The organism is Streptomyces sp. P9(2023) (genome assembly GCF_032436795.1).
In the GTDB taxonomy this organism is placed as follows: domain Bacteria; phylum Actinomycetota; class Actinomycetes; order Streptomycetales; family Streptomycetaceae; genus Streptomyces.
Genome location: NZ_JAUPWM010000002.1, coordinates 402,321 through 458,802 on the forward strand (window position 1 = coordinate 402,321; position 56,482 = coordinate 458,802).

Sequence of the window (56,482 nt, forward strand, 5' to 3'; positions counted from 1 at the left end):
GGCGTCGTCCGCGCGGCTCGCCGGACGTCTCCGACGGCCTCGGGCCGGGCTGTGGCACCCGGGTGGGTGCCTGGACCGTGGTGGTCATGACCGTTCCTCGCTTCGCATGCTCATGGGCTTCGCCTGAGAATCAGCAGCAGATTCCAGGTGGCGATCTCGCGGAGTCCCGGCACCCGGGTGATCGTGCTCGCGAGGAACGGCCAGTAACGGGAGCGCGCCGTGACGACCTGCACGTCGTCGCGGCCGCGGACGTGCCGAAGGGTGGGACCGATGTGGACGGGGAAGAGGTTCTCGCCGAGCGTGTGCTTGGCCTCGCGGCCGGTGCGCCGTGCGTAGCGTTCGCGAGCCCGGTCGGCCCCGAGGTAGTGCCACGGCGCGGTCTCGTGACCTCCCCAGGGGGAGAGCCAGTTGGTGAACGACAGGTAGATCAGTCCGCCGGGGCGGGTGACCCGCGCCATCTCGCTGATGAACGTCTGCGGGTCCGACACGTGCTCCAGCACATTGGACGAGAAACACACGTCCGCCGCCCCGTCGGCGAGCGGCAGCAGATATCCGTCGGCGAGCACCGCGTCCTCGGTGACCGGACCGCGGGCGCTCAGCTCCCGCAGGTCGGGCTCGAAGAGGTAGCTCTGCGCGCCACGGCGGCGGAACTCCTCGGTGAAGTGGCCGCTGCCGCCACCGATGTCGACGACGATCTTGCCGGGCAGGTCGATATGACGTGCCACTTGTGCGACCGAGTCGCGGGCCAGCAGGGTGTAGCACCGCTCGGGATCGCTCTGTTCGCGCATGAACGCCCGGAAGAGGGCGGTCGATCGCTTCAGCGACGGATCCTTGAATCCGCGTTCGGTGATCTCAGACATGGCCGCCCCTGCCGCCTCTCGAGGCGGCGGCGAGCGCCGCGGCCTCGGCGGCGACCGCCTGGAACTGACGGACCGTCGCGCTCCAGCGGAAGCGCGTGGCGCGATGCGCGGCGGCACGTCCCATGGCCGCGCGCCGTTCGGCACTGAGGGACAGGGCACACCACGCGGCGGCGAACGAACTCTCGCCCCGGGCGAGCACCCCGGTCTCCCCGTCCTCGATGGAGTCGCACAGGCCGGGTATGTCGAATCCGATCGCGGGGGTGGCCCGGGCGGCCGCCTCGGTGACGACCAGCCCCCAGCCCTCGACGAGCGACGGGTGCAGCAGGAGCCACGCCTCGCACATCAGCCGGTGCTTCTCGGCGTCGGACACCCGGCCGGTGAACGTCACGGCGGGGCCGGCCATGGCTTCGAGGCGTGACCGTTCGGGGCCGTCACCCACGATGACGAGTCGGCCGCCGGTGACGGGGCGGACCCGCTCCCACAGCCTGAGGAGCAGGTCGATGCGCTTGTACTCCACCAGTCTGCCGACGGCCAGGAACAGCGGTTCCTTCGCCTCGGGAAGCAGCGGGCCGGGGTCTTCGACACCGTTGTTGACGATCCGGATGCGGTCCGCGGCCACGCCGATGCCGCGCAGCTCGGAGGCGGTCGACTCGGAAACGGCCACCATCAGGTTGTCGCGGTGGGTGCCGGCCAGAGCCCAGTGCTCCAGCCTGCGTCCGAGCCGTGCCGCCGGACCCGGGTAACGCATCTGCCAAAGATCCGTGTGCACGTGGTTGACCAGGCACAACGTTGGTCCGCGATGCCACAGCGGCGCCAGGTACGGCATGCCGTTGCACACTTCGACCAGCAGGTCGCAGTCGCCGACCTCGCGGGCGAAGATCGCCCTGGCGCGCAGGAAGTGACCTGCGTCACTTCCTGCGGAGACCACCCGGTAGTCGCGTTCGGCGGCCGGGCCGCCGCATACGAGCGTGACCTCATGGCCGCCGGAGGTCAAGCCGTCGGCTATCCGGTCGATGAGCAGTTCCGAGCCGCCGGCGGCCTGGTTGGCCAGGTCACGGCGGGCGAGGAAGGTGATCCGACGCGGTTGTGGCATCCCGGGGGATGCGACGTGCGGGTCGGCGGCGAGCGAGTCGGCGACATGGCTGCCGGTGCGGGCTTGAGCGGGGACGGAAAGGGAGTCCTTCTGGCCGAGGGCCAGAGCGGACGCGCGCTGGGGCATAGAGGTGCTCCAACTCGGCGGCTGCGGGAGGCAGACGGGTGGGGGGATTGCCGGGCTTCCGGGGATGAAGCGCTGGGCTGGCTCGGTGTACGGGTACTGCGGGCACTGCGTTGATGCGGGTGCTGCGTGTACTTCGGTGCCGGAGTGGCCGTGCGGTCGTCCTGCCTGCACCGGGCCGGTGGCAGACTCCTGGGACAGGAGCCGACTCAACCCGGAAACACTGGTCTTACCGAGGGGTAACGTCAGTGTTCGCTTCAGCAATTAGTTCCGGCTACTCACAGGGGTGACAAATTCGCGCTGTTCGAAGGAGGCGCTTTCATCACCCTTCTGAGTGTTCGGGCCGTCGGCGGCCGCGGATCAGCAACGCAATGCCCGCAGCGACCAGCAGACCGCCCGCGATCCCGCCCCCCAGGGGTACGGTCTCGCCGAGCAGCTTCAGCCGGCTGCCGTCTTCCGAAGCGAGCTTCACCTGCTCGCGGCGGGTCGCCTCGGTGAACTCCAGCCGCTTGCTGGACAGCAGGGTGACCGCGTCCTTACTCGAACCCGGGGCCCGCAGCGTCTTCGTCGGCGCGATCAGCGCGTTCATGATCCGACCCGTTCGCCGGTCCACGGTCAGCTCGATCCTCGCGTTGGAGTACCACTCCTCGGCCAGCACCTGACCCGGCTTCGAACTGCCCACGAGCACGCCGGGCACCATACGGGTGCCGGTCGCGGTGGCCTCGACGGTGCCGACGAAGCGGTAGCCCTCGTGCCCGTCGACCCTGGTGACCTCCTCGAACTCCAGCGGCACGGCGGCACCCAGGGTGCTGTCCCACCAGGTGTAGGTGCGCTTCTCGACGTCGAACGGGAACTTCAGGTAGGCCTCGCCCTCGAACCCGGGCTTCTCCTCGCAGCAGTGCACCGGGAGGTTCGTCCGGCGGTCGGTCACCCAGCGTTCGGTGGTCCACTGCAGGGATTTCCGCGGGTCGGCCAGCGGCAGCGTCTTCGGCGTATCGATCTGGGTCGACACGTCCCAGATCGCGTTTCCGCTGCGCTCACTGCCCGCGACGTCCCCCAGCACCCGGCGGGTGATCGTTATCGTCTGGTCTTCCACCGTGGAAACGGACCCGGTGTCGAAGTAGCTGCCCTGCCCCTCGAAGACCGTCGTGGAGTTCACATCGGTCGGTGTGCGCTTGGCGCGCGGCTCCACGTACCAGGCGAGCAGCTGGGTGAGCACCAGCAGAAAGACACCGGCACCCAGCAGAATCAGGGACAAAGGCGATATTGAACGACGCATGCGGGTACTCCGATACGGACGCGAGATGCGGGAGTTCAGGGCGGTGCGGGACGGGCCGCGCGCACGGATCACAGCCTGTCCGGTGCGATGAGCGACTTACCCGGTAGTAACGCTGCTGTGAACGGCGAAGCTAAGTGGCGCTTGACCACCTGTCAATGCGCCTCCCATACTGACCGCGCCGGACCGGGCCGGCGCGCTGGGTGACAGACCTCATCGACTGAGAGGCCGATCATCCTCATGTCCAGACTGCTCGCCGCCTTCCTGACCTGCGTCGCCGCTGCCGCTTTGGCCACAGGCGCCGCCTTCGGAATCGTCGCCGCTCTCGATGCCGCACCCAAGCAGCAGAACGTGCCGCTCGTCACATTCCCCGACCCGCCCATCGGCGGGCCTTCCAGCACGCCGGGGTCCGGCGCGGGCTAGTTTGGGCCTGTGCGGGCCGGCTGACCGAGCTCATGTAGACCGGACATCCTGGAGCGGTGGTTTGGAAGCCTCGTCAGCGTGGCGCAACGTGCCACGAGAACGGATTCAGCAGTTCGCCGACCGAGCCCTGGAGCAGATCCCCGAGCTGGCGCAGGACATCCTCGCCGAGATCCGACGGGAATATCCGGGTCTGGTATTCAGCGTCGACGAGTCCGGAGAGCCGAAGGCCCTGGTGGCGATCCGGCACGCGCTGGAACTCTTCGTGGAGCAGATGACCACAGGCTCGGACCGGCCCAGCGCGATTCCCGAGATGTTCCGGGACTTCGGGCGCGGCGAGGTCGCACACGGGCGCAGCCTGGACTCCCTGCAGGGGATCTACCGGCTGGGCGTGCGCCTCTCCTGGCGGCGCATGGCGGAGATCGGCCAGCAGGCCGAGATTCCGTCCTCGGCCATGTACGAGCTCGCCGAGTCCGCGTTCGAGTACCTCGACGTCATAGTGGCCCAGTCGGTACGCGGCTACGCCGAGGCCATCGCCCGCCAGGCCGGGGAACGGCTTCGCCTGCAACGTCTTCTCGTCGATCTCCTGCTCGCCGAGCACCGCTCGGACCCGTCCGCCTTCCTTGCCGACCGCGCGGCCGACGTGGGCTGGGAACTGCCCGAGAAGGTGGCGGTGGCCGTGCTGCTTCGCCCTGCTGTGGAGGCTGTCGCCCCTGCCGTGGGCGACGAGGTGCTGTTCGACATGGAGGGCGAGCGGCCGCGTCTGGTCGTGCCGGACCCGGATGCCCCCGGACGCACGGAGTTGCTGCACCGGGCGGTCGCCGGCTGGTCCGGCGCGATCGGCCCGTCGGTTCCCGTGACGGAGGCCGCCACGTCGCTGCGCTGGGCCGAGGCCGCCGTCGGGATGATCGAGCAGGGCCTGCTGCCGCGAGGGCGGCTCTTGCAATGCAGTGAGCACGTCGAAGCCCTGGTACTGCTGCCCGCAAGTGAGTTGATCGACGATCTGGCGCGGCGGAGGCTGGCACAGCTGGACGACTCCGGCGGCCCGGCGCACGCCCACCGTCTCGCCGAGACACTGCTGGCTTGGCTGGAAACGCGGGGAGGCGCCCCGGAGGTGGCCGCCCGGCTCGGAGTCCACCCGCAGACCGTGCGCTACCGGCTGAGACAGCTCCGCGAGTTGTGGGGCGCCGACCTGGACGACCCGGACCGCCGCTTCGAACTCGAGCTGGTGCTCCGTACCCGGCGGCTGCGCGGAGATCTCGTCCCGCCGCCTGACTGACGCCGGGGCGACGGAGACGTACTGCCGGGATCCCCGCGTGATGGCCCACCCGACGGCGTGGCTCTGTGCGGGGTCAGGTGTCGAGATGCTGCGCTCTCCGAAGGGCTGTGCGCGGAGGATCAGGACGACGTCGTCGCGCCCGTGGTGTGCGTCGCTCGGGGCACACCGGTGCAGGATGCCGGCCTTGTGGCACCGGGCACGAGCGGCCGTCGCGTCCCCGGCGGGCGGACCGCGAGGCGGAGCGCCGCGTCGCTGTCGCGCGTGCGTGGTCCTGCCGCGCGGGATCCGCGCGGCAGGACCACACGCGGGTCAGGACAGCGGCGTCGGCTCCTCCGGTGCCAGCGAGTTGCCTTCGCGTATGCGGCCGCAGTCGGACGGGGCCGTCCGGCCCGCGAAGCGGTCATCGAGCCAGTCCAACGCGAGGGGGGCCCAGATGACGGGCACGCCCACGTGGCTGAGCAGTTCGTACTGCTGGTACTTGATGCCGGCGTTGCCGGTGGCGCAGTACTGCCGCGCGAGCGCGCGCACGTCCCCGGCGACCATGACACCATCGCCCGTGCCGATCCCCGGGCGGTTGCCGAAGGTTCCCTCCAGGACGCCCGCGTCGCCCTGGGCGATGAACCCGGGGATGGTCGGCGTGGCGGCGGAGCCGAGGTTGATCCGGTTCACCGCCGTGACGAGCTCGGGAACCGAGTTGATGTTCTCGTAATCGGGTTTCGCCATCTTCTTCCAGGTCAGACCCGGGTAGCGACCGAGGGCGTTGACGATGGACCCCTTCTCCAACTCCGCGTACACCTTCAGGCCGTAGCTGTTCAGGTAGGGCTTGACGTCGATGTCGAAGGAGCGGGAGACACCGATGATCGCCATGGGGATGACGCCCGACCACGACAGGGAGCCGTCCACGTACTTCAGGTTGTGCGCCGGGGCCACGAGCAGGCCGCCCTCGGCGAATCCGACGAGCTTCCGGTTCACGTCCGGTGCGTAGGACGGCGCCATCGCGGCTGCCCAGTTCGTGGCGATGGCGCCGCCCGAGTAGCCCATGAGACCGAACCTGGTGTTGTCGCTCAGCCCTGTCTGCCCGGACCTGGTCGCGGCACGGATCGAGTCCAGGGTGTTGGTTCCGTACTCGGGTCCCGCGGCGAAGGAGGCGCGCTGTCCCTGGGTGTCCGGTATGACGAGGGTGTAGCCCTTCGCCAGCAGCGGCGCCATGAAGACCGCCTCGACGTTGGGGATCACGCCGCCTAGGGTGAGGTTGCCGGCGATGGCGCGGGACGGCCCGTCCTCCGGGTTCAGCGAGTCGTAGAACGACTGGTACGACACGGCCTTGCTTCCGTCACCCGTGAGGCTGCGCACCACCGTGGTCACGTTGGCGGCCGGGCGTCCCTGAGCGTCGGTGCTGCGATGGAGCAGCTGGATCGCCTTCAGCGGCGTGGGAATGCCGACGAGGTGGTACTGCAGCGTCCGCGTCTTCAGCACGGCGCCCGGGGCGAACGACGACAGGGGCTCGCTGCCGTCGTACGTGTAGAACGGGTCGCTCGCGGTCGGCGTGGCCTTGGTCGTGGTCGCAGCCGGCGCGGGCTCGCCGGCGGATACGGCCGGCGCGGCGGTCATGGCCGCCGCGGTGGCGACAGCGATGGAGAGCAGACGAACGGCTGTCCTGGACATGGCTTCCTCGATTCGTGAGTGGGGGGGCCGACGCGCGGGCCTGAGGGCGCGCAGAACGGCACGACCGACCGGAGTTGTCGGCACTCTGCCTGGGGATTCCGGATGCCGGCTCCGGGCAAAGGCGAGCAGGAGTCCATGACGCTCTCCTGTACGGCGAGCGGACGTTCGGGCATAGCGCCTCTCCGGTGGCGTCAGGTCGTACGGGGAGAGCCGATGACGGCGCGGCCGTGGTCCGCCACCTCTGGCAATCCACCGGCATGGCGTGTTACCAACCGGTAGGAGATGTCCCGGAAACATTGTGGCGGCGGTGGCCTGCCGCGCCTCCAGGGCTGACAACAGACATTTGCGAGGTGGGTTGTGACCGAATCCAACGCCCCGGCACGCGACGCGGTGCCGCACTTCGGCGGCGTTCCGGTCTACGAGCGACTCCATGCCGCCGCCGGAGCACTGGAGCGTGCGGTCATGGTCCGGCTCGTCGAACGGCTGCCCGTCTATGGAAGGCTGCCGCCGGAACAGCTCGGCAGCGACATCGCCAAGCAGGTGGCCCGCGGCATCCGGTGCTTCGCCGAGATGCTGCGCAGCGGCGAGCTGCCGGATCAGGCGGAGCAGACAGCGATCCGCGAGTCGTCGGCCCGGCGTGCCGACGAGGGAGTGCCGCTGGAGGCCGTGGTGGGCGCCTATCACCTCGGTGCGGAGGAGTGCGCCGCCCATGTCTTTCCGGCGGCCGAACCGGGCGACATGAGCGACCTGCTGCTGGTCCAGCGTCACCTGCTCACGTATCTCAGGCTGGTGAGCTGTGAGGTCGCCACCGGGTACGTGCAGGAGCGGCAGACAGCTCTGAGCGACGACCAGGTCGCCCTGCAGTCGCTGCTGTCCAGGCTGCTGGAAGGCGGCAGCCCCCAGGCCGCGGCCGACCGCGCCGGCATCCGACTACCGCCCTGCTACCTGGTGCTGAGCATCTCCGTGGGACGGCATCCGGACGAGCTGGTGCCCGGCCTGGACCACGCGGTCGCCGCTCGCCGTAAACTCCGGCGGCTGCGCAACGAACTACAGCGCCAGACAGTGGGAGTTCCGCTGTCCTTACTGTCAGGCGGCGGAGGGCTGGTCCTCATCCCGTACGACGCGCCGGCCGCCGAGTTCGGCCCTGCGGACCGGAACCGGCTCTCCCGACTGGTCGCGGAGCTGGGCCGGATGTGCGGCGCCGAGGTGTTGGCCGCAGCGGCCGCCGCGCCGCCGGAGGGCGTTGCGGATGCCGCCCGGCTGGCCGGTGAGGTACGTGAAGTGGCCGAGGCTTCCGGCCATGGGCCGGGACTGTACCTGCTCGACGATGTGCTGCTCGAATACCAGCTGAGCCGTCCGAGCTCTGCCAGGGAAGGGCTGGCCGCGCTGCTCGACCCGCTGGACACTCGCCCGGAACTTCTCGCCACCCTGCGCACCTTCCTCGCCTGCGGTCTCGACCGTCGCCGGGCCGCAGCCCGGCTCCAGGTGCACCCGAACACGGTGGACTACCGCCTGCGCAAGGCGACGGATCTCACCGGACTGGACGCGTCCCGGGGCGCCGATCTGGTCACGCTGCACGCCGCGCTCGCCGCCCATGACGCGGTACGGCGCGCCGAGCCCGGCGTCGGCCCCACGCGCCAGGGCTGAACCAGCTGGATGCTGCCGCGCCCGTGCCGTCGCGGGAGCCGTCCGCCTCGTCACCCCCCCGCCAGATGGACCACCGCTCGCGTCGAGGACGACGGGAACAACCGCCCATGTCCCCCAGGAACGGCGGCGCGGGGTGGGGGGCTCATTGCTCGTGCTCGTCCACGCGGATGAGCGTCTGCTCTCCGTGGGCGACGAGTTTCCAGTCTCCGTTGTTCTGTCCGCCGTACACCTCCTGTGCGGCGGAGCCGTCGGTGCTCTCGGCGCCGACGCTGTGGGCACCTGCCCTGCGGGCCGGCTCAGTGCTGTCCGCGCGGGACGGCGAGGTCGGTCAGGGGTGCGGTCTTGCACACCCGGGTTGGGTCCGATCAACAGCAACGTCCCTACATCGGTCGGCACTTCGCCTACGACATCGAGAAGGCTGTGGCTGTCCGCCGCCCGTCCACCAGCCGGCGGCCGGCCGCCGGGGCGTCGCGAAGGCCTCGCGGTCCGAGGGGGCGGTCATAGTCGGGCACGCCCTCGGGCCATGCGCTCTTGGCGTGCCGCAGGACGACCAGCCGCCGCAGCGGGAGGGCGATTTCGAGGGCGTGTTCCACTCTCTCAACGGTACGCGGCACACCGTCGAGCAGCGGCGATCCGTGTCGTATCGAGCCGGGTGTGCGCTGCTTCGCGGTCGGGGAGGGGAAAGCAGTCCCCGCCGACCCTGACGGACGCTCCCCTCCGATCTGCGACGGCAGGCACACTCCCACCCGTCTCGCCGATCCCACTCCTGTGTCCCCCGGGGCGCGTCGCCCTGGGGGACACAGGAGTGGTCACTCGGATCGGTCCATCAGCGGTGGTGCTCAGGGCGCGTTCTGGGCCACGGCGAGCCGGTCGATCCAGCCGCCGAGGGACTCCCAGCCCGACCAGCCGTTGTTCGGCGCGGTCTGCCACATGTGCCACACGGCGCCATCGGCTCCACGGGCGAAGATCTCCAGCCGGCCGTCGGCGTTCTTGCTGATGTCCAGATCGTCGATCCAGCCGCCGAGCGACTCCCAACCCGACCAGCCGTTGTTCGGCGCGGTCTGCCACATGTGCCACACAGCCTGGTCGGCGCCACGGGCGAAGACCTCCAACCGGCCGTCGGCATTGCCGTCGAGAGCCAGCATGTCGATCCAGCCGCCGAGCGACTCCCAGCCCGACCAGCCGTTGTTCGGCGCGGTCTGCCACATGTGCCACAGAGCCTGGTCGGCGCCACGGGCGAAGACCTCCAGCCGACCGTCGGCATTTCGGGCCGTCGCGAGACGGTCGATCCAGCCGCCCAGGGACTCCCAGCCGGACCAGCCTCCGCCCGGTGTGGTCTGCCACTTGTGCCAGAGTGCCTGGTCCCCGCCACGGGCGAAGACCTCCATCCGGCCGTCGGCGTTACGGCCGATGTCCAGATCGTCGACCCAGCCGCCGAGCGACTCCCAACTCGACCAGGTGCCGTTGGGGGCGATCTGCCACATGTGCCACACCGCGCCATCCGCTCCGCGAGCGAAGATCTCCATTCGGCCGTCGTTGTTCTGAGCGATCTTGAGGTTGTCGATCCAGCCGCCGAGCGACTCCCAGCCGGACCAGCCGTTGTTCGGCGCGGTCTGCCACATGTGCCACACGGCCTGGTCGGCGCCACGAGCGAAGACTTCCAACCTGCCGTCGGCGTTGCGGCCGTAGCTCAGCATGTCGATCCAGCCGCCCAGGGACTCCCAGCCGGACCAGCCGTTGTTCGGCGCGGTCTGCCACATGTGCCACAGCGCCTGATCGCCACCACGCGCGAAGATCTCCATGCGTCCGGCCGCCTGCTCGGAGGCCTCCCGTACGGCTGCACCGGCGTTGAGGAACGTGCCGATGTCCTTGCCGGGGTCCGGAGTGACCGCGGTCCCTGTGGCGTTGAGCATCTGGCGCACTTCGGCGTGGCTGAGACCGGGGTTCGCGGCCAGCATCAGCGCGACGGTACCGGCGACCTTCGGCGTCGCACCGGAGGTGCCGCCGAAGGGGTTGCGGTACGCGGTGTCGGAGCTGCTGTCGCAGGTCACGTCGTGCGAGTCGTCGCCGGGTGCGCACACGACGATCCGGGGGCCGTAGTTGCTGAACCACGCCCGCTTGTTGACCGTGGCGTCGTAGGCCGTGGCTCCGACCAGGATGGAACCCGTCTCCGGAATCGGCCTGCCGTCGTCTCCGATGCCGGCGTCCCGGTCTCCGTTGCCCGCCGCCACACAGACGACCACTCCCGCGGCGATCGCCGTCCTGATGGCCGCGTTGACCGACGGGACGTACTCGTAGTTCCCGTACGCCCCGGTCTGGACTTCGAGGATCACGACCTTGCGCCTGCCGCCGCTGTCGGTGGTACGCACCCAGTCGATGCCCCGGGCCCAGGCGTCTCCGCCGAGTGGCTCACCTGTCCCCGAATCCGACCGCACCGCCCAGAGCGTGGAGTCGTACGCGACGCCCGCCATGCCGAGATGGTTGACCGTGGCACCGGCCAACCCCATGACGGCGGTGCCGTGGGAGACGTCACCGCTCGTGACGTCGGTGGTGCCGTCGAAGGCGTTGTACGTCTTGCTGATGCGCCCGGCGAGGTCGTTGTGCGAGGTCCGGTAGCCCCAGTCGACATCGGCGACCACCACGTCGCGGCCGGTGGACATGCCCCACGCCTGGTTCACGCCACAGCGGAAGATGTACCACTGGTTCTCCAGGCCGGTGACGGTGTCCACCACCACGGTCCCGCCCATGCCGACCAGCGGTTCCGCCAGTGGAGCCGACGGCGCGAGCACCGTCGCGCCTCCGGGGCGTTCCGCCATGACCGTCGGCGGCAGAGCCACGGGGACGGCGATCGCCCGCTCCACCTCGGGAAGCGCGTCGAGGCGCGACGCGATCGCGACCGTGTCCGCCTCGTCGGCGAAGTGCAACGTGACGAACCGCGCCAGGTTGGGAGTATCGAAGCCCTTCGAGGCCGCGCGCGCCTGCACGGAGGTGGCTTCCTGCGGTGTGATCAGGAACGTCGATTCCGCCGTGACGAGGTTGTTGTCCATCAGGATGCGGTTGAACTCGTCGAGTGGTCCTTCGGCGATGCTGCGGACCTCGGGGGGCGCGCCGTCCGGGGGCTGGGTGATGTCCGGGGTGACGCCCTCACGGAACTCCACCTCGACGACGCCCGGCTCGTACGACGGACCGCTCGGCAGGGTGCCCCCGGGCCCGCCGAAGCGGGACACAGCGGGCGTACCGCCGTTCGGGAACGGCGGGGGCTCGCCGCCCTCCGGAGGCTTGCTGCCCTTGGGCGCTTGTCCCGTCGGTTCCGACCTGCCGGTCATGCCGACCGCGGGCATGGGCATCGCTCCGCCGGCGGACGTGGCGTGCATCCCCGGCATCGGCATCTCGGACCCGCCGGTTGCCGCCGCCGACTGCATGCCGGGCTTCGGCATCTGCCCTGCCGCGGGGCTCCCGGCTGCTGTCTGCATACCCGGGACCGGCATCTCGCCCGCCCTTCTGGCTGTCGGCCCGGCGGACGTGCCGGAAGTCCCCGGCACCGGCATGCCCGATGCCTTGTCCGGCTGCTTCGCCCGCCGGTTTCCGTCGTGGCGATTGCCGTGATGCGACATGGCTTTCCTCCAGGAGAGCTACCCCTTTGGCCGGGGTGATGGGCTGGGACTGACGTGAGAAATGCAGGACTGCGCAGAGGGGCACAGGCGAGAAGCCGAGTCTTGTCCCGCGGTCGTGATCGCTGCGGTCGCATTCGGACGGCCGGTACGGAGGACGGCAGGTCGCCGGTCCTCTCACACACGTGACACCGCCGTGCTCAGGGAACGGCTGGCGGCACACAAAGTACGCATCCACGCACGAAACGACACTACCCGTGCCGAGACCTTCCCGCCCGCGCGAGCAGCCGACCACCGCGACCTACCCATGGGCGAGCACAGCGGGCAGCACACCAACTCGCGTCGTCCGCCCCGTACGCCTCGGCCCCCCGGCTGCGCACCCGAAATCACCAGCGACCCCAACTCCCCGAAGCAGCGCCGGTGCGACCCCATGTCGAGAGCGAAGCCATCGTTCGGTGCGGCCGGACATCCCGCCTACAGTCCGGGGGCACCCGCCCCTACCCGAGAAACGACAGCCGCACCTGGCGCTCCGGGTTGTCCCTGTTGGTGTCGACGAGGCAGATCGACTGCCAGGTGCCCAGCTCGAGGCGCCCGCCGAGGACCGGCAGCGTCGCGTGCGGTGGGACCAGGGCCGGGAGGACGTGGTCGCGGCCGTGGCCCGGGGAGCCGTGGCGGTGCTGCCAGCGGTCGTCGGCCGGGAGGAGGTGGTGGAGGGCCGTGAGGAGGTCAGTGTCGCTGCCGGCGCCCGTTTCGAGGATGGCCAGGCCGGCCGTGGCGTGCGGGACGAAGAGGTTGAGGAGGCCGTCGGTGGCCGGGGCCGTCTCGGTGAGGAACTCCGCGCAGGCCTGGGTCAGGTCGGTGACCGTCTCCGAGCTACCGGTGGTGAGCGTCAGGACGCGGGTGGTGAAGGTCGACATGGGGCCATCCTGCCGCTCACTACGCGGGATCGCTCGTCCACGCTCCGAGACACCGTTGACCTACACCGGAACGGGTCGCTACGTTCGCGCCATGTTGCGTACAGCCCTGCTCACCACGCGCGGTCACATCGACCTGCTGCGGGTGGCCTCCGCCGCCTGTCGTCGCGGCTGCTGACGCCCCCTCACCTCGCTCTGATCTTCACACGCTGACACCCGTGGTCGCGTGCTTCCGGCGTGCGCACGGACGCTGACGCGTACTCACTCTCCCTCCCCACGGAGCCCTTTCATGACCGTTGGCCATGCCCCGCCCGAATTCGCGCCGGACATATCCCCTATTTCAGAACTTGAGGAGGTGGTGTCCGCCGCCCGGACGGGATCAGGGCGGCGCGCCCGCGTGCCCCGCTGGCTGCGCCGGACCATCGGCCCCCTACTCCTCCTCGTCACCTGGCAGCTGCTCAGCTCGACAGGCGTACTCCCCGCCGATGTGCTCGCCTCTCCCGGGACCATCGCCCGCGCCGGCGGTGAGCTGATCGCCGACGGAACCCTCCCGCATGCCATGGGCGTCTCGCTCCAACGCGTCGCCGCCGGGCTCCTGTTGGGCGGCGCGATCGGGATCTCGCTCGCGCTGGTGTCCGGACTCTCGCGGCTCGGCGAGGACCTCGTCGACGCGACCGTGCAGATGTTGCGGACCGTCCCCTGGGTGGGCCTCATCCCGCTCTTCATCATCTGGCTGGGCATCGGCGAGGCGCCCAAGGTGGCCCTGATCGCGCTCGGTGTCGCCTTCCATCTGTACCTCAACGTGTACGCCGGTATCCGTGGCGTGGACGCCCAACTGGTCGAGGCGGGCGAGTCGTTGGGGCTCGGCCGCTGGGGGCTGATCCGTCACGTCGTCCTGCCCGGGGCGCTGCCGGGGGCCATGACCGGGCTGCGGTACTCGCTGGCGACCGCCTGGCTCGCACTCGTCTTCGGGGAGTCGATCAACGCCGACGCCGGCATCGGCTTCCTGATGAACCAGGCGCGGGAGTTCTTCCGCACCGACGTCATCGTCGTCTGCCTCGTCGTCTACGCCTTCCTCGGCCTGCTCGCCGACGCCGTCGTCCGTACTCTCGAGAGGCTGCTGCTGCAATGGCGACCGACCTTCACCGGGCAGTGACCATCGAGGGACTGACCCGCTCCTTCGACGGCCGTCCCGTCATCGACCGGCTCGATCTGACCCTGCGGGCCGGGGAGTTCACCGCGCTCCTCGGGCACAGCGGCTGCGGCAAGTCCACTCTGCTGCGGGTGCTCGCGGGGCTCGACCGGGACATCTCCGGAACCGTCCTCGTCCCCCGGCGCCGGGCCGTCGCGTTCCAGGCGCCCCGCCTCATGCCCTGGAAGCGGGTGTGGCGCAACGTGCTGCTCGGCCTGCCCAGCAATCCCGAACGGGCCGTCGCCGAGCGGGCGTTGGAGGAGGTCGGGCTCGGTCACCGTTCCGGCGCCTGGCCCAAGACCCTGTCCGGTGGCGAGGCCCAGCGCGCCTCGCTCGCCCGCGCTCTCGTACGGGAGCCCGATCTGCTGCTCCTCGACGAGCCGTTCGGGGCACTCGACGCGCTCACCCGGATCAAGGCGCAGCGCCTCGTCGCCGAGTTGTGGCAGCGGCGCGGGTGCGCGGTGCTCCTGGTGACGCACGACGTCGATGAGGCGCTGCTGCTCGCCGACCGGGCGCTGGTGATGCGGGACGGAGTCATCGCGTACGACACCCCCGTCGCCCTCGACCGTCCCCGGACCGCCGGTGACCCGGCCTTCGCCGCGCTGCGCTCCGGGCTCCTCGCCGAGCTCGGTGTCGAGGCGGAGCTCCCGGCCGTCCACCAAGCCGCCTGACCTCCCCGTACCCGCGACCCGAAGCGACCCGAAGCGACCCGAAGCGACCCGAAGGACCCACCCCAATGAAACGTTTCCTCCTGCCCGCCGCCCTCCTTCTTCCCCTCGCGTTGCTCGCCTCCGCCTGCTCCTCCCCCTCGTCCGCCGACTCCGGCACCGACGGCAAGGGTTCCGTCGTCCTCAGGGTCGGCGACCAGAAGGGCGGCGCCGAAGCCGTCCTCCGCGCCGCCGGGGAGCTCGACGATCTGCCGTACCGCATCACCTGGTCGACCTTCACCTCAGGCCCGCCGCTCCTGGAGGCCGTCAACGCCAAGGCCGTCGACATCGGCGCCGTCGGCAACACCCCGCCCGTCTTCGCCGCCGGCGCCGACTCGAAGATCGCGGTGGTCGCGGCCACCCACGGCGACCCGGCCGGCGAGGCGATCGTCGTGGCACGGGACTCACCGCTGCGCACGACCCAGCACCTGAAGGGCCGTAAGGTCGCTGTGGCTCAAGGCAGTTCCGCCCACTTCCAGCTGATCGCCTCGCTCAGGAAGGCCGGGCTCTCCCTCGACGACATCGACGTGAGCCTGCTCCAGCCCGCCGACGCGCTCGCCGCGTTCACCAGTGGCAAGGTCGACGCCTGGGCGGTCTGGGACCCGTACACCTCGCAGGTCCTCGCGAACGGCAAGGCCCGCGTGCTCACCGACGGCCGGGGCGTGGTCAACGGCCTCGGTTTCCAGGTCGCCGCACCCGCCGCGCTCGCCGACAAGGAGAAGGCCAAGGCCATCGGCGACTACATCGAGCGGCTGCGCCGCGCCCAGGACTGGGTCTACGCGCACCCGGACGCCTGGGCCAAGGCCTGGGCGAAGGAGACCGGGCTGCCGTACGAGGTCGCACTCGCGTGCGTGAAGCGCAGCAACGGCACCCGGATCGCGGTCGCCCTCGACAAGGAGGCCATCGCCTCCGAGCAGGAGATCGCGGACACCTTCGCCGAACTGAAGCTGATCCCCCGGACGTTCCGCTTCGCCGACTACGTCGACACCCGCTTCAACGAGAACCTGCCGCCGTCCACCACGCCGGCCCGCGGCTACGGAAAGGGCTCCACCTCATGACCGTTCATCTGCACTGGTTCCTGCCGACCGGCGGCGACGGCCGTACGCTCGTCGACCGGCACGCCTACACCGACGGCGGCATCAGCCGGTCCGGGACCGTGACCGGCGTACGCGCCCCCGACATCGAGTATCTGGCGCAGATCGCCAAAGCCGCCGAGCAGTTGGGCTTCGAAGCCGTGCTGACCCCCACCGGCACCTGGTGCGAGGACGCCTGGCTGACCACGGCGGCGCTCACCCAGCACACCGAGCGGCTGAAGTTCCTGGTGGCGTTCCGGCCAGGGGTGATCTCGCCCGTCCTCGCGGCGCAGATGGCGGCCACGTACCAGCGGATCAGCCGGGGACGACTGCTGCTCAACGTCGTCACGGGCGGCGACTCGGTGGAGCAGCGGCGCTTCGGCGACCATCTGGACCACGACCGGCGCTATGCCCGTACGGCGGAGTTCCTGCAAGTCGTACGCGGGGTGTGGACCGGGCAGCCGTACGACTTCCAGGGCGAGCACTACCAGGTGGAGGGCGGGCTCACCGCCCTGCCGCCCGACCCGCTGCCGGAGATCTTCTTCGGCGGCTCGTCGGCGGCGGCCGGGCCGGTCGCAGCGGAGCACGCGGACGTGTATCTGACCTGGGGCGAGCCGCCGTGGCAGGTCAAGGAGAAGATCGACTGGATCCGGCGGCTCGCGGAGGAACGCGGGCGCGAGGTGCGGTTCGGCATCCGGCTGCACACCGTCTCGCGGGACTCCGCGCGCGAGGCGTGGGCGGTCGCGGACCGGCTGCTGTCCGACCTCGACGCGGAGACGATCGCGGCTGCGCAGCGGGCACTCGGGCGGAGCGAGTCGGTCGGGCAGCAGCGGATGCTGGCGCTGCACGGCGGCGGTTCGCTGGACCGCGACAAGCTGGAGATCGCGCCGAACCTGTGGGCGGGGGTGGGTCTCGTACGAGGTGGGGCAGGTACGGCACTGGTGGGCAGCCACGCGGACGTCGCCGACCGGATCGAGGAGTACCACGCCCTCGGAGTGGAGCACTTCGTGCTCTCGGGCTATCCGCATCTGGAGGAGGCGTACTGGTTCGGGGAGGGCGTGACCCCCGAGCTGGCGGCGCGCGGCCTGCTGCCGCGGATCCCCGCGTCGCCGCTGCTCGGTGTCCCGGCCGCGAACGGGCGTCCGGCGTCGGCGCCCGGCGGCGCTCCGCTCCTCGTGGCGGGCGGCGGTCGGTAAGGGCTGTAGCGGGACCGCAGGACCGGGCGGGCGCGGCGGGAAGATCCCCGCGCCCGCCACGGTTAGTGGAATCGTGAACGATTTCGCGGTCGAGAACGAGCAGGGCGTACGGGATGTCGACGTGGTCGTCATCGGTGCCGGGCAGGCCGGGCTCTCCGCCGCCTACCACCTGCGGCGCACCGGCCTCCTCCCGGACCGCGACTTCGTCGTCCTCGACCACGCCCCGCGGCCCGGCGGCGCCTGGCAGTTCCGCTGGCCCTCGCTCACGTACGGCAAGGTCCACGGAATGCACGCGCTGCCCGGGATGGAGCTGACCGGTGCCGACGACGGGCGGCCCTCGTCCGAGGTGATCGGCGCCTATTTCACGGCGTACGAGACCCGCTTCGACCTGCGGGTCCACCGGCCGGTGGAGGTGAGCGCGGTCCGCGAGGGCGAGGGCGGGCGGCTGCGCGTGGAGACCTCGGAGGGGACGTACGCCACCCGCGCCCTGATCAACGCGACGGGCACCTGGGACCGCCCCTTCTGGCCCCGCTACCCGGGCCAGGAGACCTTCCGCGGCCGCCAGCTGCACACCGCGAACTACCCGGGTCCCGAGGAGTTCGCAGGTCAGCGGGTGATCGTCGTGGGCGGTGGGGCCTCCGGGACCCAGCATCTGATGGAGATCGCCGAGGTGGCGGCGGAGACGACCTGGGTGACCCGGCGCGAGCCGGTCTACCGCGAGGGCCCGTTCGGCGAGACGGCCGGCCGTGAGGCGGTCGCGCTGGTCGAGGAGCGGGTACGGAAGGGGCTGCCGCCGCAGAGCGTCGTCTCCGTCACCGGCCTGCCGCTCACCCCCGCCATCCGCGACGCCCGCGAGCGGGGTGTCCTTGACCGGAACCCCATGTTCGACCGCATCACCCCGACCGGCGTGGCCTGGGCCGACGGCCGGACGGTGGACGCCGACGTGATCCTCTGGGCGACCGGTTTCCGCGCCGCGATCGACCACCTGGCCCCGCTCCGGCTGCGCGAGCCGGGCGGCGGCATCCAGGTGGAGGGGACGCGGGCCGTACGGGACGAGCGCGTCCATCTGGTCGGGTACGGACCTTCGGCCTCGACGATCGGCGCCAACCGGGCCGGGCGGGCGGCCGTCACGGCGATCCGCCGCCTCCTGGCGCGGGAGCCGGTGGCCGTCCCGGAGCTCAGCGTTCCGTAGCCCAGCGTTCCGGAGTTCAGCGTTCCGTATCTCAGCCCTGCCCCAGCGCCGCGCGGCGTTCCGCATTGAACTCCTGGACGTTCGCCTGGTGTTCGGCGTAGTCGGCGGTGAACCGGGTGTCCCCGGGCTTCACGGTCACGAAGTACAGCCAGTCGCCCTCCGCCGGCGCGATCGACGCCGCCATCGCCTGCTCCCCCGGGTTCCCGATCGGGGCGGGCGGCAGCCCGGCGCGCTCGTAGGTGTTGAACGGGCTGTCGAGCTTGGTGTCGGCGTGGGTGGTGTCCACAGTGGAACGCCCCAGGGCGTAGTTCAGGGTCGAGTCCATCTGCAGCGCCATGCCCTTGGCGAGCCGGTTGTAGACGACGCGGGCGACCTTGCCCATGTCGTCGGTGGTGTCGGCCTCGGCCTGCACGATGCTCGCGATGATCACCGTCTGGTGCACGCTCACCCCGTTGCGCTGGGCGCCCGCGGTGATGTGGTCGGCGCCGAACCGCTTGCCGGCCGTCTGGACCATGTACCGGAGCAGGCTCTGCGGGGTCGTCGCGTTCACGACCGGATAGGTCGCCGGGAAGAGGTAGCCCTCGGGGTTTCCCTGGGCGGCGGCCGGCAGACCGAGCGCGGCGGCCGGGGAGTCCGCGGCCTTACGGGTGGTTCCTTCGGCGAGGCGGAGGGAGCGGTCGACGGCCGCGTAGACCTGGCCCGACCGCCAGCCCTCCGGGATGAGCAGGGTCCGCTGCTTCTCGGGGGCGGGCTTCCCCTCGCCGAGAAGCAACAGGGGGACGATGATCGCCGCGGCCACGGCGAGGGCGGCGCCGATGAGCAGGGCGATCCGACCGCGCCGGGTGAGCCGGGGGCGGCGGCGGGGTGCTGGCTGCCAGGACCGGTACGTCATGGGCGCACGCTAACCCGGCGCGCCCGCGAAACCGGGGAGCCCCGCACATGCGGCGGCGCCGCCGGCCCCCTGGGACGGGAGACCGACGGCGCCGCTGTTCCTGCCGGGCGTACCAGGCGTGAGGGTCAGACGAGCCAGCCCAGGAAGTGGAAGACGCCGGCGAGCAGGTTGGTGATCACGTTCATGGTGGTGCTTCTCCTTGTGCGAAATGCATCTGCGGGACGGTGCGCGGTCGCGGTCTGCAGCCCGTTGCTTGCGCACCGTAATCATCAGCTGTCACAAGGGAGTTGAGCAACGAATCCGGGAACGATCACACGTTCTGGGGAACAACCGCTCCCACGTTCGTGTGTTCGTCGCGGCGCACCAGGGCCGCGTACCGGCCGTCCCGGGCGAGGAGCTCCTCGTGGTTGCCGCGCTCGGCGATCCGGCCCGCGTCGAGGACCACGATCTGGTCGGCGTCCCGGACGGTGGAGAGCCGGTGGGCGATGGTGATGGTGGTGCGCCCGGCGGAGAGGGCGTCGATGGCCTCCTGGACGGCGTGTTCGGTACGGGTGTCCAGGGCGCTGGTCGCCTCGTCGAGGATGAGCACGGGCGGGTCGCGCAGGATGGTGCGGGCGATGGCGAGGCGCTGCTTCTCGCCGCCCGAGAAGCGGTGGCCGCGCTCGCCGACGAGAGTGTCGTACCCGTCGGGCAGGGCCGCGATGTGGTCGTGGATCTGCGCGGCGCGGGCGGCGGCGCGGATCTCCTCGTCGGTGGCGTCCGGCTTGGCGAAGCGCAGGTTGTCGGCGACGGAGGCGTGGAAGAGGTACGTCTCCTGGGAGACCACGCCCACCGCGCGGGCGAGGGTGTCGAAGTCGAGGTCGCGCACGTCGACGCCGTCGATCAGGACCCGGCCGCCGGTCACGTCGTAGAGCCGGGGCACGAGATAGCTGAGGGTGGACTTGCCGGATCCGGTGGGTCCGACCACGGCGAGGCTGCCGCCGGCCGGGACGGTCAGTTCGATGGTGTCGAGCGTGGGGCGGCCGGGCGCCTCGGGGTCGTAGCGGAAGTCCACGTTCTCGAACGTGACCTCGCCGAGGACCTTCGGGAGGCGGACCGGTTCGGCGGGCTCGGTGATGGAGACCGGCAGGTCCAGGTACTCGAAGATCCGCTGGAAGAGGGCGAGCGAGGTCTGCATCTGGACGCCGGTCGAGAGCAGGCTCACCGTCGGGCGGAACAGGCCCTGCTGGAGCGAGACGAAGGCGACCAGGGTGCCCAGCGATATGGCCGGTCCGCCGCCCTGGAGGGCGAGGCCCGCGGCCCAGTAGATCAGCGCGGGCATGGCGGCCATGACGATGCCGATGGTGGACATCCGCCAGCGCCCGGCCATGGAGGAGCGCACTTCGAGGTCGACGAGGCGCTCGGACTCCTCGGCGAAGGACCGGGTCAGCGAGTCGGAGCGGCCCATGGTGCGGCCGAGCAGGATGCCGCTGACGGAGAGCGACTCGGTGACGGTCGCGGCCATGACGGCCATCTGCTTCTGTCGCTGGGTGGTGATCCTCTTGCGCTCGCGGCCGACGCGGCGGCTGATCCAGACGAAGACGGGCAGCAGGAGCAGCGAGACGACGGTGAGCCGCCAGTCGAGCGCGAGCATCGCGACGACGGTGGCGACGACGGCCGTGAGGTTCGAGACGAGGGAGGTGGCGGTCGAGGTGACCGTCGCCTGCATGCCGCCGATGTCGTTGGCGATGCGGGACTGGACCTCGCCGGTACGTGTGCGGGTGAAGAAGGCGAGCGGCATCCGCTGCAGCCGGCCGTAGACCGCGGTGCGCAGGTCGTGCATCACGCGCTGGCCGACGGTGGTGGAGAGCAGGGTCTGGAGCACGCCGAAGACGCTGGTGATCACGGCGGTGGCGATCATGCCGAGGGCGAGCAGGCTGAGCAGCCCGGTCCGGCCCTGCGGGATCGCGGTGTCGAGGATTTCCTTGAGCAGGAAGGGCGAGGCCACCGACACCAGGGACGAGGCGCCGACGAGCAGGCCGACGATCGCGAGCCGGCCTCGGTAGGGACGGAAGAGCCGCAGGATGCGCCGCATCTGGGCGGGCTCCTTCGGCTGTGCGGGATCGCGCGGTGGAGGTGTCCATTCGGACTCTTCGTGGTGACGCATGGGCTCCTACGAGGGGGGAGAGGTCAAGACGATCAGAGCATAGCTCACTGTTACCTATACTCACAATGAACCAGGTCCTGATATTGTTCCCCCATGAACAGCCCCGACGCCGACGGCCTCCTCGCCGAGCAGCTCCTGCGCCTCACCCGACGGCTGCAGCGCAGCCAGAAGCGCCTCCTCGAGCCGGTCGGCATCACGCCCGCCCAGTCCCGGCTGCTGCGCACGGTCGCGCACTACGAGCACCCGCCCCGGATGGCCGACCTCGCCGAGCGGCTGGAGGTGGTCCCCCGGGCCGTCACCAGCCTCGTGGACGGTCTGGAGGCCGCGGGGCGGGTGCGCCGCGTCGCCGACCCGACGAACCGACGGGTGGTCAGGATCGAGCTCACCGACGCGGGACGCGAGACCCTGCGCGCGTTGCGCAGCGCGCGTCGGGCGGCCGCAGAGGACATCCTTGCTCCATTGACCGTCGATCAGCGCGAGGTGCTCGGAGGTCTGCTGTCCGCTCTGGTCGACCACGTGCCGGAGCGCCGCTGCTGACCGCGCGGGCCCGGGGCGCCGAGGGGAGCCGTGACATGCCACTGCTGGAGCCGAACCCGCAGGCCCTGCGCCCCGGGACGGGGCGCAGGCCCGCCCCCGACCGGGTCCCCGACCTCCGGTCCCGGGGCACCCCGCGCCGGCTGCGGGAGGAGCTGGTCGCGCTCCTCGGCCCCGAGAAGGTCCTCTCGCACATCTCCGACCTCGTGCGGTACGCCTCCGACGCCAGCCCGTACCGGTTCGTGCCGCAGGTCGTGGTGGTCGCGGAGGACATCGACGACATCTCCGCCGTCCTCTCGTACGCGCACGGCAAGGGCCGTGAGGTGGTCTTCCGGGCGGCCGGGACCAGCCTGAACGGGCAGGCGCAGGGCGAGGACATCCTCGTCGACGTGCGCCGGCACTGGGTGGGGGTCGAGGTGCTCGACGACGGCGCCCGCGCCCGGATCCGCCCCGGCACCACCGTCGTCCGGGCCAACGCGGCCCTCGCCCGCCACGGCCGCGTCCTCGGCCCCGACCCGGCGAGCGCCATCGCCTGCACGATCGGCGGGGTCGTCGCCAACAACGCCTCGGGCATGACGGCGGGGACGACCAGGAACTCGTACCGGACGGTCGCCTCGCTCACCTTCGTGCTGCCGAGCGGCACCGTCGTCGACACCGGCGATCCGGCCGCGGACGAGGAGCTCGCGCGCGCCGAGCCCCGGCTGTGCGCGGGGCTCCTCGCACTCAAGGCCGAGATCGAGGCGGACGCGGAGCTCACGGCCCGCATCCGCGCCAAGTACTCCCTCAAGAACACCAACGGCTACCGCCTGGACGCCTTCCTGGACGGCGCGACGCCCGTGGAGATCCTGCGCGGGCTGATGGTCGGCTCCGAGGGCACGTTCGGTTTCATCTCCGAGGTCGTCTTCGACACCCTCCCGCTGGACCGTCAGGTCTCCACCGCGCTGCTCTTCTTCCCCTCCCTGACCGCCGCGGCCGCCGCCGTGCCGCGCTTCAACGACGCCGGGGCGCTCGCGGTCGAGCTGATGGACGGCAACACGCTGCGGGCCTCGGTCAGCGTCGCCGGGGTCCCCGCCGACTGGGCGGAGCTGCCCAAGGAGACGGCGGCGCTGCTCGTGGAGTTCCGCGCCCCGGACACCGCCGCCCAGGAAGCGTACGAACGGGCGGCGGCCGAGGTCCTCGCAGAGCTGGCTCTCGTCACGCCCGTCGCCTCGGTGGAGAACGCCTTCACCCGCGATCCGGGCACCATCGCCGGGTACTGGAAGGCCCGCAAGGCGTTCGTGACGGCGGTGGGCGGTTCCCGGCCCTCCGGTACGACGCTGATCACCGAGGACTTCGCCGTACCGCCGGCCCGGCTCGCCGAGGCCTGCGCGGACCTCCTCGACCTGCAGTCCCGGCACGGTTTCGACGCGGCCGTGGCCGGTCACGCGGCCCACGGCAACCTGCACTTCCTGCTGGCCTTCGACGCCGGCGACCCGGCGGACGTGGAGCGGTACGCCGCGTTCATGGACGAGTTCTGCAAGCTGACGGTGGAGCGGTTCGACGGCTCGCTCAAGGCCGAGCATGCCACCGGCCGCAACATCGCCCCGTTCCTGGAGCTGGAGTGGGGACCGAAGGCGACGGAGCTGATGTGGCGGATCAAGGAGGTCATCGATCCCGACGGGGTGCTCGCGCCCCGGATCGTCCTCGACCGCGACCCGCAGGCCCACCTCCGCGGTCTGAAGACGATCCCGAAGGTGGAGGCGATCGCCGACCCGTGCATCGAGTGCGGATTCTGCGAACCGACGTGTCCCAGCCATGATCTGACGACGACTCCCCGGCAACGCATCGTGCTGCGCCGGGAGGTGATGCGCCAGAGCGACGGCTCCCCCGTGGAGGCGCACCTCCTGGAGGCGTACGGCTACGACGCCGTGGACACCTGCGCCGGCGACTCGACCTGCAAGCTCGCCTGCCCGGTCGGGATCGACACCGGGGCGCTGATGAAGGAGTTCCGCCACCAGCGGCACTCCCCGCGCGAGGAGCGGGTGGCGGCGCTCGCGGCCAGGAACTTCCGCGCCGTGGAGGCCTCGGCCCGGCTCGCGGTCGCGGCGGCCGACCGGATCGGCGACCGGATCCTGGGGACGGCGACGGGCCTCGCGCGGAGGGCGGTGCGGCCCGATCTCGTACCGGAGTGGTTGCCCGAGATCCCGGGCGCGGCGGCCCGCCGGCTCCCCCGCACGCACCGCCCGGCGGCCGTCGCCGTGTACTACCCGGCCTGCGTGAACCGGATCTTCGGCGGGCCCGAGGGGCCGCGGGGGCCGTCGCTGCCCGAGGCGGTGGTGGCGCTCGCCGGCCGGGCGGGCCGCCCTGTGTGGATTCCGGACGACGTGGCCGGTACGTGCTGCGCGACGATCTGGCACTCCAAGGGCTACGAGCGGGGCAACGAGGTGATGGCCAACCGGATCGTGGCGGCGGCCTGGGGTTGGACGGCCGGAGGCAGGCTGCCGTTGGTGGTCGACGCGTCGTCCTGCACGCTCGGCATCGCCCATGAGGTGGTGCCGTATCTCACCGACGACAACCGGGAGTTGCACGCGGAGCTGACGGTGGTCGACTCGCTGGTGTGGGCGGCGGACGAGCTCCTGCCCCGGCTCGACGTACGCCGCAGGGTGGACTCGGCGGTGGTGCATCCGACCTGCTCCATGCGGCACCTGGGGGACGAGGAGCAGCTGACGACGCTGGCGCGGGCGTGCGCGGAGGAGGTCGTCGTACCGGCCGAGGCGGGCTGCTGCGCCTTCGCGGGCGACCGGGGCATGCTGCATCCGGAGCTGACGGCCTCGGCCACGGCGCGCGAGGCGGCCGAGGTGACGGCGCGTCCGTTCGACCTGCATCTGTCGGCGAACCGGATGTGCGAGATCGGCATGGACCGGGCGACGGGGCGGAGCTACCGGTCCGCACTCCTCGCGCTGGAGCGCGCGACGCGCCCCTGACACCACGGCCGTCGGAACATTCTGACGGATCGTCATCCCGCTGACGTAACACGACGAGGGTCGCTTCCCCCATGTGGGTGAGTGGCCCTCGTCGTCCGCATGGTCCGGCGATGCGGAATGGAAGAGTCCAACTACCCATCGCAAGAATCCAATCCGCGCCCTTGCGCACCACCAGTCTCAACGGCCAGGGTCCTGAGCGGGATTCATGAGCCAGCCGTGCACACAGCTACTGGAGGTTCCATGAACGACAACGCACCGCAGCCGCCGAGCCGTCGCTCCGTCCTGCGGACCACGGCCGGGGTCGCGGGAGCGGGCATCGGCCTCGGCGCCCTGGGCACCGGGAGCGCCGAGGCCGCCTCCGCCGAGGCCGCCGCGGTCGCCGAACACCCCGCCGATCAGGCCGTACGGACGCCCCGGCGCAGAGGCGCCACCATGGCGAACGTCCCCTTCGAGCGGCGCTCCACGGTCCGGGTCGGGATCGTCGGACTCGGCAACCGGGGCGGCGGCATGATCGACCTCTTCCTCGCCCTCCCCTGGGTGCGGGTGGTCGCGGTCTGCGATCCGGTCCGGGACAAGACGGAGCGCGCCGCCGCGAAGGTCGTCGCCGCCGGACAGCCCGCCCCCGCCGTGTACGCCAAGGGCGAGGACGATTACGAGAACCTCTGCAAGCGCTCGGACCTGGACTTCGTCTATCTGGCGACGCCCTGGGACGTGCACTTCGAGATGGCGAAGACGGCGATGCTGAACGGCAAGCACGTCGGCGTGGAGTGTCCGATCGCGATGACGCTCAAGGACCTGTGGGAGCTGGTCGACCTCTCCGAGCAGACCCGCCGCCACTGCATGCAGCTGGAGAACTGCTGCTACGGCCGCAACGAGATGCGCGTGCTGCGGATGGCGCACGCGGGCAAGTTCGGCGACCTGCTGCACGGCGCGGGGGCGTACAACCACGATCTGCGCGACCTGATGTTCTCGCCGACGTACTACGAGGGCCCCTGGCGCCGGCTCTGGCACACCAGGCTGCGCGGCGATCTCTACCCGAACCACGGCTTCGGGCCGGTCGCCAACTACATGGACGTCAACCGGGGCGACCGGGTGGTCAGCATCAGCAGCTTCGGGACGCCCGCGCTCGGGCTCGCCGAGTACCGGGCGGAGCACATGCCGCCGGGCGACCCGAGCTGGAAGGAGTCGTACATCGAGAGCGACCGGACGATCAGTCTGGTCCAGACGGCGAAGGGCCGCGTGATCCGGCTGGAGCACGATGTCTCGACCCCGCATCCGTACAGCCGGATCAACAGCCTCGGCGGTACGCGGGGGGTGTTCGAGGACTATCCGGCGCGGATCTATCTGGAGCCGGACCACCAGGGCCACGAGTGGGGCGACTTCGGGGCGTACGCGCCGGAGTTCGACCACTGGCTCTGGAAGGAACACGCCAATCCGCCGGGCGGGCACGGCGGCATGGACTACATCATGATCTACCGGCTGATGCAGTGCATGCAGTTGGGGCTCGTCCCCGACTTCGACGTGTACGACGCGGCGACCTGGACGGCGCCGGTGCCGCTCAGCCACGACTCGATCAAGGCGAAGGGCGCGCCGCAGGCGATCCCCGACTTCACCCGCGGCGAGTGGAAGAGGGCCAGGACCGGCGTGGACTCGGCGAAGCCGGCCGGCTAGCCCGTGCGCGGGGCCCGGCTCGCACGTGCCGGGCCCCGCGGTGGGTCACTTGGCGGGCTGTGGAGCCACCGCCCCGGCCTCCCGCTCGGCCTCCGTGTCCTCCTCCGGTACGAAGGCGATCTCGCCGTTCATGACCTTCTGGGCGGTCACCCGGTCGAGCGCCCCCTCCCAGCGGGAGACCACGAAGACGGCCACGCAGTTGCCGAGCAGGTTCGTGGCGACGCGCATGGCGTCCATGATCCGGTCGACGCCGAGCAGCAGGGCCACGGCCCCGGCGGGGATGACGCCGAGCGCGGCGGCGGTCGCCGAGAGCGCCAGGAACGCCGAGCCCGGGACGCCCGCCATGCCCTTGCTGGTGAGCATCAGGACCAGGACGACCGTGATCTGCTGGCCGAGGGTGAGGTCCACGCCGACGGCCTGGGCGATGAAGAGCGTGGCGACGGAGAGGTAGATCGAGGCTCCGTCGAGGTTGAACGAGTAGCCCGTCGGGAGGACCAGGCCGACCGCGTCGTCACGGCAGCCTGCGGCGCGCAGCTTCTGCATCATGCGCGGCATCACGGTCTCGCTGGACGCGGTGCCCAGCGCGAGGAGCATCTCCTCGCGGGTGTACCGGACGAACTTCCAGAGGCTGACGCCGGTGAGCGCCTTGAGGGCGATCCCCAGGACCAGCAGGAAGAGCAGTGCCACGCCGTAGCAGATGGCGATCAGCTTCCCGTACGTGGAGAGGGCGCCGAGGCCGTACTCGCCGACCAGGTGGGCCGTCGCGCCGAAGACCGCGAGCGGGGCGAGCTTCATGATGAAGCCGACCACGGCGAAGACGATCTCCTGGACCTGCTCGATGGCGGGCAGGATCGCCGGGACCCTGGTGTGGCCGAGGTGCAGCACGGCGGCGCCGACCAGACAGGCCAGGACGAGCACCTGGAGCAGCGAGTTCTCCGCGAAGGCGCCGACCGCGCTGTCGGGCAGCGAGTACAGCAGGAACTCGGAGGTCGAGGGGAGCTCGCCGCCGCCGGTCTTGGCGTCGACGGCGGAGGCGTCGAGGGTGGCGGGGTCGATGTTCATCCCGGTGCCCGGGCCGAACAGGTTGCCGGCGAGCAGACCGAGGACGAGGGCGACCGTCGTGGCGACCTCGAACCAGATGAGGGCCTTGAGCCCGATCCGGCCGAAGGCCTTGAGGTCACCGGCCTTGGTGATGCCGACGACGACCACGCAGAATACGAGCGGGGCGATCATCGCCTTGATCAGCCGGACGAATCCGTCGCCGAGCGGCTGGGCGGCGGAGGCCACGTCGGGCCATATCCGGCCGACGAGGACGCCGAGCAGGAGCGCGCAGGCGACCTGCGCGAAGAGGGATGTGCGCAGCAGACGGGCTGCGCGCCGCGCGAGGGACGGCGCGGGCGGTGCTGGTGGGGCGGCGTGCGGCACGGGCACTCCTCCGTAGCGGACTTCTGTCATGCGGAAAGAAACTTCCACAGTGCGCGCCACTATGGCGGAGCTGCGTATTCCACAGAAGACCCGATGCAACATCCACGTAAATCTTGGACCATGCTCCAAACCGGGCGGAAACGCGAAGGCCGCGCCCGCCGACGTACGCGGGCGCGGCCTCTGTCGCGCGGGGAAGGGCCGGGTCAGGCCGTGTGCAGGGTGAGCCCGTAGCGGCCGAGGATCTCGTTGACCGGCTGGAACCAGGTGTTGCCGCCGCTGGAGCAGTTGCCCCAGCCGCCGGAGGTCACGCCCTGGGCCTGGTCGCCGGTGATGAAGGCGCCGCCCGAGTCACCGCCCTCGGCGCAGACGTTGGTCCGGGTCATCTGGTGCACGGCACCCTGCTGGTAGTTGACGGTCTCGTTCTTGCCGAGCACCGTTCCGCAGTGGAACTTGGTCGTGGACCCGGAGCGGCAGACGGACGAACCGACCGGAGCCTCCCACGAGCCGCGCACCAGCCGGTCGGAGGTCTGACCCCAGCCGTACACCACGGGCACGGTCCACCAGCCGAAGCCGGTGCGGACCCACGCCATGTCGTCCCCGGGGAACGAGGAGGCCTGGAACGTGCCCATGTCGGAGCCGTCCCAGCCACGGACGAAGGTGCCGGGCCCGCCGCAGTGCCCGGCCGTGACGAAGCCGCCGTGCACCGAGAAGCCGATGGAGCAGCGGTACTGGTTGGTGTAGTACGGGTCGCCGCCGACGGTCCCGGCGGCGAAGGTGGTCGGCGCAGCGTCCACGGTCTCGACCCGGACCGGACCGGCGGCACGGGCGCGGTCGAGGAAGGTCGTCACCTCGGCGCTGCCGGCGCGGTCGGCGTCGACCTGCACGACCACCTCGTTGGCCCGCACGTCGACATGCCAACTGCCCACGGCCGCAGGCGCCTTCATGCGGTCGATGCGCTGCTTGACCGCGTCGAGGCGGGCCGCGGAGTGGGTGACGACCTGGGCGGTGGCGCCGGTCGCCCGTACCGCCTCGGCCTTCTGACGGTTCGTCACGGCGACGGTCAGCCGGCCGCTGTCCGCGTCGAACCAGGTCCCGGCGAAGTCGGCGCCGGCCGCGCGTTCGGCCTTCGGCTGGAGGGCGAACGCCTTCTTCTCCTGTGCGAGCCGCGTGCGCGCCTCGCGCTCGGTCAGACCGAGGTCCCGCTGCATCGCGGAGACCAGCCCGGGGGACGCCTCGGAGTCGGGGGTCGCGGCGGCGGCGGTCGAGGGGGTGAGCGCGGCGCCGCCCCAGGCGGCGACGAGGAGGAGGGCGGAGAGGACGGTGCGCAATCCGTTTCTGCTGGTGCGTCTCACGGTTGGGGACCCTTCTGCTGTTCCGGTGGTGTGGGGAGGAACATCAGGTGCTGTGGTGTCGAGGCACTCCGAGAACGCGCTGCGAGCTGAGAGCGCTCTGAGAGCGCTCTCAGGAGGGTAGGGGCTCTCTCGGCCGCTGCACAGGGGTGCGCACGAAATCGCGGCGCGGGTGACGGGAGGTGCCCGTAAGGCCGGGGGAACCTTGGCCTGTTCTGTGCCCCGATGCGAATAATCGATTGCCTCGGGCGGCCCTCCGGCGCGAACCTTGCACGGTTTCAGCCATCGTCCGACGAATCGGAAGACCCCGGGACGCCATGCAGATTCGCGATCTACCGTACGCAGACCCAGGGGTCCCCGATGTCCGCTCGGGCACCCGCTTCCTCCTCTGGCTGGGCCGCAACCAGCTGGGCGGGCAGGTGAAGTCGCTGCTGTGGGGACTGCTCCTGCAGCTGAGCATCGCCGGCCTCGCGCTCGCGGTCGGCCTGGCCGTGCAGGCCGTCGTGGAGCGCGACGGCGGACGGCTCGCGCTCGTCGGCGGGCTGCTCGCCCTGCTCGGCGCGGGCATCGCGGTCGGCGACGTGATGCTGCACCGCACCGCCGTCACGAACTGGATCACCGCCTCCGCCCGCGTCCAGCAGCTCCTGTCCCGCAAGACCGCCGAACTCGGCTCGGTGCTGACCCGTCGGGTCGCCGCCGGTGAGGTGGTGGCCGTGTCCACATCGGACGTCGAGAAGATCGGCTGGTTCGTCGAGGCGCTCTCCCGGTTCGCCGCGGCCGCCCTGACGATGGTCCTGGTCTGCGTGGGCCTCGTCGTCTACCAGCCGACCCTCGGCCTGGTGGTCGCCGTGGGCGTGCCGGTGCTCGCGCTCGCCGTCCTGCCGCTGCTCCCCCGCGCCACGCGCCGGGCCGACGTCCAGCGCGAGAAGGCGGGGCGTGCGACCGAATTGGCCTCGGACACGGTGGCCGGGCTGCGGGTGCTGCGCGGCATCGGCGGCGAGGAGCTGTTCCTCGGCCGCTACCGGTCCGCCTCCCAGGAGGTCCGGCGCGCGGCCGTCCACAGCGCCCGGATGTGGGCCCTGATCGCGGCCGTACAGGTCCTGCTCCCCGGGCTGCTGCTCGTCGGTGTGCTCGCGTACGGTGCGCGGCTCGCGCTCGACGGGCGGATCGCGGTCGGCGAACTGGTCACCGTCTACGGCGCGGTGGCGCTGATGCTGCATCCCCTGCGCCACTTCGAGGAGATCGCCATGGCGTACTCCTTCTCCCGGCCCTCCGCCAAACGCGCGGCCCGTGTGCTGGCCCTGGCGCGGACCACGACCACGACCACGCCGACGGGCGGGCACGACGCGGCGACGGGCGACCTGTACGACCCCGTCACCGGACTGCTCGCGCCCGCCGGCCGCTTCACGGCCGTCGTCTGCGGCGACCCGGACGCGGCAGGCCGGCTCGCGGACCGGCTCGGCGGCCACCCCACGGAGCCGGGCGAGGGCCACACCTCGGTCCTGCTCGGCGGGGTGCCGCTCGACGAGCTGGACCTCGACACCGCCCGTGCCGCCGTACTGGTCCAGGACAAGGACCCGGTCCTGCTCTCCGGGACGCTCCACGAACTGCTCGACGTGCCCTCCTCGGGCGCGGTCGGTGCGGAGGAGGCGCTGGCGGCGGCCCAGTGCGGGGACGTGCTCGACGCGCTCGCGCAGGCGTCCGTGGACGCCGACGGCGACCCGATGCGGACCCGGATCACCGAGCGCGGCCGGTCCCTCTCCGGTGGCCAGCGCCAGCGCCTGGCGCTGGCCCGCTCCCTGGTGACGGACCCGGAGGTGCTGGTGCTCGACGAGCCGACCTCGGCGGTCGACTCGCACACCGAGGCGCGCGTCGCCAACGGGGTGCGGGAGCTGCGCGAGGGCCGTACGACGGTGGTCCTGGCCTCCTCGCCGCTGCTGCTCGACCGGGCGGACCGGGTGGCCCTGGTCCACGACGACGAGGTCGTCGCCGTCGGTACGCACCGCGAGCTGCTGGGTACCGAACCGCGCTACCGGGCCGTCGTGACCCGCGAGGCCGAGGACGAACAGGCCCTGGAGGCCAGGGTGTTGGAAGAGAAGCTCGAAGCGGAGCTGGAAGGAGAGTCGGCATGATCGGCCTGACGCCACCCGCGTACGACCCGGCGGCCCCCACGTCGGCGACGACCCTGCCCGTGGGCACGACCGCGACCGTACGGGGCTACGTCCGCGAGTTGCTGCGCCGCCACCGCGCGGCGTTCGGCCTGCTCGTCGGCGTCAACACGGTCGCGGTGACCGCCTCGATGGTCGGCCCGTACCTGCTCGGCACGCTCGTCGAGCGGCTCTCCGAGGGCGCGCGCGAGCTGCAACTGAGCCGCACGATCGCCCTGTTCGTGGCCGCCCTCCTCGTCCAGACCTTCTTCGTACGCCTGGTGCGGCTACGCGGGGCGATGCTCGGCGAGGAGATGCTGGCCGACCTGCGCGAGGACTTCCTCGTCCGGTCGGTCGGGCTGCCGCCGGGTGTCCTCGAACGGGCCGGGACCGGTGACCTGCTGTCCCGTATCACCACGGACATCGACCGGCTCGCCAACGCCATGCGGGAGGCCGTCCCGCAGCTGGCGATCGGCGTGGTCTGGGCCGGACTCCTGATCGGCGGCCTCCTGGTCACCGCGCCGCCGCTCGCCCTCGCGATCGCGATCGCGGCGCCGCTGCTGATCGTCGGCTGCCGCTGGTACTTCAAGCGGGCGCCGTCGGCGTACCGCTCGGAGGCCGCCGGTTACGCCTCGGTCGCCGGCGTGCTCGCCGAGACGGTCGACGCGGGCCGGACGATCGAGGCGCACCGTCTCGGGGCGCGCCGGGTGGCCCTGTCGAACCGGCGGATCGGCGAGTGGACGGAGTGGGAGCGGTACACCCTCTTCCTGCGCTCGGTCCTCTTCCCGGTCGTCAACCTCACCCACACCCTGGTCCTGGCGGGCGTCCTGCTGCTCGGCGGGGCGTTCGTGCTCCAGGGCTGGATCGACGTCGGCCAGCTGACCACGGGCGCGCTGCTCGCGCAGATGCTGGTCGAGCCGGTCGGGATCATCCTGCGCTGGTACGACGAGCTTCAGGTGGCCCAGGTGTCGCTGGCCCGGCTCGTGGGCGTCCGCGACATCGAGCCGGACGCCGGTGACGCGGCCGTACGCCCCGAGGGGCGGGACGTCCGGGCGGACGAGGTGCGCTTCGGGTACCGCGAGGGTGTCGACGTGCTGCACCGGGTGTCGATGGACGTCGCCCCCGGGACCCGGCTGGCGCTCGTCGGCCCGTCCGGCGCGGGCAAGTCGACGCTCGGCCGGCTGCTCGCCGGCATCTACGCCCCGCGGACCGGTTCGGTCACGCTCGGCGCGGCCGAACTGGCGAGGATGCCGGCCGAGCGGATCCGTGAACACGTGGCCCTGGTCAACCAGGAGCACCACGTCTTCGTCGGCTCGCTCCGCGACAACCTGCTGCTCGCTCGGACGGGCGCGGCGGACGCGGAGCTGTGGGCGGCGCTCGGCGCGGTCGACGCGGACGGCTGGGCGCGGGCCTTCGACGAGGGCCTGGACACCGAGGTCGGCTCGGGCGGGCTCGCGCTCACCCCGGCGCAGGCCCAGCAGATCGCGCTGGCCCGGCTGGTCCTCGCCGACCCGCACACGCTGGTCCTGGACGAGGCGACCTCGCTTCTGGACCCGCGGGCGGCCCGCCATCTGGAGCGCTCGCTCGCCCGGGTCCTGGACGGCCGTACGGTCGTCGCCATCGCCCACCGGCTGCACACCGCGCACGACGCGGACGTGATCGCGGTGGTCGAGGAGGGCCGGATCAGCGAGCTGGGCAGCCATGACGAACTCGTCGCGGCGGACGGCGCGTACGCGGCGCTGTGGCGGTCGTGGCACGGCTGACCCGCCGGCGCGGATCGGGGGCCGGTCGGCCGGACCGCCGGGGCCCGTCCCCGGCGGTCCGGCCGAGCCGCCCCGTGCTCAGTAGCCGATCGTGAAGCGGCGCTGGACGAAGCGGGGCAGCTCCGCCTCGTCGACCAGCGCGACGGCGGCGTCCTCCGCCGAGACGTGGCTCCTCCCCTCGGCGTCCCGGACCGGCTGGTCGCCGCCGAGGCGGAAGCGGCCGGTACGCTCGCCCGGCGCGATGTCCTCGGCGGGGCTGAAGTAGGTCCACCTGCGGTTCGAGGTCCGCAGCACGTTCAGGGCGTCCCGGTGGCCGCGGACCGCCGCCGCGTAGGCGCGGGGCAGCCCGACGGCGTCGAGGGTCGCGTGGAGCCGCTCCTCCGCGTCGGCGAGTACGACACCGGGCTCGATCTCCAGGCTGCCCGCGCCGCCGACCACGATCAGCCGGGTTCTGGGATGACTCTCCAGCGCCTTCAGCAGGGCCCGTGCCGCGGCGGCGTAGACACCGGCGTCCGCGATGGAACGCCGCACGGTGTCGGGGAGGTCCCGAGCCGCGTTTCCGGGCTGGAAGGCGCTGATCAGGACGTCGAGCCCGGGCAGGACGTCGGCGACGGCACCGGCGTCCAGGACGTCGAGGCTCGCCCAGGTGATGTTCCCCCGGGTCTCGCCGGCCGCCGCCTTCGTGGCGTCGCGGCTGAAGGCCCTGATGTGGTGCCCGCGCTCAAGGGCCTCCGCGACGACGCGGCCGCCGATGGTCCCCGTGGCTCCGATGACTCCGATGTGCATGACTCTCCCCTGTGATCACAGCACGGACCTAACGCCGTGCGAAAACTATACGCCGTGAAGTGCACACCGTGAAGTTTCCGCACGCCGCGAACCAAAGGTGACGCTGTAGAGTTCCCGCGTGGCCAGGAGAACAGAGACCGGGACAGGCGCGGGCGCGGGCGTGGCGGGCCGGGGGCGCCGAGAGCGGCTGAGGGCCGAGACCACGGCCGAGATCAAGGACACCGCCCTGCGGCTGATGGCCTCGGGCGGACCGGACGCCATCACCCTGCGGGCCATCGCCCGGGAGATGGGCATGACGGCGAACGCGATCTACGGCTACTTCGCCACGCGCGACGACCTGGTCACCACGCTCGTCGACGACGTGTACTCGGCGCTCGCCGACGCCGTCGAGGCGGCCTGGGCGAACGCCCCCGCCGCGGACCCGGCCGGCCGGATCCTGGCCTGGGCCCGTACCTTCCGCATCTGGGCCCTCGCCAACCCCGAGGGCTTCCGGCTCGTCTACGGCGACCCGGTGCCCGGCTACCGGGCCCCGGAGGGCGGCCCCGCCCCGGACGCGGCACGGAGAGTGTGCACCGGTCTCGCCGGGCTCGCCGCGGCCGCCTGGCCGTTCGCCGAACCCCTCTACCGGGACAGCGCGTTCACCTGGTCCGACTTCGACCCCGGACTCCTCGACAAGGTGCGCCCGGCCTTCCCGGAGCTGCCGCCCGCCGGCGTCGCGCTCGCCCTGCGTCTCTGGGGGCACCTGCACGGCCTCGTGGCCCTGGAGGTGTACGGGCATCTCGGCCGGCAGACGACGAGCCCGGACAAGCTCTTCGAGGAAGAGCTGACCAGGCTCGTGACGACGCTGGGCGTCCCCCGGTCCGCCTGAAACGGGCCACCGGGGGTCCCGTACCCGCTAGAGATACCGGAGGTACTAGAGGTACCCCAGCGCCGACGCTCCGCCCACCCCGCCGAGCAGCATGAATGCCGGCATCAGAACCTTCAGCTCGACCCAGCTGCCCGCGCGGAACCGCATCCCCTTCGGCGGGCCGATCGGGTACCAGCGCTTCCGGCCCACGGGGATCGGCCACAGGATCGGGCAGCCGGAGACCGTCAGCGCGTCGCCGATGTCGTGCACGAGCGCGCCGAGGACGATCGGCAGGCCCAGCCAGAGGTACTCCTGCCCGGGGGCGGTGAAGAGCCAGTCCGCGCCGTTGCCCGGCTGGTCCAGGACGCCCGCGAGGATCCAGGCGCTGGTCGCGCCGAGCAGCCAGACCAGGATATCGCTGGACATCCGGGCGGCCCGCCACAGCAGGCCCTCCACCGCGAGCACGAGGTGGACGAAGAGGATCGCGAGGACCGCCCAGCGCCCGCCGGTGATGGCCAGGACGGAGGCCCCGGCGCCGATCAGGACCGCCCAGAGCCAGGTGTGGGTGAGCGTGCGGTGGCCGCCCGAGCGGCGGGGGTCCGCGCTGGAGCGGGTCGCCTTGTAGACGGCGTACGAGAGCTTGTCGACGATCTCGCACAGGCCCTTGGAGACCGGCCCGAAGGCCCGCGAGATGGTCGCCGACTTGTGGTCGAGGTCGGGGGCGAGCGCCGCGCCCGCGCAGATGAGCGCTCCGACGACGACAACCGGCCACGGCATGGGGTGGCCGGCGGCGGCCGCCGCCGCTCCGACGCCCAGCCAGGCCGCCGCTCCGGACAGCGAGTGCGCCGGTCCCATCATGCTTGTTCCCGCCCCATTCCTCGGGTGCCGGCGCTCAGTTGACGGCCGGTCGACGGGTCAGCGTATCGTCCGTGATCTTCCGGCCGGTGGCCGGTTCCCTCATCCGGGCGGAATCCAGGCAAGATGGGGGCGTGACCCTTATCGATCAGCTGCCGCAGAACGCCGACCCCGACGCCCTCTTCGAGGCTTTCTCCTCCTGGGCGGAGGGCCGGGGCATCACGCTCTACCCGGCCCAGGAGGAGGCGCTGATCGAGGTGGTCTCCGGGGCGAACGTGATCTTGTCCACCCCCACGGGCTCGGGAAAGTCGCTGGTCGCGGCGGGGGCGCATTTCACGGCGCTGGCCAATGACCAGGTGACCTTCTACACCGCGCCGATCAAGGCCCTGGTGTCGGAGAAGTTCTTCGAACTCTGCAAGCTCTTCGGCACCGAGAACGTCGGCATGCTGACCGGCGACGCGTCCGTGAACGCCGACGCGCCCGTGATCTGCTGCACGGCCGAGGTGCTGGCCTCCATCGCGCTGCGCGACGGCAAGTACGCCGACATCGGCCAGGTCGTGATGGACGAGTTCCACTTCTACGCGGAGCCGGACCGCGGCTGGGCCTGGCAGATCCCGATCCTGGAACTCCCGCAGGCGCAGTTCGTCCTCATGTCGGCGACGCTCGGCGACATGTCGATGTTCGAGAAGGACCTGACGCGCCGCACGGGCCGTCCGACCTCGGTGGTCCGCTCGGCGACGCGGCCGGTCCCCCTCTCGTACGAGTACGAGCTGACGCCGATCACCGAGACGCTCACCGAGCTCCTGGAGACCAAGCAGGCGCCCGTCTACATCGTGCACTTCACGCAGGCGCAGGCCGTCGAGCGGGCGCAGTCGCTGATGAGCATCAACATGTGCTCGCGCGAGGAGAAGGACCAGATCGCCGAGCTGATCGGCAACTTCCGTTTCACCACCAAGTTCGGCCAGAACCTCTCCCGTTACGTCCGCCACGGCATCGGCGTGCACCACGCGGGCATGCTGCCGAAGTACCGGCGGCTGGTGGAGAAGCTGGCGCAGGCCGGTCTGTTGAAGGTGATCTGCGGGACGGACACGCTCGGCGTGGGCGTCAACGTGCCCATCCGTACCGTGCTGTTCACGGCGCTCACCAAGTACGACGGGACCCGGGTGCGGACGCTGCGCGCGCGGGAGTTCCACCAGATCGCGGGCCGCGCGGGCCGGGCCGGCTTCGACACGGCCGGTTACGTGGTCGCGCAGGCGCCCGAGCACGTCATCGAGAACGAGAAGGCGCTCGCCAAGGCCGGCGACGACCCGAAGAAGCGCCGCAAGGTGGTGCGCAAGAAGGCCCCGGAGGGCTTCGTCGCGTGGAGCGACACCACCTTCGAGAAGCTGATCGCCGCCGATCCGGAGCCGCTGACCTCCCGCTTCAAGGTCACCAACATCATGCTGCTCTCGGTGATCGCCCGGCCCGGCAACGCCTTCGAGGCGATGCGCAAGCTGCTTGAGGACAACCACGAGCCGCGCAAGGCGCAGCTGCGGCACATCCGCCGGGCCATCGCGATCTACCGCTCGCTGCTCGACGGCGGTGTGGTGGAGCAGCTGGACACCCCGGACGCCGAGGGCCGCACGATCCGGCTCACCGTCGACCTCCAGCAGGACTTCGCGCTGAACCAGCCGCTGTCGACGTTCGCGCTCGCCGCGTTCGACCTGCTGGACCCCGAATCCCCTTCGTACGCCCTGGACATGGTCTCCGTCGTCGAGTCGACGCTCGACGACCCGCGCCAGATCCTCGCCGCCATGCAGAACAAGGCGCGCGGTGAGGCGGTCGGGCGGATGAAGGCGGACGGCGTCGAGTACGAGGAGCGGATGGAACGGCTCCAGGAAATCTCGTACCCGAAGCCGCTGGAGGAGCTGCTCTGGCACGCGTACAACGTGTACCGGACGTCGCACCCGTGGGTGGGCGACCACCCGGTGTCGCCGAAGTCCATCATCCGTGACATGTACGAACGGGCGCTGACCTTCACGGAGTTCACGTCCTGGTACGAGCTGGCGCGGACCGAGGGCATCGTGCTGCGCTATCTGGCGAGCGCGTACAAGGCGCTCGACCACACGATCCCGGACGACCTGAAGACCGAGGACCTCCAGGACCTGATCGAGTGGCTGGGCGAGATGGTGCGCCAGGTCGACTCCTCGCTGCTCGACGAGTGGGAGCAGCTGGCGAACCCGGAGGTCCAGACGGCCGAGGAGGCGCAGGAGAAGGCGGACCAGGTCAAGCCGGTCACCGCGAACGCGCGCGCCTTCCGGGTCCTGGTGCGCAACGCGATGTTCCGCCGGGTGGAACTGGCCGCCCTGGACAACGTGGACGCGCTGGGCGAGCTGGACGCCGAGTCGGGCTGGGACGCGGACGCGTGGGGCGACGCGATGGACGCGTACTGGGACGAGTACGACGACCTGGGCACGGGCCCGGACGCGCGCGGACCGAAGCTGCTGAACATCGAGGAGGACGCGGCGCACGGGCTGTGGCGCGTCCGGCAGACCTTCGCCGACCCCAACGGCGACCATGACTGGGGCATCAGCGCGGAGGTGGATCTCGCGGCCTCCGACGGGGAGGGCCGCGCGGTCGTCCGTGTGACGTCCGTCGGACAGCTGTAGAAGGAGCGTTGAGGTGACCAACCCCGCCGAGAGACTCGTCGACCTGCTCGATCTGGAGCAGATCGAGGTCAACATCTTCCGTGGCCAGAGCCCGCAGGAGTCGCTGCAACGGGTCTTCGGCGGCCAGGTCGCCGGCCAGGCCCTGGTGGCGGCCGGACGCACCACGGACGGCGACCGGCCGGTGCACTCGCTGCACTCGTACTTCCTGCGGCCGGGCCGGCCGGGCGTCCCGATCGTCTACCAGGTGGAGCGGGTGCGGGACGGTCGTTCGTTCACCACCCGGCGGGTCACGGCGATCCAGCAGGGCCGGACGATCTTCAACCTGACCGCCTCCTTCCATCTGCCGGAGGAGGCCGGGTTCGAGCACCAGCTGCCGCCCCGGCACATGACCGACCCGGAGACCCTGCCGAGGCTCGCGGACGAGATCCGCGACCACCTGGGCGTGCTGCCGGAGGCGCTGGAGCGGATGGCCCGGCGCCAGCCGTTCGACATCCGCTACGTGGACCGGCTGCGCTGGACGAAGGACGAGGTCGTGGGCGCGGACCCGCGCAGCGCGGTGTGGATGCGCGCGGTGGGCCCGCTCGGCGACGACCCGCTGGTCCACACCTGCGCGCTGACGTACGCCTCCGACATGACGCTCCTGGACGCGGTCCGCATCCCGGTCGAGCCGCTGTGGGGTCCGCGCGGCTTCGACATGGCGTCGCTGGACCACGCGATGTGGTTCCACCGCCCGTTCCGCGCGGACGAGTGGTTCCTCTACGACCAGGAGTCCCCGATCGCGATGGGCGGCCGGGGCCTGGCCCGCGGCCGCATCTACGACCGCGAGGGCAGGCTGCTGGTGTCGGTGGTGCAGGAGGGACTCTTCCGGAAGCTGTGACCGAGGATCGTATGGTGATCGCATCCCAGTCTCGACGAGGAGCTGTTTCATGAGCCTGTACGACATTCCCCTGCGCACCCTGTCCGGTGACCCGATCTCGCTGGCCGACTACCGCGAGCAGGCCGTCCTGGTGGTCAATGTGGCCTCCCAGTGCGGTCTGACGCCGCAGTACGCGGGCCTTGAGCGGCTGCAGAAGGAGTACGGGGACCGCGGCTTCATCGTGCTCGGTGTGCCGTGCAACCAGTTCCTGGGGCAGGAGCCGGGCAGCGCGGAGGAGATCCAGAGCTTCTGCTCGACGTCGTACGGCGTGACGTTTCCCCTTCTGGAGAAGACCGAGGTGAACGGCGACGCCCGCCACCCGCTCTACGCGGAGCTGACCAAGATCGAGGACGCGGCGGGCGAGTCCGGCGACGTCCAGTGGAACTTCGAGAAGTTCCTGGTCGGCAAGGACGGCCGGATCACCCGCTTCCGCCCGCGCACCGAGCCGGAGGCCCCGGAGGTCGTCGCGGCCATCGAGGCGCAGCTCTCCGCCTGAACCGGCGGTACGGCCGGGGCGGGATCACACGATGTCGATCATGTAATGTGAGCGGCTCCAGCAGGAACGATCGAGGAGGTGGGACCCATCAACGCCATGCAGGCAGGGTGCTCCCCCTCGACGACCGTGTGGTCCGCCCGACAGAGGTGACCGCGGGAGCCCCCTCGGCTTCCCGGAAGGTTTCCATGTCGATCGACCCGTCTTTCTCCCTTCGTTCCACCACCGTCTCCCGACTCCGCGCCGCGGGCTGCGTGTTCGCCGAGGACGAGGCGGAGCTGCTCCTCTCCGCCGCACACGACGCCACCGAACTCGACGCGATGGTCGAACGGCGGGCGGCCGGCCTGCCCGTCGAGCACGTCGTGGGCTGGGCCGCCTTCGCCGGGCTGCGGATCGCCGTCGACGCCGGGGTGTTCGTGCCCCGGCGGCGTACGGAGTTCCTCGTCGGGCAGGCCGTGGGCCTCGCCCGGCCCGGGGCGCTCTGCGTCGATCTGTGCTGCGGGTCCGGCGCGGCGGGCGCGGTGCTGCTCTCCACCGTGCCGGGCGCCGAGGTGTACGCCTCGGACATCGAGCCCGCCGCCGTGCGCTGCGCGCGGCGCAACATCGAGCCGCGCGGCGGCCGGGTCCACGAGGGCGACCTCTTCACCCCGCTGCCGGACGGGCTGCGCGGCCGCGTCGAGGTGCTGGTCGCCAACGTGCCGTACGTACCGACCGAGGACATCGGTCTCCTGCCGCCCGAGGCGCGCGAGCACGAGCCGCTGGTCGCCCTCGACGGCGGCGCGGACGGACTCGACGTCCTGCGCAGGGTGGCCGCCGAGGCCGCCGACTGGCTGGCGCCGGGCGGGCACCTGCTGGTCGAGACGTCCGAGCAGCAGGCCGCCCGCGCCGTGGAGGCGGTGGCCGGGCGCGGCCTGGAGCCCCGGGTGATCACCTCCGAGGAGCTGTACGCGACGGTGGTCGTCGCGACCCGACGCTGACCTACCCGCGCTGACCTAACCGCGCGGGCGGAGCCGGCAGCGGGCCGGGCCGGTCGCGCGGAGGGTGATCGCCGCGGCGACCGGGACCTCGGTGTCGACCGCCTCCAGGTCGTAGGCCTGGAGGATCATCGCCAGCGCGATCACCGACTCCAGCATCGAGAAGTGCTGCCCTATGCAGGCGCGCGGGCCGCCTCCGAAGGGGAACCAGGCGTAGCGGGGGCGGGCCGCCTCGGGTACGGGCATGAAGCGGTCGGGGTCGAAGCGCTCCGGGTCCTCCCAGTACGCCGGGTGGCGGTGGGTGACCCAGGGGGCGACCATCACGTCCGCGCCGGCCGGGAGGGTGTGCCCGTCGATCTCGGTGGCGGCGACGGCGCGGCGGCCGATGACCGGTCCGGCCGGGTAGAGCCGCATGGCCTCCTTGAGGACCTGGGTCAGGAAGGGCAGGGCGTCGAGGTCGGCGGCGCCGGGGGTGCGGCCGGCCAGGACGCGGTCGACCTCCTCGTGGGCCCGCTTCCGCTGGTCCGGGTGGCGGGCCAGCAGGTGGAGGGCGAAGCCGAGGGAGGTGGCCGTCGTCTCGTGGCCGGCGAGCAGGAAGATGAGGACCTGTTCGCGCAGTTCGCCGGCGTCGAAGCTGCCGTCCTCGGCGCTCTCGGCCTCGGCGAGGAGGGTCAGCAGGTCCTGCGCCCCGTCGCCGCCGGCGTCCGCCCCGCTCGTCTCCCGCCGCTCGGCGATGATCCGGTCGCAGACGGCGTACAGCTCCTCGTGCGCGGCGGCGGCGCGGCGGTTGCCGGGGGTGGGCCAGTCGCGCGGGATGTTGAGCGGCGAGAAGCCCCGGCGCAGAACGTAGTCGCCCATCACGGGGAAGGCACGCTCCACGATCTCGACGGCGGCGTCGACGTCCGTGCCGAAGAGGATGCGGGCGACCGCACGAAGCGCCAGCCGGGCCATCTCCTCCAGGACGTCCACGGTGGCGTCGGGGGCGGTGCGCCACTCCTCGGTGACGGTCGCGGCCTCGGTGGCGACGGCTTCGGCGTAGCTGTCGACGCGGCGGCGGGTGAAGAGCGGCTGGACGAGCCGGCGCTGCCGCAGGTAGTCCTCGTCCTGGCTGGTGAGCAGGCCGTTGCCGAAGGACTCACGTACTTCCTGGTAGAAGGCGTTGTCCTTGCGGAAGTTGGCGGCCTGGGTGGCGAGGACCTGCTGGGCGCCTTCGGCGGAGAAGACGCCGTAGATCGTGGCGCGTGCTCCGGGCGGTCCGGCGGTGATCCGGACGACGTCCCCGTGTGCGCGCTGGGCGTCGAGGAAGGTGCCGAGCGAGTCGTTCTTGAGGTCGAGCATCGAGCCGAGCAGCGGAAGCCCCGCCGGGCCCGGTATCGGGGTGGTTGCCATGTGTACGTTGCCCCCTTGATCGTCACCGGCCCGGCGATTGTCCCCCACGGGGTCGGCCGAGAGGTAGGGATGGGCGAACACCCGACCGAATCCGGCCTGTGGGGGCCGCTCTTGGGGGCCGCCGGGGCCGCCTTCGGGGTCGCTGTCAGTGGTGTCTGGGACGCTCGGCGCATGGCACCGATCGAGATGACGTTGCAGATCACCATCGACTGCGCGGAGCCCCAGCGGCTCGTACGTTTCTGGGCGGAAGCCCTGCGCTACGTCCCGCAGCCGCCGCCCGGGGGACACGCGAGCTGGCGGGCGTACTGGGCGTCGATCGGCGTGCCCGAGGAGGAGTTGACCGAGGGCGCGGGCGACCTGCCCGAGTCACTGGTCGACCCGAAGGGGGTCGGGCCGAGAGTCTGGTTCCAGCAGGTCCCGGAGCCGAAGACGGTCAAGAACCGGGTGCACCTGGACCTGAAGGTGGGCGGCGGAAAGGACGTGCCCCTGGCGGTGCGACGCGAGCGCGTGGATGGCGAGGTGGCCCGGCTGACGGCGCTCGGGGCGACGATCCTGTACGCGATGGACGAGCCGCACGGGATGGACTACTACGCGGTGGTGCTCCAGGACCCGGAGGGGAACGAGTTCTGCGTGGTGTGACCCGTCCGGCCTTCCCGGCCCCGCGGCCCTTCCCGGCCCCGTCGCGAGGGGCCGAGGGCCGGGGGCCGGGAAGGTCACGCCGTCGGCCTCAGCGGATCGGCATCCCCGAGAGGGTGCGGGCGATCACCAGACGCTGGATCTCGCTCGTGCCCTCGAAGATCGTGTAGATCGCCGCGTCGCGGTGCATGCGCTCCACCGGGTACTCGCGGGTGTAGCCGTTGCCGCCGAGGATCTGGATGGCCTGGCCGGTGACCTTCTTGGCGACCTCGCTCGCGTACAGCTTGGACATCGAGCCCTCGGCCGAGGTGAACGGCTTGCCGGTGGTCGCCATCCAGGAGGCGCGCCAGACGAGGAGCCGGGCCGCGTCGATCTGGGTGCGCATGTCGGCGAGCTGGAAGGCGACGCCCTGGTTGTCGATGATCGGGCGGCCGAACTGCTCGCGGGTCTTGGCGTAGTCGAGGGCGACCTCGTACGCGGCGCGGGCGGTGCCGACGGCCATGGCGCCGACGGCGGGGCGGGAGGCCTCGAAGGTGGCCATCGCCGCGTTCTTGACGCGCTCGCCCCCGCCTGCCTTCGCCTTCTCGTGCGCCCGGGCGAGGCGCTCGTCGAGCTTCCCCTTGCCGCCGAGGAGGCAGTGGCCGGGGACGCGGACGTCTTCGAGGACGACCTCGGCGGTGTGCGAGGCGCGGATGCCGTGCTTCTGGAACTTCTGGCCCTGGGAGAGGCCGGGGGTGTTCGGCGGCACGATGAAGGAGGCGTGGCCCTTGGAGCCGAGTGCGGGGTCCACGGCCGCGACGACGACATGGACGTTGGCGATGCCGCCGTTGGTCGCCCAGGTCTTGGTGCCGTTGAGGACCCACTCGTCCTTGGCCTCGTCGTAGACGGCCCGGGTGCGCATGGCGGCCACGTCGGAGCCGGCGTCGGGCTCGGAGGAGCAGAAGGCGGCGACCTTGACGTCGTTGGCGTCGCCGTACATCTGCGGGATCCAGGTGCCGATCTGCTCCTCTGTGCCGTTGGCGAGAACGCCCACGGCGGCGAGGCCGGTTCCGACGATGGAGAGGGCGATGCCCGCGTCGCCCCAGAAGAGCTCCTCCATCGCCATCGGGATGCCGAGGCCGGTCGGGTCGAAGAACTGCTGGGCATAGAAATCGAGAGAGTAGATGCCGATCTTGGCGGCTTCCTGGATGATCGGCCAGGGAGTCTCCTCACGCTCGTCCCACTCGGCGGCGGCGGGGCGCATCACGTCCTCGGCGAATCCGTGCAGCCAGTCACGGACCTGCTTCTGGTCGTCGTTGAGTTCGAGCGTGAACTCGGCCATATTCCCCTCCAGCAGTACGTTACTTGCGGTAACAGCAGTCTGTTACTCACGGGTAGGCGCTGTCAACCTGCGACGGAGCACCCCGGGCGACCCGGCACCGAGTGCCGCTCTGGTGTTACGTTGCGACAGCCTCAGGGAATTCGCACGGGCGGGGAGACACGCTATGGAGACCACACACCGGACCACCGACCAGCAGAAGCCGGCCGATCAGCGGCGCCGTGAACTGCTGGAGGCGGCGGACCGGGTGGTGCTCAGGGACGGCCCGCAGGCCTCGATGAACGCGATCGCGGCGGAGGCGGGGATCACGAAGCCGATCCTCTACCGGCACTTCGGCGACAAGGGCGGGCTCTACCGGGCGCTCGCGACCCGGCACACCGACGCGCTGCTCTCCGCGCTGCGGGCGGCGCTCGACGCACCGGCCGACCGGCGCCGACGGGTCGAGGCCACGCTCGACACGTACCTCGCCTCGATCGAGGCGCTGCCACAGGTCTACCGCTTCCTGATGCACCCCGCGGAGGAGACGCACCAGGCCGAGCAGGGCTTCGACGTCGGCCGCCACTCGGCGCCGGTACTGCGGCGGATGGGCGAGGAGCTCGGCCAGGTCATCGCCGAGCGCATCGACCTCGGGCCGGTCGGGGACGCGCAGGCGCGGATCTGGGGGCACGGGATCGTGGGCATGATGCACGCGGCGGGCGACTGGTGGCTGGGTGAACGACCCTGCTCGCGCGCGGAGTTGGTCAGCGCCATGGCCGACCTCCTGTGGGGGCGGCTGGCGGAGGCGGGCGACAAGCCCGGCGCCCCGGGGTTCTAGGCCCTGGGGTGAGCGGCCCTGTCCGCGCGCCGCACCCGTGGGGTGCGCCCAGCCCACGACGGGCCCTACCGGCCCCTCCCCCACGGCTCCTTACGGATCGCTCGCAGCAGGCGTGACTTCCGCCACCCCGTGACCCGGTCCGCGTACACCCCGCCCTCCAGGTGGTCCGTCTCGTGCTGGAGGCAGCGGGCGAAGAAGCCGGTGCCCTCGACCCGCGCCGGGGTGCCGTCCAGGAGCACGCCTTCCACCACCGCGCGGTCGAAGCGGGGCGTCGGCGCCTCCAGGCCCGGCAGGGAGAGGCAGCCCTCGGCCCCCCGGATAACGTCCCCGTCCGCCTCCACCAGGCGCGGGTTGACCAGGTGCCCGAGGTGACGGACCTCCTCGTCGTCCGGGCAGTCGTACACGAAGACCCGCAGGCCCACGCCCACCTGGTTGGCCGCGAGGCCGACGCCGTTCGCGGCGTACATCGTCGCGAACATGTCCTCGACCAGCCGGGCCAGCTCGGGGCCGAAGTCGGTGACGGGTTCACAGGGGGTGTGCAGCACCGGTTCGCCGAGCAGGGTCATCGCTCGGACGTGGCCGGAACTGCCGGGGATCGGCCGGTTTCGCATGGGCGTAAGGGTACGGTCCGCCGTGACCTCGTCGTTTCGGCGCGGGGCCCCGCGGTGCCGCAGTTCGGGTCGCTGGCCTGATCTCGATAGGCTGAGCCCGGACCGACGCAAGGAGGAACAAGGAAGATGTCAGGACACCCCGGTAATCCAGAGCCGCTGTCGCCGCGCGCCAAGCTGGCCGTGACGGCGGGCAAGGCCGCGGCGGCGGTGTCGCGTGCGGCGGGACGCGGCAGCGGATCGGTGATCGGCGGCAAGGTGGCGCTGAGGCTCGACCCGGACCTGTTGGGTCGCCTCGCGCAGCATCTGGACGTGGTCCTGGTGTCGGCGACCAACGGCAAGACCACCACCACCCGGCTGATCGCCGAGGCGCTGCGGGCCAGCGGCCCCGTCGTCTCCAACGCGCTGGGCGCCAACATGCCCGCGGGCATCACCTCCGCCCTGGCCGGCGGCTCGGACGCGAAGTACGGCGTCATCGAGGTCGACGAGAAGTACCTCGCCGGAGTGGCCCGGGACACCACGCCCAAGGCGATCGCGCTGCTCAACCTCTCCCGCGACCAGCTGGACCGCGCCGCCGAGACCCGGATGCTCGCCGAGAAGTGGCGCGAGGGTCTGAGCGGTACGAAGGCGGTCGTCATCGCCAACGCCGACGACCCGCTGATCGTGTGGGCCGCCTCCTCCTCCCCCAACGTGGTGTGGGTCGCCGCGGGGCAGGAGTGGAAGGACGACGCCTGGTCGTGCCCCGCCTGCGGCGGTGTGATGCAGCGTCCGGGCGACGACTGGTTCTGCGGCGAGTGCGGATTCCGCCGCCCGGCGCCGAGTTGGGCGCTCAACGGCGACCACGTCCTGGACCCGCACGGTTCGGCCTGGCCGATCCACCTCCAGCTGCCCGGCCGCGCCAACAAGGCCAACGCCGCCACCTCTGCGGCCGTCGCCGCCGTCTTCGGCGTCCCGCCGCAGGTCGCCCTGGAGCGCATGTACCAGGTGCAGGCCGTGGCCGGCCGCTACGACGTGGTCACCTTCCAGGGCCGGGAGCTGCGGCTGCTGCTCGCGAAGAACCCGGCGGGCTGGCTCGAAACGTTTTCCCTCATCGACCAGCCGCCGGCCCCGGTGATCCTCTCCGTCAACGCGCGCGGCGCCGACGGCACGGACACCTCCTGGCTGTGGGACGTGGACTACGGGCGGCTCGCCGGCCACCCGATCATGGTGATCGGCGACCGCAAGCTGGACCTGGCGGTCCGTCTCGAGGTCGCGGGCGTGGACTTCCGCGTGTGCGAGACGATCGACGAGGCGGTCCAGCTGGCCCCGCCCGGCCAGATCGAGCTGATCGCCAACTACACCGCCTTCCAGGACGTCCGCCGCCGCGTCGGCAACTGACCCGTAGAGGACATGCAGCATGAGTGACAGCAGCCTGCGCCTGGTCTGGGTCTACCCGGACCTGCTCAGCACGTACGGCGACCAGGGCAACGCCCTCGTCGTCGAGCGCCGCGCCCGCCAGCGCGGTCTGGACGTCCAGCGCGTCGACGTCCGCAGCGACCAGCCGATCCCGACCTCCGGCGACATCTACCTGATCGGCGGCGGGGAGGACCGGCCGCAGCGGCTCGCGGCCGAGCGGCTGCGCCGCGACGGCGGCCTGGAGCGTGCCGCGTCCAACGGCGCGATCATCTTCTCGGTCTGCGCCGGCTACCAGATCCTGGGCCACGAGTTCATCAACGACCTGGGCGAGCGCGAGCCCGGCCTGGGTCTGATCGACGTGATCTCCACCCGCGGCGAGGGCGAGCGGTGCGTCGGCGACGTCCTCGCGGACATCGACCCGCGGCTCGGTCTCCCCCAGCTCACCGGGTTCGAGAACCACCAGGGCATCACGCACCTCGGCCCGACGGCCCGCCCGTTCGCCCGCACGATCCTGGGCCGGGGCAACGGCACCGGCGACGGCACCGAGGGCGCGTACAACGAGACCGTCTTCGGTACGTACATGCACGGACCGGTCATGGCCCGCAACCCGCAGATCGCGGACCTGCTCCTGAAGCTGGCCCTGGACGTCAACGCGCTGCCGCCGACCGACGACCGGTGGTACGAGGCGCTGCGCGCCGAGCGCATCGCCGCCGCGACGCAGCCCGCCTGACGCTTCCAGGACCCGCACCGGACACCTCTCGTACGAATCTACGGTGTCCACTGTGCGGACATCCGTTTCGGCCCCGCCATCCGGCACCGATAGGGTGGCGGGGATCCAACCGGACGACGTGGTCCGGGAGTCGGCCCACGTTGCAAAGGTTTTCGGGCTATGCGCATTGGTGTGCTCACCTCCGGAGGCGACTGCCCCGGTCTGAACGCCGTCATCCGTTCCGTCGTGCACCGCGCCGTCGTCGACCACGGGGACGAGGTCATCGGCTTCCACGACGGTTGGAAGGGCCTCCTGGAGTGCGACTACCGCAAGCTCGACCTCGACGCGGTCGCCGGCATCCTCGCCCGGGGCGGCACCATCCTCGGCTCCTCCCGGGTCCAGCCCGCGCACCTGGTCGACGGCGTCGAGCGCGCCCGCGGCCATGTCGCCGACCTGGGCCTTGACGCGATCATCCCGATCGGCGGCGAGGGCACGCTGAAGGCCGCCAACCTGCTCTCGCAGGCCGGGCTGCCGATCGTCGGCGTACCGAAGACGATCGACAACGACATCGCCTCGACCGACGTCACCTTCGGTTTCGACACCGCCGTCGGGGTGGCGACCGAGGCGCTCGACCGGCTGAAGACCACCGCCGAGTCCCACCAGCGCGTGCTCATCGTCGAGGTCATGGGCCGGCACACCGGCTGGATCGCCCTGCACTCGGGCATGGCCGCCGGCGCGCACGCGATCGTCGTGCCCGAGCGCCCCTTCGACATCGACGAGCTGACCGCCCGGGTCGGCGCGCGCTTCGAGGCCGGCAAGCGGTTCGCGATCGTGGTCGTCGCCGAGGGCGCCAAGCCGCGCGAGGGCTCGATGACCTTCCAGGTCGGCGCCAAGGACCAGTACGGACACGAGCGCTTCACCGGCGTCGCCAACCAGCTCTCGGTCGAGCTGGAGCGGCGGCTCGGCAAGGAGGCCCGGCCGGTGATACTCGGTCACGTCCAGCGCGGCGGCACGCCGACCGCGTACGACCGGGTCCTGGCGACCCGCTTCGGCTGGCACGCGGTGGAGGCGGCGCATCGGGGCGAGTTCGGCATGCTGACCGCCCTGCGCGGCACGGAGATCGAGATGGTTCCGCTGGCCCAGGCCGTGGAGACCCTCAAGACGGTTCCGGCCGACCGCTACGCCGAGGCCGAGACGGTGCTCTGACCGCCGTAGCGCCACCCGTACCGCCACCACGAACCGCCCCCGGTCGCAGCCGCGAACGGGGGCGGTTCTAGTCTGGTGCGGACAACAAGCGCGAATCGGGCTCCAGGAGTAGACAGATGGATCACAGCGGGCCCGGCATGACGATGGATCTGCCGCCGTTCACGCTGGGACGTGGCCTTGAGTTCTCGCCGGACGCGTTCTTCCTCGTCGGCTGCCTCGTGGGGCTCGCGTTGTACGGCTGGGGCGTGGCGCGACTGCGCAAGCGCGGTGACGGCTGGCCGCTGAGCCGGACCATCTTCTTCACGGCCGGCGTGCTGAGCGTCGCGCTGATGATGTGCACCAAGCTCAACGACTACGGCATGGTCATGTTCAGCGTGCACATGGTGCAGCACATGGTCATCTCGATGCTCTCGCCGATCCTGCTGCTGCTCGGCGCGCCGGTGACGCTCGCGCTGCGCGCGCTGCCGGTCGCGCCCCGGGGCGACAAGGGCCCGCGCGAGCTGCTCCTGATGCTGCTGCACAGCCGCTACATGAAGATCATCACGCATCCCGCGTTCACGATCCCGCTCTTCATCGCGAGTCTGTACGGCTTCTACTTCACTCCGCTCTTCGACACCCTGATGGGCTCGAAGATCGGCCACATCGCGATGATGGTGCACTTCCTCGCCGTCGGTCTGGTCTTCTTCTGGCCGATCATGGGCGTCGACCCGGGGCCGCACCGCCCGGGCTATGTGATGCGGATGCTGGAGCTCTTCGCCGGCATGCCGTTCCACGCCTTCTTCGGCATCGCCCTGATGATGGCGAGCAAGCCGATGATCAAGGCGTACGAGAACCCGCCGGCCTCGCTCGGGATCGACGCGCTCGCCGACCAGAACGCGGCGGGCGGCATCGCCTGGGCGTTCAGCGAGATCCCGTCGGTGCTCGTGCTGATCGCGCTGGTCTACCAGTGGTACCACTCCGAGCGGCGGCAGGCAGTCCGCAAGGACCGGGCCGCCGACCGGGACGGGGACAAGGAGCTGGAGGCGTACAACGCCTATCTGGCCTCGCTCCAGGCTCGCGGCCAGTAGCTTTCCCGGTCCCGTCGTCGCACGGGAGTAGCATTCGCCCGCCCCAGGGGTGACCATGAGCGTGACGGTCCCGTCAGGAGGAGGGAGGCGGACAGATGTCCGGTCCCACGAAGGCGATGAGCGTGCTCACCGTCGCGGCCCTGGTGCTGACGACGGCGTACACGGTGGCGCTCGGCAGCAGCGGCTGGCTCTGGTTCGGCTGGATCGTGCTCGTCGTGGTCACCATCGGCATGGCGGCCGCCGACAGCTCCGTACCGGCGGCGGGCGCGCCCCGGCGCGGACCGGGCAGGCCTGGCCCGCAGCCCTGATCACATGTGCCGGTTGCTGTAGTAGTGCTCGATCAGCTTGATGATGTTGCTGTCGTCCTCGTGCTGACCGCTCTCGAACTCGGGCGAGTCCTTGATGTCGTCCCGCGCACACGAGAGACGGACCGTCTCGTTCTCGACGTCGATGAGGGAGACCAGGCCCGCGGGCAGCAGGACGCGCCTGCCGAAGATCCACGGTCCGGTGTCGACGACGAGGTAGGACCGGCCGACGTCCTCGGTGTGCTTGTCGACCTTGCCGATGGTCCCGTCGGTGGCCTCGACGGTGAAGCCGATGAGCTTGGTTCCGGGCACATGGCCCGAGGTCTCGGCGTAACCCCAGATGTCGGCGCCCATGGCGGGCCTCCTCACTGCTTCCTGCTCCGTGGCGAGCGAGTACCCGGCGCCGGGCCCGCTATCCGCTCGGGCTATCCGCGGGGGGCGAGGACGACCCAGGTCTTGCCGGGGGCGAAGTTCAGGGGCGCCCCGTCGGGGGTGGTGAAGGAGGTGCCGTTCGGGGCGGCCGGGCGGCTCCAGCGGGCGTCGTGGGCGCGGCCGTCGCGCAGGACGACGGCGCTGCCGCTGCCGACCGTCTCGGTGTACGGGGAGACGCTGCCGAGCACGTCGCGGAAGCGGGAGTCCCGGATGTTCACGTACTGGACCACGACGGTCGAGGCGGTGACCGGGCCTTCGTCGGTGGTACGGGCGGGGCTGCCGTCCATCGCGATCCGCCAGCCCTTGTCCGCCGGGGACCAGGTGAAGGTGTAGCGGGAGGCGGGGAAGCGGACGGTCCGTTCGTTGACCGGTTCGCCGCCCGAGGGGGCGGGCCCGAAGCGGAAGCCGATGTCCTTGGCGTCGCCCGCGTCCGGGGCGGCGGCCAGGGCGCGCCCGGGCAGGACGTACAGGTTGTGGGGAGCGGCCCTGCCCCGGTCGCGGACGTAGGCGCCCGGGGCGTCCTCGGGCGGCAGCGCCTCCAGCGGGGCGGCCTGGAGCAGGGGTTTCAGGCCACCCTGCGAGCCGGAGTAGGCGAGCGCCGGATTGTCGAACTGGCGGAGCAGCTCGATGTCGGACTCGCGGGCGCTGCGGACCGGTCCGATCCGTTCGGGGAGCTCGGCGGAGTAGACGGCGAGCAGTCGCGTCTGGCCGCCCTCGACCTGCTCGACGTAGACGAGCTCGGCGGCGCCGAGGCCGGTGTGCGGACGGGCCGGCGGCACGTTGTCGATCTTGACGGCGAGGACGGGGGCAGGCTGGGCGGGCAGCCCGGTGAAGGGCGAGCGGCCCTGCGGGAGAGGGGTCGACGGTATGGGGGTCGACGGTATGGGGGTCGACGGCGCGGGGGTCGGGGTCGGTTCGGGGGTGCCGGAGTCGGCGCAGCCGTACAAACCGGCGGTCATCACCGCGCACAGGAGCACGGTGACGGCTGCGCCGGGGCGTATGTGTCGCGGTGTGCGGCGTCGTTCGGCGGCCATCGGCAACCCACTCTCCGTCTCCAGTGTGGACCAGGGACGCGCGAGTGGTTACAAATAACCATCGCTCTACCGAGACGGGGGCCGCCGGTGTTCTATCGCGTCATGAAGTACGTGCTGCTCGGGCCGTGGCTGAAGCTGCTCTTCCGGCCACGGATCGAGGGGCTCGAACACATCCCGGAGGACGGCGCGGCGATCGTCGCCGGCAACCATCTGTCGTTCTCCGACCACTTCCTGATGCCGGTGGTGCTCAAGCGGCGGATCACCTTCCTCGCCAAGCAGGAGTACTTCACAGGGCCGGGCATCAAGGGCCGGCTGACCGCCGCGTTCTTCCGCAGCGCCGGGCAGATCCCGGTCGACCGCTCCGGCAAGGAGGCCGGACAGGCCGCGATCCGCGAGGGGCTCGGGGTCCTTGCCAAGGGGGAGCTGCTCGGCATCTATCCCGAGGGCACGCGCTCGCACGACGGCCGGCTCTACAAGGGCAAGGTCGGGGTCGCCGTCATGGCGATCAGGGCCGGGGTGCCGGTGATCCCGTGCGCCATGGTGGGGACCTTCGAGATCCAGCCGCCCGGCAAGGTCGTGCCCAAGGTGAAGCGGGTCACGATCCGCTTCGGGGAGCCGTTGGACTTCTCCCGGTACGCCGGTATGGAGGGCGAGAAGGCGGCGGTCCGCGCGGTGACGGACGAGATCATGTACGAGATCCTCGCGCTGTCCGGGCAGGAGTACGTCGACGACTACGCGGCCAAGGTGAAGGCGGCCGAGCAGGAGGCGAAGGCCGGGAACTCCACCGCCTCCAGAAAGTTCCCGCGCCGCCGACGCTGACGGCGGATCCGCGCACGGCGAAAGGTCCTGGGACGGCGATGACGGCCGCCGTACCGTCGCGTCCATGGGACCAGGACACGCTTTCGTGCTCGGAGCGACAGGACAGGTGGGGCGGGCGGCCGTGCGGGCGCTCGTCAAGGACGGCTGGGAGGTGACGGCGGGCTCACGGCGCGGCGGCCGGGACGAGGAGTGGCCGGCGGAGGTCCGGTCGGTGGCCGTCGACCGCGACGAGGAGGGCGCGCTCGCCTCCGCGCTCGGCGACGGCTGTGACGTGCTGGTCGACATCGTCGCCTACCACGCGGGACACGCACGGCAGTTGACGGCGCTCGCCGACCGGATCGGCTCGGCGGTGGTGATCTCCAGTGGCGCGGTGTACGAGGACGACCGGGGCCGTAACTTCGACACCCAGGACGAGCCGGACGGCTTCCCGGCCTATCCGGTCCCGATCCCGGAGACGTGGCGGACGGTCGCGCCGGGCGAGGGGTCGTACGGGACGCGGAAGGTGGCGCTGAAACGGGAGTTGCTCGCGGCGGGCGACGCGCTGCCGACGACGGTGCTGCGGGCGGGCGCGATCCACGGGCCGTACTGCCCGGGGCCGCGCGAGCTGTGGTTCGTCAAGCGCGCGCTCGACGGGCGGCCGGTGCGGATTCTCTCGTACGACGGCACGTCCCGGTTCCACCCGGTGCACGTGGACAACCTCGGCGAGCTGGTCCGGCTGGCGGCGGCGAGGCCGGGGAGCCGCGTGCTCAACGGCGGTGATCCCGAGGCCCCGACGGTCGCGGAGATCGGTGCGGCGATCGACGCGGTGATGGGCGTGGAGAGCGAGACGGTGCTGATGGAGGGGGCGCCGGAGGGCACGTTGGGGCTCACGCCGTGGACCGCGCCGCACCCGGTTGTCCTCGACATGGGCGCGGCGGAGCGGGAGCTCGGGTACCGGCCGGTGGTGTCGTACGCCGAGTCGCTGCCGGCGACGGTCGCGTATCTGTCCCGGCGGATGGCGGAACAGGAGTGGCGGGAGGCGTTCCCCGGCCTGGCGAAGTACGGGGTGGACTTCTTCGACTACGCGGCGGAGGACGCCTGGCTCGCGGCGCGTTGAGATGAAGGAGGAGTGGGCCGCCCTCCTGGGCCGGCCCACCCCTCCCCCGTCATGCCGTGGTCACGGCTTGGGCGTGGCGTGCGGCGCGCACGTCACGTCGCGGCTGTCGAGCTTGCCGGTGAGGAGGTAGGCCTCCACCCGGGTGTTCAGGCAGGGGTTGGCGAGGTTGGTGATGCCGTGCGAGCCGGCGTCCCGCTCGGTGATGAGGCGCGAGCCCTTGAAGCGCTGGTGCAGTTCGACCGCGCCCTCGTACGGGGTGGCCGCGTCGCGCTCGGCCTGGGTGATGAGCACGGGCGGCAACCCCTTGCCGGTGCGGACCTCGGTCGGCTGCTGACGCGGCGTCGACCAGGTGGCGCAGGGCAGGTTCAGCCAGGCGTTGGACCAGGTCATGAACGGGTTCCGCTCGTGGAGCCGGCTGTTGTCCCGGTCCCACTTCTTCCAGCTGGTCGGCCACGGGGCGTCGGCGCACTCGACGGCGGTGTAGACGGCGGTGCCGTTCTCCGAGGCGGCGTTGCCTGCCGTGTCGGTGAGGTCGGCGGCGGCAGCCTCGATCAGCGGCTGCGGGTCACCGGCGGCGTACGCGCTCCAGGCCTCGGCGACCGGGACCCACATCGAGTCGTAGTAGGGCGCGTTCTGGAAGAAGCCGATGAGCTCGGCCGGGCCGACCTTGCCGCCGAGGGGGTTCTTCTTGGCGTCGGCGCGCAGTGTCTCCCACTGCTCGCGGACCTCGGCGTAGGTGTCGCCGAGGTGGTACGTGGCGTCGTGCTGCGCGACCCAGGTCATCCAGTCCTTGAGCCGGATCTCGAAGGCGACGTCCTGGTCGAGGTTGGCCTCGTACCAGATCTTCCGCTTCGAGGGGTTGACGACGCTGTCGAGCACCATGCGGCGGACGTGCGTCGGGAAGAGGGTGCCGTAGACGGCGCCGAGGTAGGTGCCGTAGGAGACGCCGACGAAGTTGAGCTTCTTCTCGCCCAGCGCGGCCCGGACGACGTCGAGGTCGCGGGCGGTGTTGAGGGTGTTGATGTACGGCAGGATGTCGCCGCTCTTCTCCGCGCAGCCCTCGGAGTACTCGGCGGCGAGCTTGCGCTGCGCGCGCTTGTCGGCCTCGCTGTCGGGGACCGGGTCGAGCTTGGGGCCCTTGACGAACTCGGTCGGGTCGACGCAGGAGATGGGGGCCGAGTGGCCCACGCCGCGCGGGTCGAAGCCGACGAAGTCGTAGGCCTTGGCGGCGCCCGCCCAGATGGCGTTGTTCGTGGTGACCCGGCGCGGGAAGCGGAGGCCGGAGGCGCCCGGTCCGCCCGGGTTGTAGAGCAGGGCGCCCTGGCGCTCGGTGGGGGTGCCGGTGGAGCCGATCCGGTCGACGGCGATCTGGATCTGCTTGCCGTTCGGCCTGGCGTAGTCGACCGGGACGGTGACCCAGCCGCACTGGATCGGCTTCTCCAGGCCCCAGTCCGCCGGGCAGTCCTGCCAGTCGATGCCCTGGTCGGCGGCCCGTTGGGCGGCGACGGCGGTGCCGCGCGTCTCCGGGTCGGGCCGGTGGCGCTGGTCGGCACTTGCCGCCGGGGCGGCCAGCGCGCCCGCCACGAGTGTGCCCGTTATCAGGGCGCCTGCCGAGCCGAGCGCTGCCGTGCGTCGCCTCACGTGGTGCCTCCCCCTGTAGGTGTTCGGTCTGTCCGGGGGATCCTTTCGTCCGTTCGGCGCGCGCGGTAGATCGCACTGGCGTTTCTTTGCCGAACCAATAACCGGACACCTCAGTACCGCTGAGCGGTGAACTCAGAACGGCGCGAGGATGGAGAGCGCCTCGTCCAGGACCCGGCGCAGCACGAGCGCGTCGGGGGCGACGGCGGTGACCAGGGCCGCGGGTCCGGCGAGCGGAGCGAGCACGGCGTTCTCCGCGAGCACCCGGGCTTCCGTCGGCTTGTCCGCGAACTCCGGGTCCACGACCAGGAGTTGACCGGTGGCGCGGTGTCCGTCGAGGACCGCTCCGCCGTCCCAGCCGCCGAAGGAACCGGGCCCGTACGCGACCTCCTGGTCGAGCAGGGGCCGTCCGGCGCGGTGGACGGTGAGGCGCGAGGTGAGGGTGCCGGTCTCCTCGCCGTGGCGGCCGAGGATCTGCTCCTCCCGCAGCACGAGCCGTGCGGTGGGGGCGAGTTCGACGGTGGTGCGCATGACGAGGTCGGATCCGTGGGCGCAGACGAGCTGTTCGGGCAGCCAGCGCAGTACGGCGCCCTCGCCCACGGTCAACGTGACGCCGTACGTGGCGGGTTCGGTGCCGCGTCCGGGCAGGGCGACGGTCGCGGCGGCGGAGTCGACGAGCAGCCGCGCCCCGTCCCGAACCTCCGCCTCGATCGCGAGCCGGTCACCACCGAGCGGGGCGCTCATCGCGCCGACGACGGTGACCCGGGTGTACGGACCGGTGCTCCGCGTCCGGCGGAGGGCGAACGGCCCGTCGCTCCGGAGGACCGGCAGCCCGCCGTCGGCGTCGGCGACGATCCGGGCGGTGGCGCGCACGCTCATGCGGACCAGGCGGCGAGCCGCTCGCGTACCCAGTCGCAGACGGGGGCGACGCCCTGCTCACCGGTGAGCGAGGTGAAGGCGACGGGCAGGTCGCCGCGCTGCTCCTTGGCGTCGCGGGCCATGCGCTCCAGGTCGGAGCCGACGTACGGGGCGAGGTCGGTCTTGTTGACGACGAGCAGGTCGGCGGTGGTGACGCCGGGGCCGCCCTTACGGGGGATGTCGTCGCCGCCGGCCACGTCGATGACGAAGATCTGGGCGTCGACGAGTCCCTTGGAGAACGTGGCGGTCAGGTTGTCGCCGCCGGACTCGACGAGGATCAGATCGAGCGGCCCGACCGTGTCCTCCAACTCTTCGACGGCTTCGAGATTGGCGGAGATGTCGTCACGGATCGCGGTGTGCGGGCAGGCGCCGGTCTCCACGGCCTGGATCCGCTCGGGCGGCAGAACGGCGTTACGGAGCAGGAACTCGGCGTCCTCGCGG

Annotated in this window: 50 protein-coding genes (2 of these 50 only partly in view); 28 read left to right on the forward strand and 22 right to left on the reverse strand. The window is 71.4% G+C overall.

Features of this window, described 5'->3' with window-relative positions; genetic code table 11:
* The 4 genes from Q5762_RS04310 to Q5762_RS04325 all read right to left on the reverse strand — a co-directional run.
* On the reverse strand, nt 1-88 hold the beginning of the coding sequence (locus Q5762_RS04310; RefSeq protein ID WP_315890567.1) for an alpha-(1->3)-arabinofuranosyltransferase family protein. Its footprint begins 4,199 nt before the window's first position; 88 of the gene's 4,287 nt are visible here — the first part of the coding sequence; it begins with the start codon at nt 86-88; its stop codon lies beyond the left edge, outside the window.
* Nucleotides 89-110: 22 nt separating this feature from the next.
* Nucleotides 111-860, reverse strand: a complete 750-nt coding sequence (locus Q5762_RS04315) for a class I SAM-dependent methyltransferase (protein ID WP_315890568.1) — start codon at nt 858-860, stop codon at nt 111-113.
* Nucleotides 853-2,079 carry a glycosyltransferase family 4 protein gene (locus Q5762_RS04320; RefSeq protein ID WP_315890569.1) on the reverse strand — a complete coding sequence of 409 codons (1,227 nt, stop codon included), beginning with the start codon at nt 2,077-2,079 and terminating at the stop codon, nt 853-855. Before Q5762_RS04320 ends, Q5762_RS04315 begins: the two co-directional genes overlap by 8 nt.
* Nucleotides 2,080-2,398: 319 nt before the next feature.
* Nucleotides 2,399-3,355: a DUF3068 domain-containing protein gene (locus Q5762_RS04325; RefSeq protein WP_315890570.1), complete on the reverse strand. Its 957-nt coding sequence runs from the start codon at nt 3,353-3,355 to the stop codon at nt 2,399-2,401.
* Nucleotides 3,356-3,592: 237 nt separating this feature from the next.
* On the opposite strand from Q5762_RS04325, the gene Q5762_RS04330 reads away from it, so the two are divergent.
* Entirely contained in the window at nt 3,593-3,775 is a 183-nt protein-coding gene (locus Q5762_RS04330) for a hypothetical protein (protein WP_315890571.1), read from the forward strand.
* 88 nt (nt 3,776-3,863) lie between these two features.
* Entirely contained in the window at nt 3,864-5,051 is a 1,188-nt protein-coding gene (locus Q5762_RS04335; RefSeq protein WP_315890572.1) for a helix-turn-helix domain-containing protein, read from the forward strand.
* Nucleotides 5,052-5,360: 309 nt separating this feature from the next.
* Here the strand turns inward: Q5762_RS04335 and Q5762_RS04340 are convergent, their stop codons facing one another.
* Nucleotides 5,361-6,716, reverse strand: coding sequence for a lipase family protein (locus Q5762_RS04340; protein WP_315890573.1), 1,356 nt, complete (start codon nt 6,714-6,716; stop codon nt 5,361-5,363).
* A gap of 357 nt (nt 6,717-7,073) precedes the next feature.
* On the opposite strand from Q5762_RS04340, the gene Q5762_RS04345 reads away from it, so the two are divergent.
* The gene (locus Q5762_RS04345; RefSeq protein ID WP_315890574.1) at nt 7,074-8,363 is read left to right on the forward strand and encodes a helix-turn-helix domain-containing protein; all 1,290 of its coding nucleotides are present in this window, start codon (nt 7,074-7,076) and stop codon (nt 8,361-8,363) included.
* 401 nt (nt 8,364-8,764) lie between these two features.
* Here the strand turns inward: Q5762_RS04345 and Q5762_RS04350 are convergent, their stop codons facing one another.
* Complete coding sequence (locus Q5762_RS04350; RefSeq protein WP_399494409.1) at nt 8,765-8,956, reverse strand: hypothetical protein; 192 nt, start codon at nt 8,954-8,956, stop codon at nt 8,765-8,767.
* Nucleotides 8,957-9,202: 246 nt separating this feature from the next.
* Nucleotides 9,203-11,704, reverse strand: coding sequence for a S8 family serine peptidase (locus tag Q5762_RS04355; RefSeq protein ID WP_315890575.1), 2,502 nt, complete (start codon nt 11,702-11,704; stop codon nt 9,203-9,205).
* Between Q5762_RS04355 and Q5762_RS04360 the strand changes: the two genes are divergently transcribed.
* On the forward strand, nt 11,688-11,969 hold the full coding sequence (locus tag Q5762_RS04360) for a hypothetical protein (RefSeq protein WP_315890576.1): 282 nt from the start codon (nt 11,688-11,690) through the stop codon (nt 11,967-11,969). The genes Q5762_RS04355 and Q5762_RS04360 overlap by 17 nt on opposite strands.
* Before the next feature lie 502 nt (nt 11,970-12,471).
* Here the strand turns inward: Q5762_RS04360 and Q5762_RS04365 are convergent.
* Nucleotides 12,472-12,891, reverse strand: a complete 420-nt coding sequence (locus Q5762_RS04365) for a secondary thiamine-phosphate synthase enzyme YjbQ (protein WP_315890577.1) — start codon at nt 12,889-12,891, stop codon at nt 12,472-12,474.
* Nucleotides 12,892-13,177: 286 nt separating this feature from the next.
* Between Q5762_RS04365 and Q5762_RS04370 the strand changes: the two genes are divergently transcribed.
* From Q5762_RS04370 to Q5762_RS04390, 5 genes are all read left to right on the forward strand, one after another.
* Nucleotides 13,178-14,044, forward strand: a complete 867-nt coding sequence (locus tag Q5762_RS04370; RefSeq protein ID WP_315890578.1) for an ABC transporter permease — start codon at nt 13,178-13,180, stop codon at nt 14,042-14,044.
* Nucleotides 14,017-14,751: an ABC transporter ATP-binding protein gene (locus tag Q5762_RS04375; protein ID WP_315890579.1), complete on the forward strand. Its 735-nt coding sequence runs from the start codon at nt 14,017-14,019 to the stop codon at nt 14,749-14,751. The genes Q5762_RS04370 and Q5762_RS04375 overlap by 28 nt, the downstream gene beginning before the upstream one ends.
* A gap of 65 nt (nt 14,752-14,816) precedes the next feature.
* Nucleotides 14,817-15,845, forward strand: a complete 1,029-nt coding sequence (locus tag Q5762_RS04380) for an ABC transporter substrate-binding protein (RefSeq protein ID WP_315890580.1) — start codon at nt 14,817-14,819, stop codon at nt 15,843-15,845.
* Nucleotides 15,842-17,056, forward strand: coding sequence for an LLM class flavin-dependent oxidoreductase (locus Q5762_RS04385; RefSeq protein WP_315890581.1), 1,215 nt, complete (start codon nt 15,842-15,844; stop codon nt 17,054-17,056). The genes Q5762_RS04380 and Q5762_RS04385 overlap by 4 nt, the downstream gene beginning before the upstream one ends.
* Before the next feature lie 73 nt (nt 17,057-17,129).
* Nucleotides 17,130-18,248, forward strand: coding sequence for an NAD(P)-binding domain-containing protein (locus Q5762_RS04390; protein WP_315890582.1), 1,119 nt, complete (start codon nt 17,130-17,132; stop codon nt 18,246-18,248).
* Between the two features lie 31 nt (nt 18,249-18,279).
* Here Q5762_RS04390 and mltG read toward each other — a convergent pair whose 3' ends face one another.
* Both mltG and Q5762_RS04400 read right to left on the reverse strand, forming a co-directional pair.
* Nucleotides 18,280-19,140, reverse strand: a complete 861-nt coding sequence (gene mltG / locus Q5762_RS04395; protein ID WP_315890583.1) for an endolytic transglycosylase MltG — start codon at nt 19,138-19,140, stop codon at nt 18,280-18,282.
* A gap of 310 nt (nt 19,141-19,450) precedes the next feature.
* Nucleotides 19,451-21,286: an ABC transporter ATP-binding protein gene (locus Q5762_RS04400; RefSeq protein ID WP_315890584.1), complete on the reverse strand. Its 1,836-nt coding sequence runs from the start codon at nt 21,284-21,286 to the stop codon at nt 19,451-19,453.
* 93 nt (nt 21,287-21,379) lie between these two features.
* Between Q5762_RS04400 and Q5762_RS04405 the strand changes: the two genes are divergently transcribed.
* From Q5762_RS04405 to Q5762_RS04415, 3 genes are all read left to right on the forward strand, one after another.
* Complete coding sequence (locus Q5762_RS04405; RefSeq protein ID WP_315890585.1) at nt 21,380-21,823, forward strand: MarR family transcriptional regulator; 444 nt, start codon at nt 21,380-21,382, stop codon at nt 21,821-21,823.
* Between the two features lie 35 nt (nt 21,824-21,858).
* The gene (locus Q5762_RS04410) at nt 21,859-24,783 is read left to right on the forward strand and encodes an FAD-binding and (Fe-S)-binding domain-containing protein (RefSeq protein ID WP_315890586.1); all 2,925 of its coding nucleotides are present in this window, start codon (nt 21,859-21,861) and stop codon (nt 24,781-24,783) included.
* 240 nt (nt 24,784-25,023) lie between these two features.
* Nucleotides 25,024-26,454 (forward strand): Gfo/Idh/MocA family oxidoreductase, encoded by a 1,431-nt coding sequence (locus Q5762_RS04415; protein WP_315890587.1) that lies wholly within the window; start codon nt 25,024-25,026, stop codon nt 26,452-26,454.
* Nucleotides 26,455-26,499: 45 nt separating this feature from the next.
* On the opposite strand, the gene Q5762_RS04420 is transcribed toward Q5762_RS04415, so the two are convergent.
* Both Q5762_RS04420 and Q5762_RS04425 read right to left on the reverse strand, forming a co-directional pair.
* Nucleotides 26,500-27,819 (reverse strand): cation:dicarboxylate symporter family transporter, encoded by a 1,320-nt coding sequence (locus Q5762_RS04420; protein WP_315890692.1) that lies wholly within the window; start codon nt 27,817-27,819, stop codon nt 26,500-26,502.
* A 263-nt stretch (nt 27,820-28,082) separates the two neighbouring features.
* On the reverse strand, nt 28,083-29,231 hold the full coding sequence (locus Q5762_RS04425) for a S1 family peptidase (protein WP_315890588.1): 1,149 nt from the start codon (nt 29,229-29,231) through the stop codon (nt 28,083-28,085).
* 314 nt (nt 29,232-29,545) lie between these two features.
* Between Q5762_RS04425 and Q5762_RS04430 the strand changes: the two genes are divergently transcribed.
* A complete protein-coding gene (locus Q5762_RS04430) occupies nt 29,546-31,360 on the forward strand; it encodes an ABC transporter ATP-binding protein (protein ID WP_315890589.1) in 1,815 nt (604 codons plus the stop codon).
* Nucleotides 31,357-33,138 carry an ABC transporter ATP-binding protein gene (locus Q5762_RS04435; RefSeq protein ID WP_315890590.1) on the forward strand — a complete coding sequence of 594 codons (1,782 nt, stop codon included), beginning with the start codon at nt 31,357-31,359 and terminating at the stop codon, nt 33,136-33,138. Before Q5762_RS04430 ends, Q5762_RS04435 begins: the two co-directional genes overlap by 4 nt.
* Nucleotides 33,139-33,216: 78 nt before the next feature.
* Here the strand turns inward: Q5762_RS04435 and Q5762_RS04440 are convergent, their stop codons facing one another.
* On the reverse strand, nt 33,217-33,924 hold the full coding sequence (locus tag Q5762_RS04440) for an NAD(P)H-binding protein (protein WP_315890591.1): 708 nt from the start codon (nt 33,922-33,924) through the stop codon (nt 33,217-33,219).
* Between the two features lie 118 nt (nt 33,925-34,042).
* On the opposite strand from Q5762_RS04440, the gene Q5762_RS04445 reads away from it, so the two are divergent.
* The gene (locus tag Q5762_RS04445; RefSeq protein WP_315890592.1) at nt 34,043-34,792 is read left to right on the forward strand and encodes a TetR/AcrR family transcriptional regulator; all 750 of its coding nucleotides are present in this window, start codon (nt 34,043-34,045) and stop codon (nt 34,790-34,792) included.
* A 45-nt stretch (nt 34,793-34,837) separates the two neighbouring features.
* Here the strand turns inward: Q5762_RS04445 and Q5762_RS04450 are convergent, their stop codons facing one another.
* Nucleotides 34,838-35,629 carry a metal-dependent hydrolase gene (locus tag Q5762_RS04450; RefSeq protein WP_315890593.1) on the reverse strand — a complete coding sequence of 264 codons (792 nt, stop codon included), beginning with the start codon at nt 35,627-35,629 and terminating at the stop codon, nt 34,838-34,840.
* A 71-nt stretch (nt 35,630-35,700) separates the two neighbouring features.
* Here Q5762_RS04450 and Q5762_RS04455 point away from each other — a divergent pair, with 71 nt between their 5' ends.
* The 4 genes from Q5762_RS04455 to Q5762_RS04470 all read left to right on the forward strand — a co-directional run bounded on the left by Q5762_RS04455 (nt 35,701) and on the right by Q5762_RS04470 (nt 40,660).
* Entirely contained in the window at nt 35,701-38,274 is a 2,574-nt protein-coding gene (locus tag Q5762_RS04455; RefSeq protein WP_315890594.1) for a DUF3516 domain-containing protein, read from the forward strand.
* A gap of 13 nt (nt 38,275-38,287) precedes the next feature.
* Nucleotides 38,288-39,151, forward strand: a complete 864-nt coding sequence (locus Q5762_RS04460) for an acyl-CoA thioesterase II (protein WP_315890595.1) — start codon at nt 38,288-38,290, stop codon at nt 39,149-39,151.
* Nucleotides 39,152-39,200: 49 nt separating this feature from the next.
* Nucleotides 39,201-39,686 (forward strand): glutathione peroxidase, encoded by a 486-nt coding sequence (locus tag Q5762_RS04465; protein ID WP_315890596.1) that lies wholly within the window; start codon nt 39,201-39,203, stop codon nt 39,684-39,686.
* Nucleotides 39,687-39,871: 185 nt separating this feature from the next.
* Entirely contained in the window at nt 39,872-40,660 is a 789-nt protein-coding gene (locus Q5762_RS04470) for a putative protein N(5)-glutamine methyltransferase (protein WP_315890597.1), read from the forward strand.
* Between the two features lie 15 nt (nt 40,661-40,675).
* Here the strand turns inward: Q5762_RS04470 and Q5762_RS04475 are convergent, their stop codons facing one another.
* Nucleotides 40,676-42,046 carry a cytochrome P450 gene (locus tag Q5762_RS04475; RefSeq protein ID WP_315890598.1) on the reverse strand — a complete coding sequence of 457 codons (1,371 nt, stop codon included), beginning with the start codon at nt 42,044-42,046 and terminating at the stop codon, nt 40,676-40,678.
* Nucleotides 42,047-42,217: 171 nt separating this feature from the next.
* Here Q5762_RS04475 and Q5762_RS04480 point away from each other — a divergent pair, with 171 nt between their 5' ends.
* Complete coding sequence (locus Q5762_RS04480; protein ID WP_315890599.1) at nt 42,218-42,685, forward strand: VOC family protein; 468 nt, start codon at nt 42,218-42,220, stop codon at nt 42,683-42,685.
* A gap of 88 nt (nt 42,686-42,773) precedes the next feature.
* Here Q5762_RS04480 and Q5762_RS04485 read toward each other — a convergent pair whose 3' ends face one another.
* A complete protein-coding gene (locus tag Q5762_RS04485) occupies nt 42,774-44,003 on the reverse strand; it encodes an acyl-CoA dehydrogenase family protein (RefSeq protein ID WP_315890600.1) in 1,230 nt (409 codons plus the stop codon).
* A gap of 163 nt (nt 44,004-44,166) precedes the next feature.
* On the opposite strand from Q5762_RS04485, the gene Q5762_RS04490 reads away from it, so the two are divergent.
* Nucleotides 44,167-44,814, forward strand: a complete 648-nt coding sequence (locus Q5762_RS04490; RefSeq protein WP_315890601.1) for a TetR family transcriptional regulator — start codon at nt 44,167-44,169, stop codon at nt 44,812-44,814.
* Between the two features lie 65 nt (nt 44,815-44,879).
* On the opposite strand, the gene def is transcribed toward Q5762_RS04490, so the two are convergent.
* Entirely contained in the window at nt 44,880-45,425 is a 546-nt protein-coding gene (gene def, locus Q5762_RS04495) for a peptide deformylase (protein WP_315890602.1), read from the reverse strand.
* Nucleotides 45,426-45,551: 126 nt separating this feature from the next.
* On the opposite strand from def, the gene Q5762_RS04500 reads away from it, so the two are divergent.
* From Q5762_RS04500 to Q5762_RS04520, 5 genes are all read left to right on the forward strand, one after another.
* Nucleotides 45,552-46,799 carry a MurT ligase domain-containing protein gene (locus Q5762_RS04500; RefSeq protein WP_315890603.1) on the forward strand — a complete coding sequence of 416 codons (1,248 nt, stop codon included), beginning with the start codon at nt 45,552-45,554 and terminating at the stop codon, nt 46,797-46,799.
* 19 nt (nt 46,800-46,818) lie between these two features.
* A complete protein-coding gene (locus Q5762_RS04505; RefSeq protein ID WP_315890604.1) occupies nt 46,819-47,547 on the forward strand; it encodes a glutamine amidotransferase in 729 nt (242 codons plus the stop codon).
* A 159-nt stretch (nt 47,548-47,706) separates the two neighbouring features.
* On the forward strand, nt 47,707-48,732 hold the full coding sequence (locus Q5762_RS04510; protein ID WP_315890605.1) for a 6-phosphofructokinase: 1,026 nt from the start codon (nt 47,707-47,709) through the stop codon (nt 48,730-48,732).
* Between the two features lie 116 nt (nt 48,733-48,848).
* Nucleotides 48,849-49,799 (forward strand): cytochrome c oxidase assembly protein, encoded by a 951-nt coding sequence (locus tag Q5762_RS04515; RefSeq protein ID WP_315890606.1) that lies wholly within the window; start codon nt 48,849-48,851, stop codon nt 49,797-49,799.
* Nucleotides 49,800-49,894: 95 nt separating this feature from the next.
* Entirely contained in the window at nt 49,895-50,107 is a 213-nt protein-coding gene (locus tag Q5762_RS04520) for a hypothetical protein (RefSeq protein WP_315890698.1), read from the forward strand.
* Here the strand turns inward: Q5762_RS04520 and Q5762_RS04525 are convergent, their stop codons facing one another.
* Complete coding sequence (locus Q5762_RS04525) at nt 50,108-50,458, reverse strand: PRC-barrel domain containing protein (RefSeq protein ID WP_315890607.1); 351 nt, start codon at nt 50,456-50,458, stop codon at nt 50,108-50,110. It abuts the gene before it with no gap.
* 71 nt (nt 50,459-50,529) lie between these two features.
* Nucleotides 50,530-51,570, reverse strand: a complete 1,041-nt coding sequence (locus Q5762_RS04530) for a DUF3048 domain-containing protein (RefSeq protein ID WP_315890608.1) — start codon at nt 51,568-51,570, stop codon at nt 50,530-50,532.
* 87 nt (nt 51,571-51,657) lie between these two features.
* Between Q5762_RS04530 and Q5762_RS04535 the strand changes: the two genes are divergently transcribed.
* Nucleotides 51,658-52,389 (forward strand): lysophospholipid acyltransferase family protein, encoded by a 732-nt coding sequence (locus Q5762_RS04535; RefSeq protein ID WP_315890609.1) that lies wholly within the window; start codon nt 51,658-51,660, stop codon nt 52,387-52,389.
* Between the two features lie 64 nt (nt 52,390-52,453).
* Entirely contained in the window at nt 52,454-53,485 is a 1,032-nt protein-coding gene (locus Q5762_RS04540; RefSeq protein WP_315890610.1) for an NAD-dependent epimerase/dehydratase family protein, read from the forward strand.
* A 60-nt stretch (nt 53,486-53,545) separates the two neighbouring features.
* Here the strand turns inward: Q5762_RS04540 and Q5762_RS04545 are convergent, their stop codons facing one another.
* The 3 genes from Q5762_RS04545 to ureG form a co-directional block, all read right to left on the reverse strand.
* Complete coding sequence (locus Q5762_RS04545) at nt 53,546-55,126, reverse strand: alpha/beta hydrolase (protein ID WP_315890611.1); 1,581 nt, start codon at nt 55,124-55,126, stop codon at nt 53,546-53,548.
* 132 nt (nt 55,127-55,258) lie between these two features.
* Complete coding sequence (locus Q5762_RS04550; protein ID WP_315890612.1) at nt 55,259-56,002, reverse strand: urease accessory protein UreD; 744 nt, start codon at nt 56,000-56,002, stop codon at nt 55,259-55,261.
* Nucleotides 55,999-56,482: the 3' portion of an urease accessory protein UreG gene (gene ureG / locus Q5762_RS04555; protein ID WP_315890613.1), read on the reverse strand. Its footprint extends 194 nt past the window's final position; 484 of the gene's 678 nt are visible here — the last part of the coding sequence; the start codon falls outside the window, past its right edge — the gene reads right to left on this strand; it ends in the stop codon at nt 55,999-56,001. Before ureG ends, Q5762_RS04550 begins: the two co-directional genes overlap by 4 nt.

Excerpts from the sequence above, each read along its gene's own strand:
- Q5762_RS04470 (WP_315890597.1), top strand. The coding sequence starts at position 39,872 with ATGTCGATCGACCCGTCTTTCTCCCTTCGTTCCACCACCGTCTCCCGA.
- Q5762_RS04315 (WP_315890568.1), bottom strand. The coding sequence starts at position 860 with ATGTCTGAGATCACCGAACGCGGATTCAAGGATCCGTCGCTGAAGCGA.
- Q5762_RS04355 (WP_315890575.1), bottom strand. The coding sequence starts at position 11,704 with ATGCCCGCGGTCGGCATGACCGGCAGGTCGGAACCGACGGGACAAGCG.
- Q5762_RS04360 (WP_315890576.1), top strand. The coding sequence starts at position 11,688 with ATGCCGACCGCGGGCATGGGCATCGCTCCGCCGGCGGACGTGGCGTGC.
- Q5762_RS04480 (WP_315890599.1), top strand. The coding sequence starts at position 42,218 with ATGGCACCGATCGAGATGACGTTGCAGATCACCATCGACTGCGCGGAG.
- Q5762_RS04325 (WP_315890570.1), bottom strand. The coding sequence starts at position 3,355 with ATGCGTCGTTCAATATCGCCTTTGTCCCTGATTCTGCTGGGTGCCGGT.
- Q5762_RS04550 (WP_315890612.1), bottom strand. The coding sequence starts at position 56,002 with ATGAGCGTGCGCGCCACCGCCCGGATCGTCGCCGACGCCGACGGCGGG.
- Q5762_RS04435 (WP_315890590.1), top strand. The coding sequence starts at position 31,357 with ATGATCGGCCTGACGCCACCCGCGTACGACCCGGCGGCCCCCACGTCG.
- Q5762_RS04465 (WP_315890596.1), top strand. The coding sequence starts at position 39,201 with ATGAGCCTGTACGACATTCCCCTGCGCACCCTGTCCGGTGACCCGATC.
- Q5762_RS04380 (WP_315890580.1), top strand. The coding sequence starts at position 14,817 with ATGAAACGTTTCCTCCTGCCCGCCGCCCTCCTTCTTCCCCTCGCGTTG.
- Q5762_RS04525 (WP_315890607.1), bottom strand. The coding sequence starts at position 50,458 with ATGGGCGCCGACATCTGGGGTTACGCCGAGACCTCGGGCCATGTGCCC.
- Q5762_RS04385 (WP_315890581.1), top strand. The coding sequence starts at position 15,842 with ATGACCGTTCATCTGCACTGGTTCCTGCCGACCGGCGGCGACGGCCGT.
- Q5762_RS04475 (WP_315890598.1), bottom strand. The coding sequence starts at position 42,046 with ATGGCAACCACCCCGATACCGGGCCCGGCGGGGCTTCCGCTGCTCGGC.
- Q5762_RS04320 (WP_315890569.1), bottom strand. The coding sequence starts at position 2,079 with ATGCCCCAGCGCGCGTCCGCTCTGGCCCTCGGCCAGAAGGACTCCCTT.
- mltG (WP_315890583.1), bottom strand. The coding sequence starts at position 19,140 with ATGACGTACCGGTCCTGGCAGCCAGCACCCCGCCGCCGCCCCCGGCTC.
- Q5762_RS04330 (WP_315890571.1), top strand. The coding sequence starts at position 3,593 with ATGTCCAGACTGCTCGCCGCCTTCCTGACCTGCGTCGCCGCTGCCGCT.
- Q5762_RS04500 (WP_315890603.1), top strand. The coding sequence starts at position 45,552 with ATGTCAGGACACCCCGGTAATCCAGAGCCGCTGTCGCCGCGCGCCAAG.
- Q5762_RS04410 (WP_315890586.1), top strand. The coding sequence starts at position 21,859 with ATGCCACTGCTGGAGCCGAACCCGCAGGCCCTGCGCCCCGGGACGGGG.
- Q5762_RS04365 (WP_315890577.1), bottom strand. The coding sequence starts at position 12,891 with ATGTCGACCTTCACCACCCGCGTCCTGACGCTCACCACCGGTAGCTCG.
- Q5762_RS04515 (WP_315890606.1), top strand. The coding sequence starts at position 48,849 with ATGGATCACAGCGGGCCCGGCATGACGATGGATCTGCCGCCGTTCACG.
- def (WP_315890602.1), bottom strand. The coding sequence starts at position 45,425 with ATGCGAAACCGGCCGATCCCCGGCAGTTCCGGCCACGTCCGAGCGATG.
- Q5762_RS04340 (WP_315890573.1), bottom strand. The coding sequence starts at position 6,716 with ATGTCCAGGACAGCCGTTCGTCTGCTCTCCATCGCTGTCGCCACCGCG.
- Q5762_RS04440 (WP_315890591.1), bottom strand. The coding sequence starts at position 33,924 with ATGCACATCGGAGTCATCGGAGCCACGGGGACCATCGGCGGCCGCGTC.
- Q5762_RS04510 (WP_315890605.1), top strand. The coding sequence starts at position 47,707 with ATGCGCATTGGTGTGCTCACCTCCGGAGGCGACTGCCCCGGTCTGAAC.
- Q5762_RS04375 (WP_315890579.1), top strand. The coding sequence starts at position 14,017 with ATGGCGACCGACCTTCACCGGGCAGTGACCATCGAGGGACTGACCCGC.
- Q5762_RS04505 (WP_315890604.1), top strand. The coding sequence starts at position 46,819 with ATGAGTGACAGCAGCCTGCGCCTGGTCTGGGTCTACCCGGACCTGCTC.
- Q5762_RS04530 (WP_315890608.1), bottom strand. The coding sequence starts at position 51,570 with ATGGCCGCCGAACGACGCCGCACACCGCGACACATACGCCCCGGCGCA.
- Q5762_RS04485 (WP_315890600.1), bottom strand. The coding sequence starts at position 44,003 with ATGGCCGAGTTCACGCTCGAACTCAACGACGACCAGAAGCAGGTCCGT.
- Q5762_RS04370 (WP_315890578.1), top strand. The coding sequence starts at position 13,178 with ATGACCGTTGGCCATGCCCCGCCCGAATTCGCGCCGGACATATCCCCT.
- Q5762_RS04450 (WP_315890593.1), bottom strand. The coding sequence starts at position 35,629 with ATGATGGGACCGGCGCACTCGCTGTCCGGAGCGGCGGCCTGGCTGGGC.
- Q5762_RS04490 (WP_315890601.1), top strand. The coding sequence starts at position 44,167 with ATGGAGACCACACACCGGACCACCGACCAGCAGAAGCCGGCCGATCAG.
- Q5762_RS04400 (WP_315890584.1), bottom strand. The coding sequence starts at position 21,286 with ATGCGTCACCACGAAGAGTCCGAATGGACACCTCCACCGCGCGATCCC.
- Q5762_RS04405 (WP_315890585.1), top strand. The coding sequence starts at position 21,380 with ATGAACAGCCCCGACGCCGACGGCCTCCTCGCCGAGCAGCTCCTGCGC.
- Q5762_RS04415 (WP_315890587.1), top strand. The coding sequence starts at position 25,024 with ATGAACGACAACGCACCGCAGCCGCCGAGCCGTCGCTCCGTCCTGCGG.
- Q5762_RS04540 (WP_315890610.1), top strand. The coding sequence starts at position 52,454 with ATGGGACCAGGACACGCTTTCGTGCTCGGAGCGACAGGACAGGTGGGG.
- Q5762_RS04520 (WP_315890698.1), top strand. The coding sequence starts at position 49,895 with ATGTCCGGTCCCACGAAGGCGATGAGCGTGCTCACCGTCGCGGCCCTG.
- Q5762_RS04430 (WP_315890589.1), top strand. The coding sequence starts at position 29,546 with ATGCAGATTCGCGATCTACCGTACGCAGACCCAGGGGTCCCCGATGTC.